This is a genomic window from Microbacterium sp. Marseille-Q6965 (assembly GCF_946151065.1).
Lineage (GTDB): Bacteria > Actinomycetota > Actinomycetes > Actinomycetales > Microbacteriaceae > Microbacterium.
The window spans coordinates 1,126,280-1,183,950 of record NZ_CAMGZA010000001.1 but is presented as its reverse complement, the minus strand read 5'-3'; the positions used below and the strand labels follow the sequence as shown (position 1 = coordinate 1,183,950).

46 protein-coding genes (1 of these 46 cut by a window edge) are annotated in these 57,671 nt (G+C 71.2%); 34 read left to right on the top strand and 12 right to left on the bottom strand.

All coding sequences use genetic code 11. The annotated features are described in order from the left end of the window. The first annotated feature begins 12 nt into the window (after positions 1-12). From N8N77_RS05640 to N8N77_RS05625, 4 genes are all read left to right on the top strand, one after another. Positions 13-864: a hypothetical protein gene (locus N8N77_RS05640; protein ID WP_261165291.1), complete on the top strand. Its 852-nt coding sequence runs from the start codon at positions 13-15 to the stop codon at positions 862-864. Positions 865-953: 89 nt separating this feature from the next. Continuing rightward, on the top strand, positions 954-1,805 hold the full coding sequence (locus N8N77_RS05635; RefSeq protein WP_261165289.1) for a hypothetical protein: 852 nt from the start codon (positions 954-956) through the stop codon (positions 1,803-1,805). A gap of 152 nt (positions 1,806-1,957) precedes the next feature. Beyond that, entirely contained in the window at positions 1,958-3,853 is a 1,896-nt protein-coding gene (locus tag N8N77_RS05630; RefSeq protein ID WP_261165288.1) for a dynamin family protein, read from the top strand. After that, the gene (locus tag N8N77_RS05625; protein WP_261165287.1) at positions 3,850-5,382 is read left to right on the top strand and encodes a dynamin family protein; all 1,533 of its coding nucleotides are present in this window, start codon (positions 3,850-3,852) and stop codon (positions 5,380-5,382) included. The genes N8N77_RS05630 and N8N77_RS05625 overlap by 4 nt, the downstream gene beginning before the upstream one ends. Here N8N77_RS05625 and N8N77_RS05620 read toward each other — a convergent pair. The 4 genes from N8N77_RS05620 to N8N77_RS05605 all read right to left on the bottom strand — a co-directional run bounded on the left by N8N77_RS05620 (position 5,299) and on the right by N8N77_RS05605 (position 11,270). Beyond that, positions 5,299-5,811, bottom strand: coding sequence for a hypothetical protein (locus tag N8N77_RS05620; RefSeq protein WP_261165286.1), 513 nt, complete (start codon positions 5,809-5,811; stop codon positions 5,299-5,301). The two genes, N8N77_RS05625 and N8N77_RS05620, sit on opposite strands and share 84 nt — an antisense overlap. Positions 5,812-5,941: 130 nt before the next feature. Then, on the bottom strand, positions 5,942-6,700 hold the full coding sequence (locus N8N77_RS05615) for an IniB N-terminal domain-containing protein (RefSeq protein WP_261165285.1): 759 nt from the start codon (positions 6,698-6,700) through the stop codon (positions 5,942-5,944). A 122-nt stretch (positions 6,701-6,822) separates the two neighbouring features. After that, positions 6,823-9,345 (bottom strand): LuxR C-terminal-related transcriptional regulator, encoded by a 2,523-nt coding sequence (locus N8N77_RS05610; protein ID WP_261165284.1) that lies wholly within the window; start codon positions 9,343-9,345, stop codon positions 6,823-6,825. Then, positions 9,321-11,270: an Hsp70 family protein gene (locus N8N77_RS05605; protein ID WP_261165283.1), complete on the bottom strand. Its 1,950-nt coding sequence runs from the start codon at positions 11,268-11,270 to the stop codon at positions 9,321-9,323. The genes N8N77_RS05610 and N8N77_RS05605 overlap by 25 nt, the downstream gene beginning before the upstream one ends. A 318-nt stretch (positions 11,271-11,588) precedes the next feature. Here N8N77_RS05605 and groES point away from each other — a divergent pair, with 318 nt between their 5' ends. The 6 genes from groES to N8N77_RS05575 all read left to right on the top strand — a co-directional run bounded on the left by groES (position 11,589) and on the right by N8N77_RS05575 (position 18,428). Then, positions 11,589-11,885, top strand: a complete 297-nt coding sequence (gene groES / locus N8N77_RS05600) for a co-chaperone GroES (RefSeq protein ID WP_039394204.1) — start codon at positions 11,589-11,591, stop codon at positions 11,883-11,885. A 135-nt stretch (positions 11,886-12,020) separates the two neighbouring features. Further along, positions 12,021-12,965 (top strand): EamA family transporter RarD, encoded by a 945-nt coding sequence (gene rarD, locus N8N77_RS05595; RefSeq protein WP_396652802.1) that lies wholly within the window; start codon positions 12,021-12,023, stop codon positions 12,963-12,965. A gap of 143 nt (positions 12,966-13,108) precedes the next feature. Next, positions 13,109-14,380 carry an ABC transporter substrate-binding protein gene (locus tag N8N77_RS05590; protein ID WP_261165278.1) on the top strand — a complete coding sequence of 424 codons (1,272 nt, stop codon included), beginning with the start codon at positions 13,109-13,111 and terminating at the stop codon, positions 14,378-14,380. A 138-nt stretch (positions 14,381-14,518) separates the two neighbouring features. Then, the gene (locus tag N8N77_RS05585) at positions 14,519-15,298 is read left to right on the top strand and encodes a DeoR/GlpR family DNA-binding transcription regulator (protein ID WP_261165277.1); all 780 of its coding nucleotides are present in this window, start codon (positions 14,519-14,521) and stop codon (positions 15,296-15,298) included. Then, positions 15,295-16,305, top strand: coding sequence for a 1-phosphofructokinase family hexose kinase (locus N8N77_RS05580; protein ID WP_261165629.1), 1,011 nt, complete (start codon positions 15,295-15,297; stop codon positions 16,303-16,305). The genes N8N77_RS05585 and N8N77_RS05580 overlap by 4 nt, the downstream gene beginning before the upstream one ends. Positions 16,306-16,364: 59 nt before the next feature. After that, positions 16,365-18,428, top strand: a complete 2,064-nt coding sequence (locus N8N77_RS05575) for a fructose-specific PTS transporter subunit EIIC (protein WP_261165628.1) — start codon at positions 16,365-16,367, stop codon at positions 18,426-18,428. Between the two features lie 77 nt (positions 18,429-18,505). Here the strand turns inward: N8N77_RS05575 and guaB are convergent, their stop codons facing one another. Further along, on the bottom strand, positions 18,506-20,014 hold the full coding sequence (guaB, locus tag N8N77_RS05570) for an IMP dehydrogenase (protein WP_261165275.1): 1,509 nt from the start codon (positions 20,012-20,014) through the stop codon (positions 18,506-18,508). Positions 20,015-20,213: 199 nt separating this feature from the next. On the opposite strand from guaB, the gene N8N77_RS05565 reads away from it, so the two are divergent. From N8N77_RS05565 to N8N77_RS05520, 10 genes are all read left to right on the top strand, one after another. Further along, on the top strand, positions 20,214-21,542 hold the full coding sequence (locus N8N77_RS05565; RefSeq protein WP_261165273.1) for a branched-chain amino acid ABC transporter permease: 1,329 nt from the start codon (positions 20,214-20,216) through the stop codon (positions 21,540-21,542). Positions 21,543-21,551: 9 nt separating this feature from the next. Continuing rightward, positions 21,552-22,532 carry a branched-chain amino acid ABC transporter permease gene (locus N8N77_RS05560; protein ID WP_261165272.1) on the top strand — a complete coding sequence of 327 codons (981 nt, stop codon included), beginning with the start codon at positions 21,552-21,554 and terminating at the stop codon, positions 22,530-22,532. A 40-nt stretch (positions 22,533-22,572) separates the two neighbouring features. Then, a complete protein-coding gene (locus N8N77_RS05555; protein ID WP_396652801.1) occupies positions 22,573-23,541 on the top strand; it encodes an ABC transporter ATP-binding protein in 969 nt (322 codons plus the stop codon). Further along, on the top strand, positions 23,538-24,275 hold the full coding sequence (locus N8N77_RS05550; protein WP_261165271.1) for an ABC transporter ATP-binding protein: 738 nt from the start codon (positions 23,538-23,540) through the stop codon (positions 24,273-24,275). Before N8N77_RS05555 ends, N8N77_RS05550 begins: the two co-directional genes overlap by 4 nt. A gap of 56 nt (positions 24,276-24,331) precedes the next feature. Beyond that, positions 24,332-25,447: a GuaB3 family IMP dehydrogenase-related protein gene (locus N8N77_RS05545; RefSeq protein WP_261165624.1), complete on the top strand. Its 1,116-nt coding sequence runs from the start codon at positions 24,332-24,334 to the stop codon at positions 25,445-25,447. Further along, positions 25,447-26,295, top strand: coding sequence for an SURF1 family protein (locus tag N8N77_RS05540; protein ID WP_261165269.1), 849 nt, complete (start codon positions 25,447-25,449; stop codon positions 26,293-26,295). The genes N8N77_RS05545 and N8N77_RS05540 overlap by 1 nt, the downstream gene beginning before the upstream one ends. A 58-nt stretch (positions 26,296-26,353) precedes the next feature. Then, on the top strand, positions 26,354-26,911 hold the full coding sequence (locus tag N8N77_RS05535) for a DUF3817 domain-containing protein (RefSeq protein ID WP_261165268.1): 558 nt from the start codon (positions 26,354-26,356) through the stop codon (positions 26,909-26,911). Beyond that, entirely contained in the window at positions 26,908-28,485 is a 1,578-nt protein-coding gene (gene guaA / locus N8N77_RS05530) for a glutamine-hydrolyzing GMP synthase (protein WP_261165267.1), read from the top strand. Before N8N77_RS05535 ends, guaA begins: the two co-directional genes overlap by 4 nt. Before the next feature lie 106 nt (positions 28,486-28,591). Further along, entirely contained in the window at positions 28,592-29,968 is a 1,377-nt protein-coding gene (locus N8N77_RS05525) for a glycosyltransferase (RefSeq protein WP_261165265.1), read from the top strand. A 65-nt stretch (positions 29,969-30,033) separates the two neighbouring features. Next, a complete protein-coding gene (locus N8N77_RS05520) occupies positions 30,034-30,390 on the top strand; it encodes a helix-turn-helix domain-containing protein (RefSeq protein WP_261165263.1) in 357 nt (118 codons plus the stop codon). Positions 30,391-30,397: 7 nt separating this feature from the next. Here the strand turns inward: N8N77_RS05520 and N8N77_RS05515 are convergent, their stop codons facing one another. The 3 genes from N8N77_RS05515 to N8N77_RS05505 form a co-directional block, all read right to left on the bottom strand. Then, positions 30,398-30,988, bottom strand: a complete 591-nt coding sequence (locus tag N8N77_RS05515; protein WP_261165261.1) for a ClpP family protease — start codon at positions 30,986-30,988, stop codon at positions 30,398-30,400. After that, positions 30,985-31,626, bottom strand: a complete 642-nt coding sequence (locus tag N8N77_RS05510; protein ID WP_261165259.1) for a ClpP family protease — start codon at positions 31,624-31,626, stop codon at positions 30,985-30,987. Before N8N77_RS05510 ends, N8N77_RS05515 begins: the two co-directional genes overlap by 4 nt. Before the next feature lie 138 nt (positions 31,627-31,764). Continuing rightward, positions 31,765-32,679, bottom strand: coding sequence for a Bax inhibitor-1/YccA family protein (locus N8N77_RS05505; RefSeq protein ID WP_261165258.1), 915 nt, complete (start codon positions 32,677-32,679; stop codon positions 31,765-31,767). A gap of 183 nt (positions 32,680-32,862) precedes the next feature. Here N8N77_RS05505 and N8N77_RS05500 point away from each other — a divergent pair, with 183 nt between their 5' ends. After that, positions 32,863-33,867, top strand: coding sequence for a glycerophosphodiester phosphodiesterase family protein (locus N8N77_RS05500; RefSeq protein ID WP_261165257.1), 1,005 nt, complete (start codon positions 32,863-32,865; stop codon positions 33,865-33,867). A gap of 11 nt (positions 33,868-33,878) precedes the next feature. Here the strand turns inward: N8N77_RS05500 and N8N77_RS05495 are convergent, their stop codons facing one another. Next, the gene (locus N8N77_RS05495; RefSeq protein WP_261165255.1) at positions 33,879-34,619 is read right to left on the bottom strand and encodes a GntR family transcriptional regulator; all 741 of its coding nucleotides are present in this window, start codon (positions 34,617-34,619) and stop codon (positions 33,879-33,881) included. Between the two features lie 134 nt (positions 34,620-34,753). Here N8N77_RS05495 and N8N77_RS05490 point away from each other — a divergent pair, with 134 nt between their 5' ends. From N8N77_RS05490 to ligD, 3 genes are all read left to right on the top strand, one after another. Continuing rightward, entirely contained in the window at positions 34,754-37,156 is a 2,403-nt protein-coding gene (locus tag N8N77_RS05490) for an ATP-dependent helicase (RefSeq protein WP_261165254.1), read from the top strand. Positions 37,157-37,208: 52 nt separating this feature from the next. Further along, positions 37,209-38,387 carry an SseB family protein gene (locus N8N77_RS05485; RefSeq protein WP_261165252.1) on the top strand — a complete coding sequence of 393 codons (1,179 nt, stop codon included), beginning with the start codon at positions 37,209-37,211 and terminating at the stop codon, positions 38,385-38,387. A 117-nt stretch (positions 38,388-38,504) separates the two neighbouring features. After that, complete coding sequence (ligD, locus tag N8N77_RS05480) at positions 38,505-39,512, top strand: non-homologous end-joining DNA ligase (protein WP_261165251.1); 1,008 nt, start codon at positions 38,505-38,507, stop codon at positions 39,510-39,512. A 1-nt stretch (position 39,513) separates the two neighbouring features. On the opposite strand, the gene N8N77_RS05475 is transcribed toward ligD, so the two are convergent. Continuing rightward, the gene (locus N8N77_RS05475) at positions 39,514-40,026 is read right to left on the bottom strand and encodes an ATP-dependent zinc protease (protein WP_396652783.1); all 513 of its coding nucleotides are present in this window, start codon (positions 40,024-40,026) and stop codon (positions 39,514-39,516) included. A gap of 38 nt (positions 40,027-40,064) precedes the next feature. Here N8N77_RS05475 and N8N77_RS05470 point away from each other — a divergent pair, with 38 nt between their 5' ends. Beyond that, a complete protein-coding gene (locus tag N8N77_RS05470; protein WP_261165248.1) occupies positions 40,065-41,258 on the top strand; it encodes a RimK family alpha-L-glutamate ligase in 1,194 nt (397 codons plus the stop codon). A 13-nt stretch (positions 41,259-41,271) separates the two neighbouring features. On the opposite strand, the gene N8N77_RS05465 is transcribed toward N8N77_RS05470, so the two are convergent. Next, complete coding sequence (locus tag N8N77_RS05465) at positions 41,272-42,315, bottom strand: ATP-dependent DNA ligase (RefSeq protein WP_261165247.1); 1,044 nt, start codon at positions 42,313-42,315, stop codon at positions 41,272-41,274. 246 nt (positions 42,316-42,561) lie between these two features. Here N8N77_RS05465 and N8N77_RS05460 point away from each other — a divergent pair, with 246 nt between their 5' ends. Continuing rightward, entirely contained in the window at positions 42,562-48,513 is a 5,952-nt protein-coding gene (locus N8N77_RS05460; RefSeq protein WP_261165246.1) for a DUF11 domain-containing protein, read from the top strand. Between the two features lie 54 nt (positions 48,514-48,567). On the opposite strand, the gene N8N77_RS05455 is transcribed toward N8N77_RS05460, so the two are convergent. After that, positions 48,568-49,794, bottom strand: coding sequence for an acyl-CoA dehydrogenase family protein (locus N8N77_RS05455; protein WP_261165622.1), 1,227 nt, complete (start codon positions 49,792-49,794; stop codon positions 48,568-48,570). 147 nt (positions 49,795-49,941) lie between these two features. Between N8N77_RS05455 and N8N77_RS05450 the strand changes: the two genes are divergently transcribed. The 8 genes from N8N77_RS05450 to N8N77_RS05415 form a co-directional block, all read left to right on the top strand. Further along, on the top strand, positions 49,942-50,109 hold the full coding sequence (locus N8N77_RS05450; RefSeq protein ID WP_261165244.1) for a hypothetical protein: 168 nt from the start codon (positions 49,942-49,944) through the stop codon (positions 50,107-50,109). Between the two features lie 203 nt (positions 50,110-50,312). Beyond that, a complete protein-coding gene (gene sucC, locus N8N77_RS05445) occupies positions 50,313-51,479 on the top strand; it encodes an ADP-forming succinate--CoA ligase subunit beta (protein ID WP_261165242.1) in 1,167 nt (388 codons plus the stop codon). A 27-nt stretch (positions 51,480-51,506) separates the two neighbouring features. Continuing rightward, entirely contained in the window at positions 51,507-52,409 is a 903-nt protein-coding gene (sucD, locus tag N8N77_RS05440; protein ID WP_261165241.1) for a succinate--CoA ligase subunit alpha, read from the top strand. Between the two features lie 121 nt (positions 52,410-52,530). Next, positions 52,531-52,971 carry a nitroreductase family deazaflavin-dependent oxidoreductase gene (locus tag N8N77_RS05435; RefSeq protein WP_261165240.1) on the top strand — a complete coding sequence of 147 codons (441 nt, stop codon included), beginning with the start codon at positions 52,531-52,533 and terminating at the stop codon, positions 52,969-52,971. Positions 52,972-53,062: 91 nt separating this feature from the next. Then, positions 53,063-54,382 (top strand): DUF6350 family protein, encoded by a 1,320-nt coding sequence (locus N8N77_RS05430; protein ID WP_261165239.1) that lies wholly within the window; start codon positions 53,063-53,065, stop codon positions 54,380-54,382. A 67-nt stretch (positions 54,383-54,449) separates the two neighbouring features. Continuing rightward, positions 54,450-55,043: a phosphoribosylglycinamide formyltransferase gene (gene purN, locus N8N77_RS05425; protein WP_261165237.1), complete on the top strand. Its 594-nt coding sequence runs from the start codon at positions 54,450-54,452 to the stop codon at positions 55,041-55,043. Between the two features lie 17 nt (positions 55,044-55,060). Then, positions 55,061-56,668, top strand: a complete 1,608-nt coding sequence (gene purH, locus N8N77_RS05420) for a bifunctional phosphoribosylaminoimidazolecarboxamide formyltransferase/IMP cyclohydrolase (RefSeq protein WP_261165236.1) — start codon at positions 55,061-55,063, stop codon at positions 56,666-56,668. A gap of 76 nt (positions 56,669-56,744) precedes the next feature. Further along, positions 56,745-57,671, top strand: partial view of an AlkA N-terminal domain-containing protein gene (locus N8N77_RS05415; protein ID WP_261165235.1) — the 5' portion only. 579 nt of this gene lie beyond the right edge of the window; the window shows 927 of its 1,506 coding nt (coding positions 1-927); it begins with the start codon at positions 56,745-56,747; its stop codon lies off the right edge, out of view.

Sequence of the window (57,671 nt, the reverse complement as noted above, 5' to 3'; positions counted from 1 at the left end):
GAGGACACAGAAATGAGCATCGACATCAACGACTTCGAAGAGTCGTTCAACACCGCGGTCGTGAATTCGTTCAACACCGACGAGACGAACAACACCGCCACGATCGACGTCGGGGTCGCCGACTCGTTCAACACCGACAACTCCGTCACGGACAGCGGCAACCTCGGGGTCGACGTCGACGACTCGTTCCACGAGGACTCGCACAACCTCGACGTCGACGTCGACGACTCGGGCAACACCGACTCCTACAACGACTCGTTCTCGTACACCGACTCGTCGTGGACCGACAACTCCGACCACTCGGTGCACGACCACTCCGTCAGCGCGGGCGACCGCAGCTACGACACCGGCTTCCGCGACCTCAACCTCGCAGCGGGTGGCGCGGGCGCGGCGGGTGCCGGCGGCGGCGACCTCATGATCGACAACCGCTCGACGATCGTCGACCAGTCGGTCAACGGCAACATCGCCTCGCTCGGCCCGGTGTTCCAGGGCAGCTCCGCGGAGGCCGTCGTGGCCTCGGGCGACGAGTCGTACGCCGCCGGCGGCGACATCTCCGTCACCACGACACTCGACGAGTCGACCACGATCTCGTCCGGCGAAGGCGACGTGAACGTCGGCAACACGGTCGACATCACCAGCGTGAGCGACTCGTACAACACCACCACGATCGACCTGAGCTACGAGGACAACTCCGTCGACCTCGACCTCGACAACGTCGGCAACGACTACTCGGAGACCTACACGGCCACCGACTCGTTCAACGAGGAGACCAACCTCTTCTCGAGCACCGAGGTCGACCTCGACCTCGACGCGATCATCGGCGAAGACGTGACCGTCGTCAACGACGCCGACATCGACTTCTGAGGAACCCGATGCCCGGTCGTCGAATCCTCGAGACGCCGACGGCCGGGCATCGCTTCATCGTCCTCCCGGACAGAAAGTGAGAAAGAGAGATGTCTCTCGACTTCAACGAACTCGACGACTCGTTCAACACGCGGGTTCGTGACTCGTTCAACACCACGACCACCAACAACAACGCCACGCTCGGCGTCGACGTCGACAACGTCGGCAACGAGGACAACTCGGTCGAGAACAGCGGCAACGTCGACCTGGACGTCGAGGACTCGTTCCACGACGGCTCGCACAACGCCGACTGGGATCTCGAGCACGTCGGCAACACCGGCTCCTACAACGAGACCATCGAGATCGTCGACGAGTCGGAGACGGACAACTCCGACCATTCGGTGCACGACCACTCGATCAGCGCGGGCAACCGCAGCTACGACACCGGCTTCCGCGACCTCAACCTGGGCGGCGCGGGTGGGGCCGGCGGTGCGGGTGACACGATGATCGACAACCGGGCCACCATCGTCGACCAGTCGGTCAACAGCAACATCCTCTCGGGCGGCGGGGTCGGTCAGTGGGTCGACAGCGAAGCGGTCGTCGCCTCCGGCGACGGAGCGATGGCTGCGGGCGACGACATCGAGATCACCCAGACGCTCGACAGCTCGACGACCATCACCTCGGGAACCGGCGACGTCAACGTCGGCAACGACGTGACGATCACGAGCGTGTCGGACTCGTACAACACCGTCGACTTCACCTCGTCGGTGACCGACAACTCGGTCGACGTCGACATCGACGACTCGTTCAACGACGACTCGGAGACCTACACGGCCGACAACTCGTTCAACGAGGAGTTCACCGCGGTGGAACAGAACGAGTGGGACGTCGACGCCGATGTGATCTGGGGAGAAGAGGACGTCATCGTCGTCGAAGACGTCTCCCTGGAGGTCGAGGATTAGCGATCCCCACGATCGGCCCTCGCGCCGATCCCCAAGACCCGATGGCTCCGGTGCGGCAGGCGCCCCGCAGCGGAGCCATCGGTTCTTGCTGTCCGCGGGCAGCACCCGACCCGAACCCCGCGAAGCACGGCCCGTCGATCCAGGAGGATCCCATGACCCTGACCCCTCCCGCTCCTTCCTCGCCCGGGCCGGCAGGCCCGCCCGCCGCTGACCAAGCCCCCCGACCGAACGAGGTCGAGGGGCTTGTGACGCTGGTCGGGAAGGTGCGCTCGCTGTCAGCGACGCTCGGACGTTCCGACCTCGTGCAGAAACTCGAGGCGACGCGCGAGCGGCTGCTCGACCCGCACGTGCGCGTCATCGTGGTGGGCCAGTTCAAGCAGGGCAAGAGCAAGCTGGTCAACGCCCTCATCAACGCTCCCGCCTGCGCGGTCGACGACGACGTCGCCACGAGCGTGCCGACCGCCGTGGGGTACGGGACCACCCCTTCCGCCGCCGTGCTGGTGCGACGCGAGGACGGCCCCGACGAGGCCGTCGAACGCGTGCCGATCGAGCTCGACCGCCTCGCCGAGTACGTCTCGGAGCGCGGCGACGCCGACGTGCGGCAAGACATCGTGGGCGCCGAGGTCGTGCTGCCGCGCGAGATCCTCCGCGGTGGGCTGCGAATCGTCGACTCGCCCGGCGTCGGCGGCATCGAGAGCACGCGCTCGCTCGCGACGCTCTCGGCGCTGAGCACCGCACACGCGGTGCTGCTGGTCTCCGACGCCTCCCAGGAGTACACCGAACCCGAGATCCAGTTCCTCAAGCACGCCCTTCGCGTCTCGCCGAACGTCGCCGCGGTGCTGTCGAAGACCGACCTCTACCCGGAGTGGCGGCAGATCGAGCAGACCGACCGATCGCACCTGGGCGAGATCGGCGAGGTGCCGATGTTCGCCGTCTCGAGTGATTTGCGGATGCTGGCAGCCGACCTGCAGGACCGGGAACTCAACGACGAGTCCGGCTTTCCCGCCCTCGTGTCGCACCTGCGCCGCGACGTGCTCGGCCGTGCCGAGGCCCTGCACCAGCGTGCGGCCGCCCACGATCTCGTTTCGGTGATCGACCAGCTCTCGATGGCGGCCCGCTCCGAGCTGAGCGCCCTGCAGCATCCCGAAGACACGCCGCGGATGATCGCTCAGCTCGAAGAGGCGAAGAGCCGCGCCGACGAGTTCCGCAGCCGCTCGTCGCGCTGGCAGGTCACGCTCGCCGACGGCATCGCCGACCTCATCGCCGACACCGAGCACGACCTGCGCGATCGACTTCGCAAGGTGCAGCGCGAGGGCGAGGCGGCGATCGACGAGGGCGACCCGGGGCCCATCTGGGACCAGATCGCCGAGTGGCTCGATCGGCGGGTGAACGCGGCGGTGTCGGAGACGTTCGTCTGGATGAACGACCGTTCGCGGTGGCTGTCGGAGCAGGTCGCCGAGAACTTCGTCGCGGGCGAGCAGGAGATCCCGCTCATCGACGTGGGTGATGTCGACGGCGTGCTCGATCCGGTCGAAGCGCTTCAGGAGCTCGACGAGGGCCGTCTGAGCGCCACGGAGAAGATCTACATCGGGGTGCGCGGCTCGTATGGCGGCGTGCTGATGGTCGGTCTGGCCACCAGCCTCGTCGGGCTCGCGCTCATCAACCCCATCTCTCTGCTCGCCGGCGTGCTCGTCGGGCGCCGCGCCTACCGCGAAGACATGTCGTCCCGCCTGTCGCGACGACAGATGGAGGCCAAGAATCTCCTCCGCCGCCACGTCGAAGACGTCGTGTTCCAGGTCGGCAAGCAGCTGAAAGACCGCCTGCGCGTGGTGCAGCGCGTGGCCCGCGATCACTTCGGGTCGATCGCCGACGAGCTGCACCGCTCGCTCGCCGACTCGGTGCTCGCGGCCAAGCAGGCGGCAGCGACCTATTCCGCAGACAGGGATGGCCGCATCAAGCAGCTGCAGGCGCAGCTGCAACGCATCGAGCAGCTGCGCGCCGAGATTCCGGCACTGGAGGCCGCCAAGCAGCCTGGGCGTCGGGCATGAGCGGCGACCTGCGCGATGTGGGCGAGGTCATCGAGCTCGCCGGGGCGCTCTATGAAGACGATGAGGATGCTGTCGCCGTGCTCGACGGGTATCGGGCACGGCTGCGCGAACCGCTTCGCCTCGCCGTGGCGGGCATCGTGAAGGCGGGCAAGTCGACACTGCTCAATGCTCTGATCGGGGAGCGGATCGCCCCGACCGACGCGGGGGAGTGCACGCGGGTCGTGACGTGGTACCGCCACGCGCCGCGTGCGAGCGTGACCTTCCACCTGCACGGCGGTGAGCAGGTCGACCAACCCGTGCGGCGCGAGTCGGGCCGCCTCGTGCTCGACATGGGCGGCTATCGCGCCGAAGATGTCGCGCGCATCGAGGTGACGTGGCCCTCCGAAAGCCTTCGTTCCACCGTGCTCATCGACACCCCCGGCATCGCCTCGCTCACCGAGGCGAACTCCGCCCGCTCCACCGACTTCCTGCTGCCGGAACGCACGCCGTCCGCGGCCGACGCGATCATCTACCTGCTGCGCCACGTCCACGCCGAGGACGTGCGATTCCTCGAGGCTTTCCGCGACACCGCCGCGGGAGCCTCGGAGACCGTCAACGCCGTCGCCGTGCTGTCACGCGCGGATGAGATCGGGTCGGGCCGCATCGACTCCCTGCTGTCAGCGGCGAAGATCGCCGAGCGCTACAAGCGCGACGGAGAGCTGCGGGCGCTCGCTCTCGACGTCATCCCTCTCGCCGGCCTGCTCGCCGAGGCCGGACGCACCTTGCGCGAGAGCGAGTTCATCGCCCTGCGCGAGCTCGCGGGGCTCGAGCGTCGAGCGCGCGACAGGCTGCTCGTATCGGCCGACCGCTTCACCCGAGCCACGAACGACACGAGCCTCAGCGTCTCGGTGCGCCGCGCCCTGCTGGCGCGCTTCGGTCTCTTCGGGCTCCGCCTGGGCGCCGCTCTCATCCGTGGCGGTGCCCGCACCTCATCAGAGCTCGCCCAGCGCATGGTCGAGCAGAGCGGTCTCGTGCCGCTGCAGCGGTTCGTCGCCGAACAGTTCCGCGCTCGAGCGGTCGCATTGAAGGCGCGCGCGGTGCTGCAGGGTGTGCAGGCGCTGCTCGACGACATCCCGCGCGCCGGCACCGACGACGTGCGAGGCGCGATCGAGCGGCTCACCTCGCGCAGCCACGACCTGCGGGAGCTGTCGCTGTTGGCCGAGCTGCGCACCCGCCCGCCGCGGGTCAGCGCCGATGACCTCGCTCTCGCCGAACGGCTGATCGGTGGCGCCGGCACCGCCCTGCCGGTGCGCCTCGGCCTGCACCCCGCCGCGGGTCGTGACGAGCAGCGTGCGGTGATCGCCGCCATGCTGACGCACTGGCGGGCGCTCGCCGAGTCGCCGCTGAGCGACCGCCAGACGGTGGGGCTGTGCCGACTGGTGGTGCGCAGCGTCGAGGGAATGGCGTCAGAAGTCGGATCCGCTTCCGTCGACGGCGCCGCGGGGGCGGACGTCGTGCTGACGAGCGGTCCAGCGCAGGGCGCCCGGTAGGAGCGAGAACAGCAGTCCCAGCGCGGCGAGACCGAGCTGGATCAGCAGGATGTTCTCCAGCGGCAGCGCGCTGTCGCCCCGCACCACGAACTCGCGGGCGAGCAGGAAGAGGATCGCCTGGAACAGCAGCGTGCCGAACAGCCCCCACCGCGCCTTCAGGCGCCGATTGGCGAACGACACCAGCAGAGTCACCTGCACCAGGAGCACGGCGACCAGGGCGCCGAACACCGACCAATAGAGGATGTCGGCGACCGAGGTGTAGGTCTCCTCCGCGCGCGAGTCGTCCACGGTCTTCGCCATCTCGATGATCGACGGCTGCACGTCCTGCCGGATGATGAAGAGGTACACCACCGCGACGGCGCCGAGAACGAGCGACAGGATCCACGCCGTCTCCGACAGCCGCACGGAGATCGGCGGCGGCAGATTCACGAGGACGGGTGCCGAGCTCTTGCCGGAGAGGGGCGGACGCGCAGGGGCCGCGCGTCCGTCCCGGTCTCTTCCCGGCACCGAACCCCGACCGTCGCGTCGGGGTTCGGGCTCAGGAGGGCGACCCTCCACCTCAGATGTCGTCATCCGCGGCGGTGGCGTCGGCGAGCGGTTCTTCAGTGGTCTCGAACGTCGCGCTGGAGTCGACGTCGGTCTCGGTGTACTCGACGGTGGAGTCGTTGTAGGAGTCCTCGGCGGTCTCGGTCGTCGAACTGTCGTTCGCCGAGTCGTCGACGACCACGTCGGTGGAGTTGTCGGTCTCGGTCGACGTGTCGGTGTCTTCGTTGTACGAGTCGTCGACCGCGACCACCTCGGTGTCGTTGCCCACGTTCACGTCGCCTCCGGCGTCGATGTTCGTGGACTGATCCACCGTGTTGTCGACCGTGGCATCGTCGCCGGCAGCCATCGACTCGTCGCCCGAGGCGACCACGGCCTCCTGATCGAACACCTGGGTGACGTCGCCGTCGGCCCAGATGTTCTGGTTCACCGACTGATCGACCACGGTGTCGCGGTCGTCGACCCAGGAGAAGTTCTGCATGATGTTCTTCACCTCGCGCACGACCGGGTCGGGGTCGGGCTCGGGTGCCGGCTTGGGCGCGGGCTTCGGCGCCACGCCGTGGTCGTGGTCGTGGTGCACCGCGACGACGGCGGGGCGCTCGGCGATGACCGGCGCGACCGCGCACACATCGGCGGGGCTTGCGTTGTTCAGCCCGCGCGCGGCGAGCGTGCCCTGCGGGTCTTCCTCGAACTCGGCGGCGGCGGTCGGGTCCCGCAGCAGACTCAGAATGAATTCGATCAGCGCGTCAGCCATCGTGGCCAGCGTTACGCTCATGGTCGGCTCCTCACGGTCGATGTCTTACGGTAGGGCTCGGCGGTGCCCGCCCGCGTCGGGGGGGAGCCCCACATCAGGGGAGAGGCAATAGGGGGTGCCCCCACACCGGTAGACGCGGCTGTTCACGCCGACTCCAGGCGGTTCTGCGGACCCTGATCGTGCGCATCGGAGCCGTCCAGCGCGAGCCGCAGCTTCGCGATCAGATCGGAGCGCGAGGTGGCCCCCAGGCGCCGTCGAATGCGGGCGATGTGGTGCTCTGCGGTGCGGGGCGAAATGAAGATCGACGCCCCGATCTCGGCGTAGGTCTTGCCCTCGAGCACGAGGCGCGCGACCTCGCGTTCCCGGATACTGAGCACTCCCTCGTCGCGCGGCTGCTCGTTCGTCGGGGCGTCGGGCTCCGTGCTCCCGGCGGGCTTGCTCCTTGGGTGCAGCTGCCGGGCGCACGCGAGCAGTCGTGCGCTGACGCGCCGGTCGTCGGTGCGGTTGGCGGCGTATCCTGCGAGGCGCGCCCCGTCCCAGGCGAGGCCGACGCCGGCCAGCTCGGTGGCCGCGCGCTCGATCGCGTCGGCGTCGAGGCTGCCGGTGAGCACCGCGGTCCACACCCGGCCGGCATGCGCCATCACCTCGGCGAGGGGGGACACATGCGCGGCGGTCAGGAGCGCGCGCGCGTGCGGGGCGAGGTGATCGGGGCGGTTGGCCAGGATGTTGGCGTGTACACCGGCCCAGTGCAGCGTCGGGGCCCAGACCGCGGGGTCCCCCAGACGGTGCACGAGGGCGAGGGCGTCATCGAGGTGGGGGGCGACCTCCTCGAACTCTCCGAGTCGTGCCGCGGTGACGGCGAACTCCCCCAGGGGGATGAACGAGAACAGATCGAACTGCGCCCGCACGATCCCCTCCCGGGCACGCCGCCACGCGACCGTGAGCGCTGCAGAGTCGGCGTACCGGCGAGCAAGAGCGACGCGGACGGCATCCGCCATCAGGGCATCGCGCGGACACAGCGGGTGACCGGACGCCGCCAACCGGGTGAGCGCAGCCTCGGCCTCGTCCGGGTGCTCGCGCTGCACGGCGATCCAAGCGCGCCACAGCAGCAGATGGTTGCGCGCCCACCGACCGCCGTGCCCGTCCCGGATGGCGGCGTCGAGCAGAGACTGCGCGATGCGGAGTTCGCCGAGATTGACGGCGGCGAGGGCGGCGATGACCGCAGGCACCTCGGGCAGTTCGGTGGTGGCGCGCGAGGCGGTGTACATCTCGGTCGCCCGCACGAGATCGCCGAGGCAGGCGCGGCCGCGATCGGTGAGGGAGGTGCGCAGCCCCCGCACCAGGTGCTCCAGCGATACGACCAGCGCCGTCGGTATCGTCGCGACGGTCGACGACGGGGTCAGCTCATCGAGCGCGGCCGCGTCGCCGGCGGCCACCGCGGCGATCGTCGCCCGCGCGAGGGCTTCGGGACTGCGCGGCGCGTCGGCTCGTAGCGTCGCTGCGCTCATGCGCATGTCGCCGCGCGCGGCCCACACCGCTCCCGCCACCCCGAGGGCTTCCTCGCTGAGGGGGCCACCCGGCTCGATGCCGAGGCCGTCGATGTGAGCTCCGGCGGCGTCGATCTGACCGAGCGCCCACGCCGCGTGCGCGCGTTTGAGCGCGACCAGGCGGGCATCGGCGCCGGCCTCACCCGCGCCGCGGTACAGCTCGTCGGCACGCGCCGGATCGCGGGGGAGGGTGCGGTCGCCGTCCATGAGTAAGGCGGTGGCGACGCGGCTGTCGCGGATCAGTCCGATGAGCTCGCCGACTCGCCCGTCGCCGTCGCTGCCGGCCTCGGTGTACAGCCGCGCGAGTCGCTCGATGGGCACCGTCGCACGCACGGTGTCGCGCAGCAGGGGAGCGGGGCGGCCGCCGCGCAGCAGCAGACCGCGCGCGTACCCCGCGAGCGCCTTCTCGGCGTCGGCGTCGCTCGGGTTGCCGAGGCAGACGGCCTCGACCGCGGCACGCAGCTCGGGGTCGATCGAATCGAGCCGATGCGCGATCAGCTCGCGGAGGGCCTCGGCGATCTCATCGTGCCGTCCGTCGCCCGGGCAGTGCTCGTCGTCGTGCGCCGCCAGCGCCTGAGACACCAGCCACGTCAGGTGACCGGTGGCCTCGAGGATGCTGTCGAGGCACCGCTGGGGGATGGACCGTCCCGCAGCGGCCAAGTGAGCGGTGACGTCGGCGAGCGAGAGGTTTCCGAGCACGACCGCGGGACGCGCCCTTTCCAGCTCGGCGGTGACGCGTTGCAGGACCGGATGCCGCGGCCACGGCCGCATCGAGACCACCAGTTCGGCGCGCGGGTCGTCGAGGCGCTTCGCGGCGGCCGCCAGCGTGTCGGCGCCGGTCAGGTGGGCGTCGTCGAGGAGCAGCACGGTGTCGGCGGGCGCGCCGGCGATCTCGTCGGCGTCGGTGACCGTCGCGACGGCCCGCCCGCGGGCTGTCAGCTGCGAGCTGAGGCGCCGCAGCAGCTTGGTCTTGCCCGACCCGGCGGTGCCCACGACGACGAGCCGAACGGGGGCGTCGTCGGAGTCGAGGTTCTCGATCTGCGCCCGCGCGATGCGCGTGAGGATCATCGAGGTGTCAGCTGAGCTCGAGGTGATCACGGTTTCGGCATGGATAGCCATCGTCCGACCTCAGGCGACGTCGGCGGGTGCGGTCTCGACGGGTGCCGGGGGATCAGCCGGCGGATCGGCCGGTGGTGGAGTCTCCACCGGGGCCGACGGCTCGGGCTCCGCCGGCGGCGGGGCGCTCGGGGGAGGCCGGTGGGCGCCGGCTCGGCCGGCGGGTCGGAGGGAGGCGGGTCGCTCGGCGCCGGGTCGCTGGGCGCCGGCTCGACCGGACTCGGTGCGGGCTGCGCGGGAGGATTCGTCGGTCCGGCGGGCTGCGTCGGCTCGGGACCGGACCGCGACGGAGCCGGCGTCGGAGTGGCCTTCGGCGGCGTCGACGGCTGCGGCTTCTGCCCGTCGTCCTGCAGCGAGGACGACCCGCGGGAGGGCGCGTTCGAGCCGGCCGGGGCCGAACGGCGGGAGTCCGGCCGATCCTGGCGGAGAGCGCGCGGTGAGGCGGCTCGACGCGGCTCTGCGGCCTCCGACGCGCGGTCCGGGGAGCGCGCTGGGGGCGCGTCGGCGACGGGAGCGGTCTCGGCCGCGGCGTCATCGGCCGGCCTCGGAGCGAGCAGCCCCGCGAGTGGGGGAACGGCGTCCACCGCGATCGACGAGCGCGCCGCATCCTGGCCACGGAACCCCAGTGCCGAGGCGTTCACGACGGCCAGACCGCCGCCGGCGATGAGGGCGCAGGCGCCGAGAGCGGCGATCGTCGGGGTGCGGCGGAACCAGGCTCGTCTTCTGGGCCGGTTCTCGTCGCGCGCGGTCGGTGCGTCGTCGTCGGATGCTGGCGCCTCGTCCGCTTCGAGCACGGCACCGAGGCCGGCGGCTCGTGCGAGGTCGGTGCTCGGGGATCCGACCTGGGCGCGCTGGGCGATCGCCCGCGCAGCGCCCAGCGCGATGATGGCCTTGGGGTCGGCGTCGACGGCGATCGGACGGCCGAAGCGCTCGGACAGCACCTGCGCGATGCGCGGGATGCGCGAGGAGCCGCCGGTCAGCAGGATCGCGTCGAGCTCGCTCGCCTCGACCCCGGCAGAGCTCAGCGCCTCGTCGAACGCCGCGACGGTCTGCTCGATGCGGTCGTCGATCATGTCCTCGAACTCGGCCCGGGTGAGGCGCACCGTGGCGAGGTTGCCGTCGGTGAGCACCGGGATGACCGTCTCGCCGTCGAACGACAGCGACTCCTTCGCCTCGACGCACTCGCGTCGCAGCGACGCGAGCGTGACCCGGCCGCGGTCGCCCGCGACCGCCCACGCTTCGGCTTCGATGCCGGCGGTGCGGAGGGCATGACGCAGCACGAGGTCGTCGAAGTCGCTGCCGCCCAGCTCGGCGATGCCCACGGGGCGACCGACGATGCGCACGCGGTCGTCGTCGTCCTTGCGCAGCACCACGGCGTCGAACGTTCCGCCGCCCAGGTCGTACACCCCCAGGGCGCGCCCCACGGCCAGCGGGCGGGTGGATTCGTAGTGTCGCGCTGCCGCCTCGGGCTCGGTGATCAGCTCCACATCGCTCCAGCCGCGCCGGGCGATCGCCGCCGACACGAGCTCGGTCCGGTGCGGACCCCACGTCGCCGGAACCGTGATCGCGACGCCGGAGGGGTGGCTCCCCTCGCGCTCGCTGACCGTCCGGATCACCTCGTCGACCGCGTGCGCGTACAGCTCTTCGGGCCACAGATGCCGGTCGCCGGCCACGACCGGCACATCGTCGCCGATCCGTCTCTTGAACTCCCGGATCAGCCGGCCGGGCTCCGCCGCCCCCCGCCGCTCAGCGGGCTCACCGAACAGCAGCTCTGCGTCGCCGACATAGACGGCCGTCGGGGTGCTGTCGGTGTTGCGACCGAGGCAGAACGCGTCGGTGAACAGGCTGCGATCCGGCGCGAGGCGTGCGGTCGCGGCCGCGGTTCTGCTGGTTCCGATATCGACGCCGATGAAGTACGGAGCGCGCATGTTCTCTTCTCCCTGGCGGGGAAGACGCCGCAGCGCCGCACCCCGCCGCGTGCGCGGCTGGGCGGCCGGCACGATCGATGTACCGATCGGTTCGCGCCCCTTACGAACCATCCTGATGGCGGGCAGTCTACGCGCAGATGACCGGGAGCTGTACAGCCGTTTTGCGACGTCGGAGCCGATGTGGTATGCGACGGGCGTCAGGGGTGATTGGCACTCGCGTTGCGAGAGTGCCAGTACGTCCCTACACTGGCGTTAGCACTCTCCGCGCGAGAGTGCGAACTCAAGTCTTCTGACAGCACAGGAAAGAAGAGGTACACCGTGTCGGTTTCCATCAAGCCGCTCGAGGACCGCATCGTCATCAAGCAGGTCGAGGCCGAGCAGACCACCGCCAGCGGTCTGGTCATCCCCGACACCGCCAAGGAGAAGCCCCAGGAGGGCGAGGTCGTGGCCGTGGGCCCCGGCCGCATCGACGACAACGGCAACCGCGTCCCGCTCGACGTCGCCGTCGGCGACCGCGTCCTGTACAGCAAGTACGGCGGCACCGAGGTGAAGTTCGGCGCCGACGAGTACCTCGTGCTCTCGGCACGCGACGTCCTCGCGGTCGTCGTTCGCTGACACGCGTTTCGCGAAGGCCCGGATCCCGACAGGGGCCGGGCCTTCGTCGTACCCGGATCGGCGGGATTCGCGCGTCATCTGGCTGGGCGGCTCGGGAGGCGCTCGCGACGGGGCGAGTAGCCTGAATCGGTGACCGTGCCCGTGCCCGTGCCTTCCTCCGTCCGCGCCGTCGACCCCGAGCGGGAGCGCGTGCTCGGCACCGGCTACGCCTTCGGCGCGTACCTGCTGTGGGGCTTCCTGCCGCTGTACTTCGTGGCGCTGGCGCCGACGGGCCCGTGGGAGGTCGTGGGGTGGCGGGTGCTGCTGTCGCTCGTCTTCTGCGCCGTCGTGCTCACCGTCGCGCGGGGCTGGTCGCGCATGATCGCGGTGCTGCGCAACCGGCGGCTCGCGCTGTGGACGGCCGTCGCCGGCGTGCTGATCTACGTGAACTGGCAGGCGTTCCTCATCGCGACCCAGTCGGGGCACGTCGTCGAGGCGAGCCTGGGCTACTTCATCAACCCGATCGCCACCGTCCTGCTGGCCGTGCTCGTGCTGCACGAGCGGCTGCGACCACTGCAGTGGGCGGCGATCGGCATCGCGGTCGTCGCCGTGCTCGTCATCGTGGTCGCGTACGGCTCGGTGCCATGGATCGCCCTCGCGCTGACCGCGAGCTTCGGCCTGTACGGCCTCGTGAAGAACCGGATCGGCGGAGCCGTCGACGCGGTCAGCGGACTGGCGCTGGAGACCTTCTGGCTCACGCCCATCGCGATCGTGCAGCTCGTGATCGTCGCGATGACGACGGGAATCACGTTCGGCACGGCGGGGCCGATGCACGCCGTGCTGCTGGCGCTCGCGGGCGTGGCCACGGCCGTGCCCCTTCTGATGTTCGCGTCGGGCGCGCGCCGCGTCACGCTCACCACGGTCGGTCTCCTGCAGTTCGTCGCGCCCATCCTGCAGTTCGTCACGGGCGCCTTCCTGCTCGGCGAGCCGATGCCGCCCGAGCGCTGGGCGGGCTTCGTCATCGTGTGGATCGCCTGCGCCCTGCTCATCGTCGACATGGTGCGCCAGGGGCGGCGCACGCGTCGCGCGCGCGCAAGATAACGATCCGGTGTCGCTGAGCAGTTTGCTCAGTCATTAAACGTCGCGAAAACATACCGGAAACAAACCCCGGGGTAACGTGCCTCCAACCGTGGGCGATGTGTTCAACCCGATCCCGCGGAACCCATTTCGAAAGGACACACCCGATGGTTCGATCCAGGAAGGCGCTGCTCGGCTTCGCCGCCCTCGCGGGCACGGCGTCGCTCGTGCTCGCGGGCTGCGCCGGCGGCACCGAAGCCGCCCCCGACGACACCGCCGAGCCGGTCACCCCCGGTGAGGAGCTCACGCTCACGATCGGCACGGCGCTGCCGCAGACCGGCTCGCTGGCGTTCCTCGGCCCGCCCGAGATCGCCGGCGTGGACTACGCCGAGTCGCTCATCAACGAGTACGCCGAGACCACGGGTCTCACGGTCGAGGTCGTGCACGGCGACTCCGGCGACCTCGACAACAAGGCGTACGAGGCGGAGATCCCGCGCCTGCTGAGCGAGGACCCGGCCGCCATCATCGGCGCCGCGTCGTCGGGCGTCTCGCTGCAGTTCATCGACCAGGTCACCGGCGCGGGTGTCATCCAGATCTCGCCGGCCAACACGTCCGACGCCTTCACGACGTACGACGACAACGGCCTGTACTTCCGCACCGCCCCGTCCGATGTGCTGCAGGGTGAGGTGCACGGCAACTTCGTCGCCGAGCTCGGCCACCAGACGCTGGGACTCATCGTGCTGAACGACTCGTACGGCACGGGCCTGGCGAACTACATCACCGAGTCGTTCGAGACGGCCGGCGGCGAGGTCGTCGCGGCGCCCACGTTCAACCCGGGCGACACGTCGTTCGATTCGCAGATCTCCGAGGTGCTGGCGGCCGACCCCGACGCCATCACGGTGATCTCGTTCGACGAGGCGAAGACGATCCTGCCGAGCCTCATCGAGCAGGGCTTCGACGCCGAGAACGTCTTCCTCGTGGACGGCAACATGGCCTCCTACGAGGCGGACTTCCCCGCCGGCCTGCTCGAGGGCGCCAAGGGCACCTACCCGGGCCCGACGCCGGACCAGGTGCAGGAGTTCATCGACGGGCTGGACGGCTTCGTGGAGGAGTCCGGCACCGAGGCGCTGACCGACTACACCTACGCCCCGGAGTCGTACGACGCCACGATCCTGCTGGCGCTCGCGTCGCTTGCGGCACAGTCGACCGACTCGGCCGCGATCGCCGAGAAGCTCATCGAGGTCTCGGGCGGATCCGGCGACGGCGAGAAGTGCGAGTCCTTCCAGGCCTGCGCCGACATCATCCTCGGCGGCGGCGTGGCGGACTACGACGGCCCGTCGAGCCCCATCACCTTCGACGAGGTCGGCGACCCCACCGAGGGCTTCATCAACATTTACGAGTACGGGCCGGACAACACGTACACCCCGTACGAGGGCTGATCAGCCCCTGACCGCCAGAGCCCCGCTCCTCCCTCCGGAGGGGCGGGGCTCTGGCGTGCGCGGCGGAGGCGCCGCCCCTGTGAATGTGTTGGTTTATGTGGGACTGTGTTGTATCGTCTTTGCATCCGAGGGAGGGTGATGTACGCGACGGAGCGCAGGGCACTGATCGAGCGAACGCTGCTCGACGAGGCACGGGTGTCGGTGGCGGATCTCGCCGATCGGCTCGGGGTCACGACCGAGACGGTGCGCAGGGATCTCGCGCTGCTCGAGCAGGCGGGCGCGCTGCGTCGCGTCCACGGCGGTGCGGTCGCGCCCGACCGGGGGAGCGCCACCGAGGCGGATCTGCGCGAGCGCCAGCGCCGGGGCGGCCCGGCCAAGGGGGCCATCGCGACGCGCGCGCTCGACGGCCTCGGGCGCGGCTTCACCGGCTCGGTCCTGCTCGACGCGGGCACGACGACCGGTGCCGTGGCCGAGCTGCTGCCCCGGTGGTTCGACGGCGGCGGCGTGCACGTGGTCACGCACTCCGTCGTGCTGGCCGCGGGCCTGACCTCGGCCGGGTTCGCGGAGCTGACCACGCTGGGCGGACGGGTGCGCGGCCTCACCGGAGCGGCCGTGGGGGCGGCCACCGTGGCGGCCATCGACGCGCTGCGGCCGGACGTCGCCCTGATCGGCGCGAACGGCGTGTCCGCCGGGTTCGGCGCGAGCACGCCCGACCCCGAGGAGGCGGAGGTGAAGCGGGCGATCATCCGCGCCGCCCGGCGCCGGATCCTGCTCGCCGACGCCTCGAAGTTCGAGGAGGAGTCGCTGCAGCAGTTCGCGCGGTTCGACGAGATCGACGTGCTCGTCACCGACCGGGCCCCCGGCGAGACGCTGGCGCGGGCCCTCGCCGAGGCGGACGTGGAGGTGTGGACGCCGTGATCGTCACGCTGACCATGAACCCGTCGCTCGACCGCACCGTGTCGTTGGGGGAGCCGTTGCGTCCGGGTGACGTGCAGCAGGCCGTCGCGGTGCGCGAGGACGGCGGCGGCAAGGGCATGAACGTCGCGCGCGTGGTCGCCGCCGCGGGCCGCGAGGCGACGGCGGTGCTGCCGTTGGCGGCGGACGACCCCTACCGTGCCCTCGCGGAGGGGGCGGCGCCGGCTGCCCTTCGCCTGCGCATCGTGCCGATCGATGCGCCCGTGCGAGCCAACCTCACGCTGACCGACCCCGCGGGCGAGACCACCAAGATCAACCTGCCCGGTCCGGTGCTCGACGACGCGCAGGCGCGGGCGTTGGTCGACGCCGTCGTGACCGCCGCCGACGGAGCCGACTGGCTGGCCCTGTGCGGATCCCTTCCGCGTGGCGTCGCACCGGACTTCTACGTCGACGTGGTCGACGCCGTGCGCGCCCGCGCGGCACGGCCCCCGCGCATCGCGGTCGACACGTCGGGTCCGGCGCTCGCGCACGTGGTCGCACGGTGCGGCGCGGACCTCATCAAGCCCAACGAGGACGAGCTGCTCGACCTCGTGCGGGCTCTGGGCCCCACCGCCGACGCGGGCGCACCGACCGCCGACGGCGACGACCGGCGGCTGCGCCAGCGCTTGGCGGCCGATCCGCCGGGTACCGCCGCGGCGCTCGCGCGGGCCCTCGTGCCCGAGCGGGTGCGGGCCGCGCTCATCACGCTGGGCGGCGACGGGGCGGTGCTCGTCGACGGCGAGGGCGCGAGCGCCGCCGCGCCCCCTCCCACCGCCGTGCGCAGCACGGTGGGCGCCGGCGACAGCGCACTCGCCGGTTACCTGCTCGCCGACCTGGCGGGAGAGGACGCCCCCGGGCGACTGCGCTCCGCGATCCGGCACGGCTCCGCCACCGCAGCGTTGCCCGGAACCCAGCTCGCCGGCCCCGCCGACCTTCCGCGGGGAGAGATCCCCGTGCGCCCGGTCGGTTGACCCGGCCCGGCCCGACATCACCCGCGCGGTTCCACCGCCGCACCGCATTCGAGGAGGAGATCGTGTCCACCATCACCCCGCAGCTCGTCAGTCTCGACGAGGACCTCGGGCCCGACAGTCGCAGCGTGCTGCGCGCACTGTCGGCCCGCTTCGTCGCGCAGGGCCGCGCGACCGACGCCGACGCCCTGTTCGCCGCCGCGTGGAAGCGGGAGGAGCAGGATGCGACGGGCCTTCCCGGCGGCATCGCCATCCCGCACGCCAAGAGCGCAGTCGTGAGCCAGGCGTCGCTGGCGTTCGCCCGCTTGAAGCCGGGCGTCGACTTCGGTGCCGAGGACGAGCCCAGCGACATCGTCTTCATGATCGCGGCTCCCGACACGGCCGCCGAGGAGCACCTCGCGGTGCTCTCGACGCTCGCCCGTAACCTGATGGACGAGGATTTCCTGGCAGCGCTGCGCGCCGCGGACGACGCGGACGAGGTGGTCGGGATCGTGCGCCGGGCGATCGGCGAGGAGACGCAGGGGGACGCGGTCGCCGCGCCGTCGACCGGGGCAGCTCCGGACGTCGCGGCGCCGGCAGCCGACGCGACGCCGGCCGCGGCCGCGCCGGCCGCCGACGCCGAGGGGCTTCGCGTCGGCGGGCGTCCGGCCCGGATCGTCGCGGTCACCGCCTGCGCCACGGGGATCGCGCACACCTACATGGCCGCCGACGCGCTGAGCGCCGCCGCGAAGAAGAGCGGCGTCGAGCTGCACGTCGAGCCCCAGGGATCCAGCGGCTACGCGGCCCTCGACCCGGCCGTGATCGCGGCCGCGGACGCCGTCGTGTTCGCGGTCGACGTCGACGTTCGCGAGCCGCAGCGGTTCGCGGGCAAGCCGGTCGTGCGCGGCCCGGTGAAGGCGGGCATCGAGCGCCCCGACGAGCTGCTCTCCCGCGCCGTGCGCGCCGTGGAGGACCCCGCGGCCGAGCGCGTGGCGGCCACGGGGGCCGAGGCCGAGGCCGGGGAGGGACAGGGCGCGGCGGAGTCGCTGGGCGCGCGCATCAAGCGCGTGCTGCTGACGGGCGTGTCGTACATGATCCCGTTCGTGGCGGGCGGCGGCCTGCTGATGGCGCTGGGCTTCCTGCTCGGCGGGTACCGCATCAGCGACGTCGCCAGCACGATCGCGGTCGAGAACGCGCTGTGGAACCTGCCCGAGGGCGGCCTGCTGCAGTACCTCGGCGCCGTCGCCTTCGCGATCGGCAACATCTCCATGAGCTTCCTCGTGCCCGCGCTCGCCGGGTACATCGCGTACGCGCTCGCCGATCGCCCGGGCATCGCTCCCGGCTTCGTCGCCGGCTCCGTGGCGGTGCTCACGAGCGCCGGCTTCATCGGCGGCATCGTGGGCGGCGTGCTGGCCGGCCTCGCGGCCCTGTGGCTGGGGTCGCTGTCGGTGCCGCGCTGGCTGCGCGGGCTCATGCCCGTCGTGATCATCCCGCTGCTGGGATCCATCTTCGCCAGCGGCCTGTTGATCCTGTTCCTCGCCGCGCCGATCGCGGCCCTCATGAACGCCCTCACCGACGGGCTCAACGGGCTGGCGGCTTCGGGTCTTCTGCCCCTCGTCGGCGTGATCCTCGGCCTCATGATGTGCTTCGACCTGGGCGGCCCGATCAACAAGGTGGCCTACGCGTTCGCGGTGGCGAGCCTCGGCGACGCCTCGGGCGCCAACCCCGTGCCGTACTACATCATGGCCGCGGTGATGGCGGCGGGAATGGTGCCGCCCCTCATGATGGCGTTCGCCTCGACGGTGCTCGACCGGTCCGCCTTCAGCGCCCCCGAGCGCGAGAACGGCAAGGCCGCGTGGCTGCTCGGGCTGTCGTTCATCTCCGAGGGCGCGATCCCCTTCGCCGCCGCCGACCCGCTGCGCGTGATCCCGGCCTCGATGCTCGGCGGCGCGGTCACCGGCTTCCTCAGCACCCTGCTGCTCGTGGGGTCGCGGGCCCCGCACGGGGGCGCCTTCGTCTTCTTCGCGATCGACCCGCTATGGGGGTTCGCGATCGCCCTGCTGGCGGGGGTGCTCGTCGGCGGCTTCGCGATCGTCGCCCTCAAGCGCTACGCGCGTCGGCGCCAGCCGGCGGCCGTCGCGAGCTGAGCCACGACGACGGAAGCGGCCCCTCCCTCATCGAGGGCGGGGCCGCTTCGTGTCGGCGCGTGGGATTCGGCGGCGGATCAGCGGCCGGACTTGTAGTTCGGCGCCTCCACGACGATCTGCACGTCGTGGGGGTGCGACTCCTTCAGGCCCGCGGACGTGATGCGCACGAACTTGCCGCGCGCCTTGAGCTCGTCGATCGTGCGGGCGCCGACGTAGAACATCGACTGCCGCAGGCCGCCCACGAGCTGGTAGGCCACGGCGGACACGGGGCCGCGGTAGGGCACCTGGCCCTCGATGCCCTCGGGGATGAGCTTGTCGTCGGTGGGCACGTCGGCCTGGAAGTAGCGGTCCTTCGAGTACGACGTCTTCTTGCCGCGCGTCTGCATCGCGCCCAGCGAGCCCATGCCGCGGTACTGCTTGAACTGCTTGCCGTTCTGGAAGACCAGCTCACCCGGCGACTCATCGGTACCCGCCAGCAGCGAGCCGAGCATCACGGTGTCGGCGCCCGCGACGAGCGCCTTCGCGATGTCGCCCGAGTACTGCAGGCCGCCGTCGGCGATGACCGGCACGCCGGCCGGGCGCGCGGCGAGCGAGGCCTCGTACACCGCGGTCACCTGCGGCACGCCCACCCCCGCGACCACGCGCGTGGTGCAGATCGAGCCGGGTCCCACGCCCACCTTGACGGCGTCCACGCCGGCGTCGACGAGAGCCTGTGCGCCCTCGCGGGTGGCGACGTTGCCGCCGATCACGTCGATGTGGGCGAACGACGGGTCGGCCTTGAGGCGCGTGACGATGTCGATGACGCCCTGCGACTGGCCGTTGGCCGTGTCGACGACGAGCACGTCCACGCCCGCGTCGCGCAGCGCCTCGGCGCGCTCCCACGCGTCGCCGAAGAAGCCGATGCCGGCGCCGACGCGCAGGCGGCCCTGCTCGTCCTTCGTCGCCAGCGGGTACTTCTCGCTCTTGTCGAAGTCCTTGATGGTGATGAGGCCCGCGAGCGTGCCGTCGTCGTTGAGGAGCGGCAGCTTCTCGACGCGGTGCTTGGCGAACAGCGCCACGACCTCCTCGGAGCTGATGCCGACGTGGCCGGTGACGAGGCCCTCGCTCGTCATCACGTCCTTCACGAGGGTGGTGGGGCGCTCGAAGTCGGAGACGAAGCGCATGTCGCGGTTGGTGACGATGCCGACGAGCTTGCCGCCCTCATCCACCACGGGGAGCCCCGAGACGCGGTACTTCGCGCACAGCGCGTTGACCTGCTCGATCGTCGCGTCGGGCGTCGTCGTGATCGGGTCGGTGATCATCCCCGACTCGCTGCGCTTGACGCGGTCGACGGCGGCGGCCTGCTCCTCGATCGACATGTTGCGGTGCAGGATGCCCATGCCGCCCTGGCGCGCCAGCGCGATCGCCATGCGCGACTCGGTGACCGTGTCCATCGCCGCCGACAGCAGCGGCACGTTCACCCGGATCCGCTTCGTGAGCTGGGACGAGGTGTCGGCCTCGCTCGGGATGACGTCGGTGTGCCCCGGCAGGAGCAGCACGTCGTCGTACGTCAGTCCGACGAAGCCGAAGGGGTCGTGGTCGGTCATGCGATGCCTCTCCTGCGCGAGTGCGGGATCGCGGCCATCCCGCTGTAGAGAGTCTAAGGCGCGCGACCCTGCGGATATTCCGTAACCGTTCGTCATCGTGCGCACGATGGAAACACCCGCGTCATATTAGGGTTCTACCGTCGGACATCGGCGTCCGGCGACAACCCGAGCGGGCGCTGGTGCCGGACCCGGAGGATCCATGATTTCCACGACCGTCCCCGCGCGGGGCAGGCGCACTGGTGCCCTCGTCGCGCTGGCCACGATGCTGGCCGCCTTCCTGGCGATGCTGCTGGCTCCCGAACCGGCCCACGCCGCCGAGGGCGACCCCTACTCCGTCAGCGGCAACGTGCAACTCGACGGCGAGCCGCTGGAGGGCGTCGCGCTGACGATCGACGGCCCCGGCGGCGAGCAGGAGGTCGAGACCGACGCCGACGGGCGCTGGTCGGTGCGCGTTCCCGAGCGCGGTGTCGAGTACACCGTGACCCTCGACGAGTCGACGCTGCCCGAGGGGATCGCGGTGCTCGAGGACGCCGACGGCGACGGCGAGAACAACGTCACGACCTCGGAGATGGGGCAGGGCGGACGCCTGACGGTGAACTTCTTCATCGGCGAGGGCGAGCGCAACACGACGAGCTTCGTCGACCAGCTCGTGCAGCGCCTCTTCATCGGCCTCAACTTCGGGCTCATGCTCGGGCTCGCCGCGGTCGGGCTCTCGCTCGTGTTCGGCACGACGGGGATCTCGAACTTCGCCCACGCCGAGATGGTCACATTCGGTGCGATCGCCGCGCTGGCGCTCGTCGGACCCGCCTCGCTCGCGCTGCCGATCTGGGTGGGCATCCCCGCCGCCATCGTGCTGAGCGCGCTGCTGGGGCTCGTGCTCGACGCGGCCATCTGGCGCCCGCTGCGCCGCCGCGGCACCGGGGTGGTCCAGCTCATGATCCTCTCGATCGGGCTCTCGCTGGCGCTGCGATACGTCTTCCAGTTCTTCATCGGCGGCGACACCCAGCAGCTGCCGCCGATGGTGCCGCCGGTGTCGATCCCGCTGTTCGGCGCGGTCACGACCACGCTGAACGACCTCGTCTCGATGGGCATCTCCATCGTCGTCATCGTCGCGTTCGCGCTGTGGCTGACGCGCAGCAGGCTCGGCAAGGCGACGCGGGCGATCAGCGACAACCCCTCGCTCGCGGCGGCCTCGGGCATCAACGTCGACCACGTGGTGCGCGTGGTCTGGATCATCTCGGGCGCGCTGGCGGGTCTCGCCGGCATCCTCTACGCCTACTACCGCCCCGGCATCCGCTGGGACATGGGCGCGCAGATCCTGCTGCTCGTGTTCGCCGCCGTCACGCTCGGCGGTCTCGGCACGGCGTTCGGCGCGCTCGTCGGCTCGCTCATCATCGGCGTGCTCGTCGAGATGTCGAGCCTGTTCATCCCGGCCGACCTGCGGTACGCGGGCGCCCTGGTGGTCCTCATCATCATCCTTCTGGTCCGGCCGCAGGGCATCCTCGGCCGCCGCGAGCGAATCGGATAGGCGCGGCTCATGAACTGGTTGCAGATCTTCGACAACACGCTGTCCTCGATCCTGAGCCCGGCGACGATGGGTTACGCCCTCGCCGCGCTCGGGCTGGCGATGCACTTCGGCTTCGGCGGGCTGCTGAACATGGGCGTCGCGGGCTTCATGGCGCTCGGCGCGTACGGCTACGCGATCTCGATCCTCACGTTCGGGTTCCCGTGGTGGCTGGCCGCGCTCGTGGGGCTCGCCGCGGCCGCGGTGTTCGCGCTCATCCTCGGCATCCCCACGCTGCGGCTGCGCGGCGACTACCTCGCGATCGCCACGATCGCCGCGGCCGAGGTGCTGCGCCTGCTGTTCCTCACCACGCAGTTCGAGGACGTCACGGGGTCGGCCGACGGACTGGCCGGCTATCACGGCAGCTTCCGCGAGGCGAACCCCATCCCGGAGGGCACCTACGGCTTCGGCCCGTGGACGTACAACGAGACGGGTTGGTGGGTGCGCATCATGGGCCTGCTCACGCTCGCGTTCGCCGTGCTCGTGGTGTGGATGCTCACCCGCAGCCCCTGGGGCCGCGTGATGAAGGGCATCCGCGAGGACGAGGACGCCATCCGCTCGCTCGGGAAGAACGTGTTCTCGTACAAGATGCAGTCGCTCGTGCTCGGCGGCGTCATCATGGCCGCGGGCGGCGTCGTCTACGCCCTGCCCGCCGCGGTGGCCCCCGGCGTGTATGTGACGTCGCTGACCTTCTTCGTCTGGACCGCGCTGCTGCTCGGAGGCGCAGCGACGGTGTTCGGGCCGGTGCTGGGCTCGCTGATCTTCTGGTTCATCCAGACGTTCCTGGCGAACGTGCTGCCCGCGCTGGTGGACGCCGGTGTGCTGCCGTTCATGTCGTCCACGCAGGCCGGCACGCTGCGCTTCATCCTGGTGGGCGTGGCGCTCATGCTGCTGGTGATCTTCATGCCGCAGGGCATCCTCGGCGACAAGAAGGAGCTGACCTTTGTCCGTTGACAGCACGTCCGGTGAGAACAGCGCGCAGGAGCCGCGGCCGGTGACGGCTCCCGTGCAGCGGCCGAAGACGACGAACCTGCACGTCGGCGACATCGCGCCGGGGGTGAAGAAGGTCGACCCGATCATCGTCGCCGACGGGGTCACTCGCACCTTCGGCGGCCTCACCGCCGTCGACGTGGAGCACCTCGAGATCCCGCGCGGCACGATCACGGCGCTGATCGGCCCCAACGGCGCCGGCAAGACGACGCTGTTCAACCTGCTGACCGGCTTCGACCGGCCCAACTCGGGGACGTGGTCGTTCGACGGCCGCAATCTGGCGCGCGTGCCCGCGCACAAGGTGGCGCGCATGGGCCTGGTGCGTACGTTCCAGCTCACCAAGGCCCTCGGCCGCCTCAGCGTGATGGACAACATGAAGCTGGGCGCCACGGGACAGGCGGGGGAGCGCTTCTGGCAGAGCCTCGTCCCCGCGCTGTGGCGCTCTCAGGACGAGGCGATCGAGCGCCGGGCGGAGGAGCTGCTCGTCAAGTTCAAGCTCGACGCGAAGAAGAACGACCTGGCCGCGGGCCTGTCCGGCGGGCAGAAGAAGCTGCTCGAGATGGCGCGCGCCCTCATGACCGATCCCACCCTCGTCATGCTCGATGAGCCGATGGCGGGCGTGAACCCGGCGCTCACGCAGTCGCTGCTCGACCACATCCTCGACCTGAAGGACGAGGGGATGACGGTGCTGTTCGTGGAGCACGACATGCACATGGTCCGGCACATCGCCGACTGGGTGATCGTGATGGCGGAGGGCAGGGTCGTGGCCGAGGGTGCCCCCGACGAGGTCATGAAGAACCCCGCGGTCGTCGACGCCTACCTGGGCGCGCACCAGGAGCTCGATCTGGGTGTCGTGACGGGACGCATTCCCGTCGTGCAGGCCGACCCCACCACCGACGCCGTGGCCTCCGCGCAGGCCACGGTCGAGCAGGTCGAGGCCGAGCTCGAGGCCGAGAAGGAGGACGAGAAGTGACCGCGGAGCAGACCCCCGTCGTGCTGGTCGACGACGTGCACGCGGGCTACCTGCCCGGCGTGAACATCCTCAACGGTGCGACGCTCACCGCCCATCAGGGTGAGCTGATCGGCATCATCGGACCCAACGGCGCCGGCAAGTCCACGCTGCTGAAGGCGATCTTCGGGCAGGTGAAGATCCGCGAGGGCAAGGTGTGGCTCGGGGGAGAGGACATCACGGGCCTCAAGGCCGACAAGCTCGTCGCCAAGGGCGTGGGCTTCATCCCGCAGACGAACAACGTCTTCCCGTCGCTCAGCATCGCCGAGAACCTGCAGATGGGCGCCTACCAGAAGCCGAAGATGTTCGAGGAGCGGGTCGACTTCGTCATGAGCATCTTCCCGGACCTCGCCAAGGGTGCCGGTCTGAAGAAGCGGGCGTCGGGACTGTCGGGCGGCGAACGGCAGATGGTCGCGATGGGCCGGGCCCTGATGATGGACCCGAAGGTGCTGCTGCTCGACGAGCCGTCGGCCGGACTCTCGCCCGTCCGACAGGACGAGGCGTTCCTGCGCGTCTCGGAGATCAACAAGGCCGGCGTGACGTGCATCATGGTGGAGCAGAACGCGCGCCGCTGCCTGCAGATCTGCGACCGCGGCTACGTGCTCGACCAGGGCCGCGACGCCTACACCGGCAGCGGGCGCGACCTGCTGAACGACCCGAAGGTCACCGAGCTCTACCTCGGCACGCTGGGGGCCTGAGCGACGCGGCGTCCGGGCGCGCGCGGAACGGCGACGGGTAGGCTGAGCGGGTGAGCATGGAGATCGAGCTGGGCCGCGCCAAGCGGGCTCGTCGGGCGTACTCGTTCGACGACATCGCCGTGGTGCCGTCGCGGCGCACGCGCAACCCCGAGGACGTGTCGACCGCGTGGGCGATCGACGCGTTCCAGTTCGACATCCCGGTGCTCGGCGCCCCCATGGACTCGGTCGTGAGCCCCCGCACCGCCATCATGCTCGGTCAGCTCGGCGCGCTGGGCGTGCTCGACCTCGAGGGGCTGTGGACGCGGTACGAGGACCCGCAGCCCCTGCTCGACGAGATCGCCTCGCTGCCCGATCAGGTGGCCACGAGCCGCATGCAGCAGATGTATGCGGAGCCGATCAAGCCGGAGCTCGTGCGCTCGCGCCTCGAGGAGATCCGCGCGGCCGGCGTGACGGTCGCGGGCTCCCTCACGCCGCAGCGCACCCAGGAGCTGTACGAGACGGTCGTCGCTGCCGGCGTCGACCTGTTCGTCATCCGCGGCACCACCGTCTCGGCCGAGCACGTGTCGAGCGTGGCCGAGCCGCTCAACCTCAAGAAGTTCATCTACGACCTCGACGTGCCGGTGATCGTGGGCGGGGCGAGCACCTACACCGCCGCGCTGCACCTCATGCGCACCGGCGCGGCGGGCGTCCTCGTCGGCTTCGGCGGCGGAGCGGCCTCCACGACGCGCGCCACCCTCGGCATCCACGCGCCCATGGCCACCGCCGTCGCCGACGTGGCCGGCGCCCGGCGCGACTACCTGGATGAGTCGGGCGGGCGCTACGTGCACGTCATCGCCGACGGCGGCGTCGGCACGTCCGGCGACATCGTGAAGGCGCTCGCGATGGGCGCGGACGCCGTCATGCTCGGCGTCGCGCTGGCCCGCGCCACCGACGCGCCGGGCCAGGGGTATCACTGGGGCCCCGAGGCGCACCACCCGAAGCTCCCGCGCGGTCGCCGCGTGCGGGTCGACCGCGTCGCGGCGCTCGAGGAGATCCTGTACGGTCCGGCGCCGGTGGCCGACGGCACCGCCAACCTCATCGGCGCGCTGCGCAAGTCCATGGCGACCACGGGCTACTCCGACCTCAAGGAGTTCCAGCGCGTCGACGTGGTCGTCGCGCCGTACGACGCCTGATGACCGAGCCGTCGCTGGAGCCCGCGGAGGCTTTGGACTTCCCGCCGACGCTGCGCGAGGTCATGCTCCGCCCGCGCTGGCTCGCGATGCTCGCGCTGTGCCTCGTGGTGGCGGGCGTGTTCGCGTGGCTGGGCCAGTGGCAGCTCTCGAGCGCCATCGACACCGACCCGCCGGAGCCGGGAGCGACCGAGCGGGTGCTGGAGCTCGACGAGGTCGTCGAGCCGGGCGCCTACCTCGAGGAGCCGCTCGTCGGCCAGCGCGTCGAGGTCTCGGGATCGTGGGACCCCGGCGACTTCCTCATCGTCTCCTCGCGTTTCAACGACGACGTCGAGGGCTACTGGGTCACCGGCCGCCTGCAGCGGGAGGACGCCTCGTCGCTGGCCGTCGCGATCGGCTGGACGGCGTCGCGCGAGCGCGCCGAGGCGGCCGTCGCCGATCTCTCATCGCAGGCCGACGGGGGCGTGACGGTCGGGCTCACGGGCCGCGTCATCTCCGACGAGGGCCCCGCCGTCGCCACGGGGGACGACCCGTACGAGATGACGCGCATGTCGCCCGCCGCGCTGCTGGGCCAGTGGGGTGAGGTGCCGGGCGAGGTGTACCGCCCGTACCTGACGTCGGCGGATCCGACCGGCGGGATCACGGACGCCGGCCTCGAGGAGATCTCGTCCCCGGCGCCCGAGCTGAGCAGCCCCATCAACTGGCTCAACATCTTCTACGCGATCGAGTGGGCGGTCTTCGCCGGCTTCGCGTTCTATCTCTGGTACCGCCTCGCCCGCGACGCGTGGGAGCGCGAGATCGAGCAGCGCGAGGGCATCGACCCCGACGCCCTCGACGACGTCGACGACTGAACGGCGAGGCGCCCGGCGGGCGGCGATCGTCCAGGTGGCGCCCGCCTAGAATGGGGCTATGGCGCAACCCCGGCTCGCTTCGTTCCCCAAGATCCGAGGTGCGCTGCGGTTCTACCAGATCTGCTCCGTGATCACCGGCGTGGGCCTGCTGCTGCTCGTGGCCGAGATGGTCCTGAAGTACACGCCGCTGCACGTCGAGCTCTTCCTCGGCGGATCGGGCGGCTTCCTGTGGTTCGCCGACGTGCTGCCGAGCGCGGACTGTCAGTGGTACTCGCAGTTCGCCATGGGGGCCGGCGGATGCGAGATCCTCTCCACGGGCGACGGCATCAACCTGTCGTTGGGAATTCTCATCGTGCACGGCTGGTTCTACGTCGTGTATCTGTTCGCGTGCTTCCGCCTGTGGAGCCTCATGCGGTGGGGCTTCGGCCGCTTCCTCATGCTGGCCGGCGGTGGCGTCGTCCCGTTCCTGTCGTTTGTGATGGAGGGCATCGTCGCCCGTGATGTGAAGCGCTATCTCGCCGACCGCGAGCAGCGCGCCGCCGAGAAGCGGGCGGCCAAGGCCGCCGCGATCCCGGACGCCACGGCGTCCGCAACCCCCGAGGAGGCCGGCCGATGAGTGCCGACACCGCACAGCGACCGGTCCTGGTCGTCGACTTCGGCGCACAGTACGCGCAGCTCATCGCGCGTCGCGTGCGCGAGGCCGGCGTCTTCAGCGAGCTGGTGCCGCACTCGATCACGCGCGCCGAGGTGGAGGCGAAGGATCCCGTCGCCATGATCCTCTCCGGCGGGCCGTCGTCCGTCTACGCCGAGGGCGCCCCGACCTTCGACACCACGATCTTCGACCTCGGCATCCCGACGCTCGGCATCTGCTACGGCTTCCAGGTGATGGCGCAGGCCCTCGGCGGCGAGGTCGCCAACACCGGGCTGCGCGAGTACGGCGCCACCGACGCCACCCTCGTCGGCGACGGCGGCGTGCTGCTGGGTGGGCAGCCCGCGGCGCAGAACGTGTGGATGAGCCACGGCGACCAGGTGCGCAAGGCGCCGGAGGGCTTCCAGGTGCTGGCCTCCACGGCCGCGACGCCCGTGGCCGCCTTCGGCAACGCCGAGTCGTGCCTCTACGGCGTGCAGTGGCACCCCGAGGTCAAGCACTCCGACTTCGGCCAGAGGGTCATCGAGAACTTCCTGCACAAGGCCGCCGGGCTGCCGTCGGACTGGAACAGCGGCAACGTCATCGACGAGCAGGTGGCGCGCATCCGCGAGCAGGTCGGCTCGGCCCGCGTCATCTCGGCGCTCTCGGGTGGCGTGGACTCGGCCGTCTCGACCGCGCTCGTGCACCGCGCCGTGGGCGATCAGCTCACCGCCGTGTTCGTCGATCACGGGCTGCTGCGCAAGGGCGAGCGCGAGCAGGTCGAGAAGGACTACGTCGAGTCGACGGGCGTGCGGCTCATCACGGTCGACGCCGCCGACACGTTCCTCGGCCACCTCAAGGGCGTGACCGATCCCGAGCAGAAGCGCAAGATCATCGGCCGCGAGTTCATCCGCGCGTTTGAGAAGGTGCAGCGCGAGCTCGTGGACGAGGCCAAGGCCGAGGGCGAGCCCATCCGGTTCCTCGTGCAGGGCACGCTGTACCCGGACGTCGTGGAGTCGGGCGGCGGCGCCGGCACGGCCAACATCAAGAGCCACCACAACGTGGGCGGGCTGCCGGAGGACCTCGACTTCGAGCTCATCGAGCCCCTGCGCACCCTGTTCAAGGACGAGGTGCGCGCGATCGGCCGCGAGCTGGGCATTCCCGAGGCGATCGTCGGCCGCCAGCCGTTCCCCGGACCGGGGCTCGGCATCCGGATCATCGGCGAGGTGACGCGCGAGCGCCTCGAGATCCTGCGCGAGGCCGACGCGATCGCCCGCGAGGAGCTGACGAAGGCGGGCCTCGACGGCGACATCTGGCAGTGCCCGGTGGTGCTGCTCGCCGACGTGCGCAGCGTGGGCGTGCAGGGCGACGGGCGCACCTACGGTCACCCGATCGTGCTGCGCCCCGTCTCGAGCGAGGACGCCATGACGGCCGACTGGACCCGCCTGCCGTACGACGTGCTGTCGAAGATCTCCAACCGCATCACGAACGAGGTCAGCGAGGTCAACCGCGTGGTGCTCGACGTGACCTCGAAGCCCCCGGGGACCATCGAGTGGGAGTGAGCCCCTCGCGCGCCGCGGGCGCCGAGCGGGAGTTGCCCTCCCTCCGCGACGAGGCCGCCCTCCGTGTCCGGACGGGCGGCCTCGTCGCGTCTGGGACGATGGATCGGTGACCGACCTCGTTCCTCGCGCCGTGTACCTCCTCGTGGCCGGGCGGGTGGACCCCCGGCTCGACGCCGGCTTCGCGGTGGCCGTGATGCGGCGCGCGCGAGACCTGCGGCGGGCCGGCGGCGAGTCCCTCGTCCTCACGGTGAACGTCGCCGCGACCGGCGAGAACGACCGGATCCGCGACGAGTGGATCCGGCGGGGCGTGCTCGCCGAGCGCCGGGCCCTGCGCAACCTGTATGACGATCTGCGCGCGGACCGATCCTGGCTGATCGAGGCCGCCCGGCCGCTGCCCGCGCCCGCCGCGGGGTTCGACGAGAACATCGTGCGCGACGATGCGGGGGAGCCGCTCGTGGCGCTGCCCGTGGTGACCGGCGACCCGGCCTGGATGCGCAGCGACGCGGCCGTCACCGTCTACGACGCCGCGGGGCAGCCCGCGGGCTGGTTGCCCGGATTCGGCGGCCTCTACCGCGCCTGGCTGAACCACATCGCGCCGGAGGCGGCGGCGCAGACCGGGCTGACACCGGTCATCGTGTGCGAGGCCCGGCAGATCGGCGAGGTGCTCGTCGCCGACGCGGCCCCGCCGCTCGATCCGGCGCTGCGGATCGTGCACGAGACGCACGCGAATCACACCCTGCCCCCACACACGTGGGACGCGCCCATGGCCGATGCGTGGACGAGCTGGCTCGACACCGCGGCCCGCTACGACGCGGTGACGTGGCTCACGCCGACGCAGCGCGCCGACGTGGAGCGTCGCTTCGGCCCGGAGGTCGCGCGCTCGTTCGTGGCCCCGCACCCCGCCCCGCCGGTCGTGCGGGCGCGGGAGCCGCGCGTGCCGGGACGGGTCGTGATGCTCAACTCGCTGTCCACCCGCAAGCGCGTCGACCACGCGCTGCGCGCGCTCGCGCTCGTACGCGCAGAGGTGCCGCACGCGCACCTGCACGTCCACGGCGACGGCCCCGAGCGATCCGCGCTCGAGGCGCTCGCCGCCGACCTGGGCATCGCCGACGCGGTCACGTGGCACGGCTACGACCCCGATCCGCTGCCGGCACTGGCGTCGGCCCAGGCGCTCCTGCTCACGAGCACGAACGAGGCGCAGGGGCTGGTCGTGGTGGAGGCGCTGTCGCACGGCGTGCCGGTCGTCGCGTACGACATCCCGTACGGCCCGCGCGACATGCTCGCCCACGGCGGCGGCACGGTGGTGCCCGATGGCGAGGTGCCGGCCCTGGCCGCCGCGCTGCAGGCCCTCCTCACGTCGCCCGAGCGGGCCGCGCGGGAGGAGGAGGCCTACGCCTCGGCCGAGGCGCAGGGGTTCGAGCCGTCGCTGCGGGCCTTCGGCGACGCCGTGCGGGAAGCGTTGTCCGGCCCACCGCGGCGCTGACGCCCCCGTTCCGCCGTGAGCGGAACGCCCTGTGTCGCGGCCGCCGGCTCGCCTACCGTGTGGGCATGGCCGAGCCGATCCCGTTCCCCCTCCCCGAGAGCACGCCCACGCGGCGGGTCGACCCGCTGTGGCGCCATCTCGTCGGCGAGCACCTGCGCCGCCGCCGCCACGAGCGCGGTGAGAGGCTCGCCGATGTCGCCCGACGGGCCGGCGTCTCGGTGCAGTACCTCTCGGAGATCGAGCGGGGGCTGAAGGAGCCCTCGAGCGAGATCCTCTCCGCCGTCGTCGGGGCCCTCGACGGCTCCCTCCTCGAGCTCACGAGCGGGATCGCCGATCAGCTGCGGGCCGCGGCGCCGACGCCGACCGCCGTGCCGGTGCGGGGTGCCGGGCCGGGGCGCGCCGTCCTCGCGCTCGCGGCCTGAGCGCGGCTCACGCCCGCCGCTCCAGCACGCGGTCCGCCAGGCCGTACTCCACCGCTCCCGGCGCCGTGAACACGCGATCGCGGTCCGTGTCGCGACGCAGCTCGCCCGCGTCGCGGCCCGTGTGCCGGGCGAGAATGCCCTCCAGGTCGCCGCGTACCCGCACGAGCTCATCGGCGTGGACGATGAGGTCCGGCACCGCGCCGCGGCTCTGCGCCGCCGGCTGGTGCAGCACGACGCGCGCGTGCGGAAGCACGCCGCGCCGGCCCGGCGCCCCCGCGGCCAGGAGCATCGCGCCCACTCCGACCGCCTGCCCCACACACGTCGTGGCGACGTCGGGTCGGATGTACCGGATGGTGTCGTACACGCCCAGCGCGGCCGCCGGGTCACCGCCCTCGCAATTGATGTAGAGCTGTACCTCGCGCTCCGGTGCGTCGGCCTCGAGATGCAGCAGCTGAGCGATGAGCGCGTTCGCCACGCCGGCGTCGATGGCCGTGCCGAGGTACACGACGCGCTCGCTCAGCAGGTGGGAGTACACGTCCATGATCCGCTCGCCGCGGCCGTCGCGGGTGATCACGTTCGGGATGGTGTAGCTGCTCACTTCGCGACCCCCTCGTCGCCCGAGCCGAGGTCGGCGCCGAGCCCCAGGGGCCGGCGTCGCCGCGGCATGATGTCTTCGAAGTCGGCCACGATGGCGTCGATGAATCCGTACTGGAGCGCCTCCTGCGCCGAGAACCAGTGGTCGTGCAGCGAGTCCTCGAAGACGCGCTCGACGGGTTGCCCGGTGTCGGCGGCGATCAGCCCGAGCACGGTGTCGCGCATCTGGCGAAGGTCGTCGGCCTGCAGCTCCACGTCGACGGCGGCGCCTCCGATGCCTGCCGACCCCTGGTGCAGCAGCACCTTGGCGTGTGGCAGCGCCCGGCGCTTGCCCCTCGCGCCCGCCGAGAGGAGGAACTGGCCCGCGCTGTAGGCCATGCCGAGGTCGAGCGTCGAGACGTCGCACGGGACGAGGCGCATGACGTCGCGGATCGCGAGCATCGACGGCACCGAACCGCCGGGGGAGTGGATCCACAGCGCGATGTCGCTGGCGGGGTCCTCGGCGGCCAGGGCAAGCAGCTGCGTGGCCAGCAGCGTGCCGTTGTCGTCGTCCAAGGGGCCGTCGAGCACGAGCACGCGGCGGTGGTACAGCTCGCGTCGGGCCTCTGGGGTGAATCGGGGGACGGTGGTGTCTTCTGCCATGCCCCCAGCGTGCGGCGCCCGTGCGGCTCGCGCCGCCGAATCCGCCGGGCGCGGATCCGCCGGAAGCGGATGACGGGGCCGGGTGCGAGAAAGGGCCGCCCCCGAGGGAGCGGCCCTTTCGCGTGCGACGCGGCCTCGTCAGTCGTTGCCGCGCAGGATCGCGATGATGCGCAGGATCTCGATGTAGAGCCACACGACGGTGACCATGATGCCGAAGGCGCCCATCCAGCCGAACTTGCGGGGAGCGCCGTTGCGCACACCCTGCTGGATCATGTCGAAGTCGAGCACGAGCGAGTACGCCGCCATGAACACGACGAGCACGCCGATGATCAGACCGAGCGGGATGCCCATGAACTCCACCGAGCGCAGGCCGAACGCGTTGTCGGTCACGCCGGTCCACATCAGGATGACGTTCAGCAGCGAGAAGACGAGGTACCCGATCATCGCGATCATGAAGATCTTCGTCGCCTTCGCCGAGGCACGCACCTTGCCGTTCGCGAACAGCGCCAGGGTGACGCCGACGACCGCGACGGTCGCGAGCGTCGCCTGGATGACGATGCCCGGCCAGATGAACTCGAAGTACGCCGAGATGCCGCCAACGAAGAGGCCCTCGAACGCGGCGTACGCGAAGATCAGCGCGGGGCTCGGCTGCCGCTTGAACGAGTTGACCAGGCCCAGCACGAAGCCGCCGAGCGCACCGATGATCCACGGCAGCATGTTGATGCTCGTGGCGCTCTGCGGGCCGAGCGCGCCGCCGAGGGTCCACACCCAGCCGACCGCGGCGAAGACGATCAGCGCGCCGAAGAGCATCAGCGTCTTGAGGACCGTGTCCTCGACGGTCATGCGGCCGGTCTCGATCGCACCGGCGGCGGGCGCGGTGTAGGCACCCTCGATGCGAGACTGAGCGGCGGCGTCCACGCCCATCTGCGAGTACTGGCCGGCCTGCGCGTAGCCGACGTTCGGCTGCTGCGCGGCGGGCGGCTGCAGCGGCGTGCCGTAGGCGCCCTGCTGAGGGGCCTGGAAGACGGGGTTGTTGAATCCGGGGCTGGCCATGATCGGTCACACTCCAAGGTCTCGATGGGCGCCGGCCACGGCGCCTTGCTTCCACAGTAACGGCGTTGGCTATCACGCGCCTGGGTCGGCGGGGATTTCGCCCAGGGCGCAACCGCCTTCGGGGGTTTTCCCCACCGGGGGCGACGCCGAGGACGCGCGCGCTCATCGGATTAGCCTGGGGGCATGCGCCGCTCCCCGATCGTCGTCGCGCACCGAGGTGCGTCGGGGTATCGCCCCGAGCACTCGGCATCGGCCTACGAGCTCGCCTTCGAGATGGGCTGCGACGCCGTCGAGCCCGACGTCGTCGCGACGCGGGATGGGGTGCTCGTGGTGCGCCACGAGAACGAGATCTCCGGGACCACCGACGTCGCCGAGCGCCCCGAGTTCGCCGAGCGCCGCACCACGAAGACCGTTGACGGCGAGCGGCTGACGGGATGGTTCACCGAGGACTTCACGTGGGAGGAGCTCGCGACGCTGCGTTGCCGCGAGCGGATCCCTCGGCTGCGGCCGGCGAGCGCGAGCTTCGACGGCACGCAACCGATGCTGCGCCTCGTGGACCTGCTCGACATGACGGCGCGCGCCTCGCTGCAGCACGGCCGCGAGATCGGGGTCGTCCTCGAGGTCAAGCACGCCACCTACTTCGCGTCGATGGGTCTCGACCTCGTGCCGCTCATCCTGCGCGACCTGCGCGCGGCGGGCTGGGACGACGGACGGTGGCCGCTCGTGGTGGAGTCGTTCGAATCGACGGTGCTCGCGCGGTTGCGCGAGGCCGGTTTGCGGGCGTCGTTCGTCTACCTCCTGGAGTCGACCGGGAAGCCCGCGGACCTCGTCGCGGCCCGCGGCGCGGACGCGCCGACGTACGAGGCGACGGCGCGTCCCGACGGGCTGGATCAGCTCGTGGGGCACGTGGACGGCATCAGCGTGGACAAGCGCATGATCCTCGCCCCCGATCGCCGGGGGCGGGCCACGGGTCCTTCACCCGTGGTGGCCGACGCGCACGCGCGCGGGCTGCTCGTCTACACCTGGACGTGCCGGCCCGAGAACGCCTTCCTCGTCGGCGAGTTCCGCTCCGGTGGCGGGAAGGCCGCGTTCGGCGACTACGAGGCGGAGTGGCGGATCATTCGCGAGGCCGGCGTGGACGGCGTGTTCGTCGACCACACCGACCTCGGCGTCGCCTTCTTCCGCTGAGAACCGCCCGCTCAGGCGTCGGCGGGATCGATCCGGAAGATCCGCCGGATGACCGCCTCGGCGGCGGCGCTGTCGCGTGCGGCGAGCACGCGCGCGAACTCGTCGAACGCATCCGCGATCGCCGCCGGCGTCTGGATCAGCTGGGGCCGGCCGCGCTGCGCGCGTCGCAGGCCGAACCACGCCTCGCGATACGCGCGGGTGAAGACGAGGTTCCCGCACGAGTCCGCAAGGTGGGAGTACAGCTCGTTCAGCGTGTCGTAAATCGTGAAGACGGTATCCATCGGGTGCGCGAGCGAGTCGGCGGGGTCCGTGCCGCGGCACACCTCGACCGTGGTCGTCGACAGCGCGACGGCCCGGGCCAGCTCCTCGTCGCTCATGCGCTCGGCGGCCATCCGCGCCGAGATGCCCACCTGGTAGCCGAGGTACTCCATGGCCGCGTCGACCTCCTCGGGGGAGATCCGGGTGACGCGGGTGAAACGACTCGCCGACATCTCCACGAGGCCGATGCGCTCCAGCCGCTGCAACGCCTCGCGCACCGGCATGCGCGAGACGCCGAGCTCCGCGGCGATGTCGACATCGCGGATCCGCTCGCCCGGTGCCAGCCGGCCCTCGACGATGGCCTCGCCGATCTGCTCGAAGACGGCGTCGCCGAGGCGCTGCGGCTCGGGCTCGAGCGCTTCGTTCAGAGACGACAAGAAGGCTGCCCCTTCCGGCTTCTGCAGAGCATGCGGGTCGACGTCGGACATGGTCATGACAAAGACGGTATCCCGGTTTCGGCCGCCCGCAACCGAGAAATCGGGGGGAACGGCGGTGAGCGGCCCGATCGCGGCGGTGGCGAGGCCGCGCGGGCCGCGGCGTCGGTGCCCGAACCTAGACTGGAGGGGACATGTCAGATGCCTCCTCGCCCCTCATCGTGCACGGAACCGGACCGGCCGGCGACCCCCTGCTGGACGGCCTCAACCCCCCGCAGCGCGAGGCGGTGGAGTACCGCGGGCCGGCCCTGCTCATCGTGGCGGGCGCCGGATCGGGAAAGACGCGCGTACTGACACACCGGATCGCGTCGCTGCTGCGATCTCGCGAGGCCTGGCCGAGTCAGATCCTGGCCATCACCTTCACCAACAAGGCCGCGCAGGAGATGCGCGAGCGCGTCGAACAGCTGGTCGGTGACGGCGCCCGGGGCATGTGGATCTCGACGTTCCACTCCGCCTGCGTGCGGATCCTGCGCCGCGAGGCCGAGCAGTTCGGGTTCACGTCGTCGTTCACCATTTACGACTCCGGCGACTCGCGCGCCCTCATCAAGCGGCTCGTCAAGGAACACGAGGCCGACGCGCTGGGCCTGACGCCCGCCGCGGTGCAGTCGAAGATCTCGAAGCTCAAGAACGAGCTGTCCGACGCCGACGCCTACGCCCGCACCGTGAGCCACGATGATCCGGCCGAGCGGGTCTTCATCGAGATCTTCCGCGACTACGAGAAGCAGCTGCGCCGGGCCAACGCCTTCGACTTCGACGACCTGATCGCGCAGACCGTCTACCTCTTCCGCGCGTTCCCGCAGGTGGCGGACGTCTATCGCAAGCGCTTCCGCCACATCCTCGTCGACGAGTACCAGGACACCAACCACGCCCAGTACGCGCTCATTCACGAGCTGACGCGGCCGGTGCAGTCGTCGCAGGATGTGGGGGGCGGCATGCTCGCGCTGCTGGACGAGGGCGAGGCGGCATCGCTCACCGTCGTGGGCGACTCTGACCAGTCGATCTACGCATTCCGCGGCGCCGACATCCGCAACATCAGCGAGTTCGAGCGAGACTTCCCCGGCGCCAAGGTGGTGCTGCTCGAGCAGAACTATCGCTCGACCCAGAACATCCTCGACGCGGCGAACGCCGTGATCGCGAACAACTTCGACCGCAAGGCGAAGAACCTGTGGACCGACGCCGGCACGGGGGAGAAGGTCGTCGGCTTCACCGGCTACTCGCAGCACGACGAGGCGCAGTTCGTGGCGGACGAGATCGAGGCGCTGCACCGTGCCGGCGCCGCCTACGGCGACATCGCCGTGTTCTACCGCACCAACTCGCAGTCGCGCGCTCTCGAGGAGATCTTCATCCGCGCCGCGGTGCCGTACAAGATCATGGGCGGCACCAAGTTCTACGAACGCGCCGAGATCAAGGACGCGCTGGCCTACCTCGTCGCGGTTGCGAATCCGGCCGACGAGATGGCCCTGCGGCGCATCTTGAACAAGCCCAAGCGCGGCATCGGCGCCGTCACCGAGACGAGCATCGCGCGGTTCGCTGAGGATCACGGCATCACGTTCCGCGACGCGCTCGCCAACGCGGCCGAGCTCGGCGTCGGGCCGAAGCTGCAGGCCGCGATCGCGCAGCTCGACACCGTGCTGCGAGAGGCCACCGAGATCATGCTCCCGGCCTCGGGCGAGGCCGCTCCGCCGACGTCGGTGACCGAGGGGCTGCAGCTGCTGCTCAACAAGTCGGGCTACTACGACGCGCTGCGCGCGTCACGCGACCCCCAGGACGAGGCCCGCGTCGAGAACCTCGACGAGCTCGTGGCCGTCACGCGCGAGTTCGCGCGCAACAACCCCGAGGGCACGCTGCTGGACTTCCTCACCGAGGTGGCGCTCGTGGCCGACAGCGACGACCTGGACGACGAGTCCGGATCGGTGTCGCTCATGACGTTGCATACCGCGAAGGGTCTCGAGTTCGATCACGTCTTCCTCACGGGCGTGGAGGAGGACCTCATCCCGCACCGCATCTCGGCGGGCGAGCCCGGCGGTCCCCAGGAGGAGCGTCGCCTGTTCTACGTGGGCATCACCCGGGCCCGCAAGCGGCTGTACCTGTCCCTGGCGATGACGCGCGCCCAGTTCGGCGAGGTGTCGGTCGCGATGCCCAGCCGCTTCCTGCAGGAGATCCCCGCGCATCTCATCGACTGGCGGCAGTCGCCGGGCGATGTGAACGGCCGCGGCGGCACGCAGTCGCGTGCGCTCAACGCCCGCCGCCCCGCGTCCGGCTCCGACCGCTGGGGCGTCAAGCCGCTGCCGGCCGGCGGCGGGCTGAAGCCGAAGTCCACGGCGATGGACCGGTTCCCCGGCCTGGTCACCAACAAGGTGCGCGACAACGGCGATCTCGAGCTCGCCCCGGGAGACCGGATCCGCCACGACGACTTCGGCGAGGGGCGCGTGGACGCCGTGACGGGCGAGGGCGCCAAGCGCATCGCGCACGTGCGCTTCGACACGGCCGGCGCGAAGAAGCTGCTCATCAAGGTCGCGCCCATCGCCAAGCTCTGACGGCGCGTGAGGCGGCGGCCCGCCGGTCACCTGCGCCACGTACGCTGGGCGCATGGGCTTGTTCTCGCGCAAGAAGAAGGACGACGACCGCGACCCGAAGCGGGACGAGGAGGTCGCCCCGAAGCGTGACGCGGGGCCGTCGGTCGAGCCGGCGCCTGCGCGGTCGGAGAGCCCCGACGCCGAGCCGGCGCAGACGGAGGCGGCCCCACCGGATCAGGCGGAGCCCGAGGCGACGCCCGACGTCAGCATCTCCGTGTCATCGTTCACCGGCCTGGGCGCCGCCGGGGCTCCCGTCGAGCCGCCCGCGCCGAGCGACGGCAGCCCGCGCGCCGATCCGCTCGTTGCCCGCGCCGCCGCGGACCCACGGGTGCGGATGCAGGCGACTCCGCGGTCCGGCGCGCGCCCCGGTCTGCCGTTCGCCCCCGCCGCGCCCCCCACCGAGCTCGAGACGGTGCCCGGGCTGCGCGACAACGCGCTCGTGCGCGACGCGCTCGCCGCGCTGCCCGAGAAGCCCACGGGACCCCAGGTGCTCGGCGTCGTGCGACAGGCGATGCAGGGCAACCTGTACCTGCGTGTGCAGGGCGACGCGCGGCAGCAGCTGGCCGACGGCGGCCAGATCACGTTCGGCGTGGCGCGCGCGGGCGACAAGGACTACATGCTGGCCTACAGCTCCGGTCGCGCCCTGCGCGAGGCCGTCGCGGCCGATGGCGACACGCAGACCTCCGCGATCGGGCAGCCCGTCTCGGCGCTCGTGCGGCACATGCTCCAGGGCTCGTATGCGGGCATCATCCTCGACAACCACTCGCCGCGTCGCGCCGTGCTGCCGCGCCAGGTGCTGGAGAAGGCGTTCGCCGAGGCCGACCCGCAGGCGCGGGTCAAGACGCTGCTCGGGGAGCCGCGTCAGGCCGACACCCCGCACCGCCTGGCCGCCCTCCTCGCCGAGCGCCCCCCGCTGTGGGTGGCGGTCGGGCCGACACAGAACGGCAGCGAGAAGCTGGGCATCGCGGAGGCGCGCCTGGCCGACGGCACGCGCCTGCTCCAGGTGTTCTCGCACCCGCTCGAGATCGCCGCGCTCGGCCGCGACGAGAAGGCGCTGCCGCTCGCGGTCGAGAAGATCGCGCGGGCCCTGCGAGACAACCCGCAGGTGGGCGGGATCATCCTCGATCCCGCCGGTCCCCTCATGACGCTCACTCGCGAGGAGCTGGCGCCCGTTCTGGCCCTGGCCGACTGACGCGCCCCGCGCACGCGCCCGCCTGCCGCGTCGTGCTGCGTGGCCGCTCCGCGGTCGGCACCGGCCCCTGGCGTCAACCCCTTTTCTCGGCGCCCGCCCGCCGCATAGCCTCGGCACATGGCGTCGGAGCGGATCACCCTGCAGGTCGGCGGGCGGGAGGTCTCGCTCTCGAGCCCCGACCGCGTGCTGTGGCCTCAGGAGGGCATCACCAAGCGGGAACTGGCGGAGTACCTCATCGCGGTGGCCGAGCCCTTCCTCGCCCACAACGGGGGGCGGCCGGTGTCGCTGGAGCGCTTCCCCGAGTCGATCGACGGCGAGAGCTTCTTTTCCAAGAACCCGCCCAAGGGAGCGCCCGAGTACGTGGAGTCGGTCACGGTCACGTACAACAGCGGCCGCCGTCATCCGCAGCTCGTGCTCACGGAACCGGCCGCGGTGGTGTGGGCCGCGCAGATGAACACGGTCGTCTTCCACCCGTGGGCCTCGCGCGCCGACGACACCGACCGGCCGGTGGAGTTGCGCATCGACCTTGACCCCCAGCCGGGCACCGACTTCGCGGATGCGGTGCGAGCGGCCCACGGCCTGCGCGAGGTGCTGAACGAGGCGGGCCTTGAGCCGTGGCTCAAGACGAGCGGCAACCGCGGTCTGCACGTGTTCTGCCCCATCGTTCCCGAGTGGGAGTTCCTCGACGTGCGGCACGCGGTGATCGCCGCCGGCCGCGAGCTCGAGCGCCGGATGCCCGAGGAGGTGACCATGAGCTGGTGGAAGGAGGAGCGCGGCGAGCGGATCTTCGTCGACTTCAACCAGGCCAACCGCGACCGCACGATGGCCGGCGCCTACAGCCCCCGGCCGCTGCAGGCGGCGACGGTCTCGACGCCCGTGACGTGGGAGGAACTCGATGGTCTCGAACCGCACGACTTCACCATCCGCACCGTTCCCCGCCGGCTGGAGGAGGTGGGCGATCCGTGGCGCGGGATCGCCGACAACCCCGCACGCATCGACACCCTGCTCGAGTGGTGGGAGCGTGACCTCGCCGAGGGTCTCGGCGAGCTCCCCTTCCCGCCCGACTTCCCGAAGATGCCCGGCGAGCCGCCGCGCGTCCAGCCGAGCCGTGCCAAGAAGGACTGATTCAGCCGGCCTCGTCGTCGGCGTCGTCGGGGGCGCGATTGGCCTGCCGCACGACCCGTGGGGGCCTGCCGCCGAGATACGAGGCGTGCGCGTCGACGAGGAAGCCCTTGCGCAGCAGCTCGCGACCGATGAGCATGCGGAAGCCCATCGCGTCGCGACGCGTAAGCGTCACCTCCGCGCGGATCACCTCGCCGAGCAGCCGCACGTCCATGAGGACGACGTAGCGGTTCTGCGAGTGGCCCGACGAGCTGCGCACGCGACGGCGGTCGTGAACGGGCAGCTCCACCGTGACGGTGTCGGCGGAACTGCGCTGCCAGGGGTGCACCTGAAAGCGCACCCACGCGCGACCGTCGCGCGTGAACTCCCTCAATCCGAAGGCGTGCAGCGACGATGTCTGCGCCCCCGTGTCGACCTTGGCCTTGAGCCAGTCCACGCCCGTGCCGGGCAGGCTCACCCATTCGCGCCAGCCGACGAGGCGAGTGGGTGGATGATGGGACCGAGGCACGTTGTCCATCAAACCGCACCCCGCGCAAGAAATCCGAGAACCACCACGTGAGAATCGCCATCCTCTCCCGCGCGCCGCGCAGCTACAGCACTCAGCGACTGCGCGCCGCCGCGCTCGATCGCGGCCACGAGGTGAAGGTGCTCAACACGCTGCGCTTCGCGATCGACCTGTCGGGTGACGACCCGGATCTGCAGTACCGCGGCAAGCGGCTGCGTGACTACGACGCGATCGTGCCGCGCATCGGCAACTCGATCACCTACTACGGCACGGCCGTCGTGCGGCAGTTCGAGCAGATGGACGTGTACACGCCCAACACGGCGGGAGGCATCTCGAACTCGCGCGACAAGCTGCGCGCCAACCAGATCCTCTCCCGCCACGGGATCGCCATGCCGGCGACCGCGTTCGTCCGCGACCGCGCCGACGTGATCCCCGCGATCGAGAGGGTGGGCGGCGCGCCGGTCGTCATCAAGCTGATCGAGGGCACGCAGGGCATCGGCGTCATCCTGGCGCCGAACAACAAGGTGGCCGAGGCGATCATCGAGACGCTGCAGTCGGCGCGGCAGAACGTGCTGATCCAACGGTTCGTCAAGGAGTCGAAGGGCCGCGACATCCGAGCGCTCGTCGTGGGCGACCGGGTGGTCGCGGCGATGCGGCGCTCGGCGAACGGTGACGAGTTCCGCTCCAATGTGCACCGTGGCGGATCGGTCGAACGCGTCGAACTGGACGAGGAGTACGAGCACACCGCCGTGCGCGCGGCGCAGATCATGGGTCTGAAGGTGGCCGGCGTCGACATGCTGGAGGGCGCCGAGGGGCCGCTCGTCATGGAGGTCAACTCGTCGCCGGGCCTGCAGGGCATCGAGACCGCCACGCGGCTCGACGTGGCCGGTGCCATCATCGACTACATCGCCGGCCAGGTGGCCTTCCCGCACATCGACGTGCGCGAGCGGCTGGCCGTGTCCACCGGATACGGCGTGGCGGAGATCGTCGTGCACGGCGACGCGGAGTTCATCGGCAAGACGCTGCGGGAGTCGGGGCTGTGGCAGCGCGACATCTCGGTGCTCACGCTGCACCGCGGCACGTCGGTCATCCCGAACCCGCCCGGCAAGCTCGTGCTCGAGGCCGAGGACCGGTTGCTGTGCTGGGGCAAGGTGGACGAGATGCGGGCCCTCATCCCGGAGCGACCCAAGCGCCGCCCGCGGGTGAAGCGGCTGCCGAAGGACGCCCTGCCGCCCGTGGACTGAGGGTCCGCGACGTTCAGGTGAGGACGTCGGCCAGGTCGTAGCGCGCGGGCACCTCGAGCTGTTCGTACGTGCACGAGCGCGGCTCGCGGTCGGGGCGCCAGCGCTCGAACTGCACGGTGTGCCGGAAGCGGTCGCCCTCGAGCTGGTCGTAGCGCACCTCCAGCACGCGCTCGGGCCGCAACCGCACGAACGACACGTCCTTGCCGGACGAGAAGCGCGAGCGGTCCGTCTCGCCGGTGACGGCCTCGCCGGTGTCGTCGCGTTCGACGAGCGGCTCCAGCTCGTCGACCAGCTCGAGCCGGCGGCGGTCGGTGAACGCCGAGACGCCGCCGACATTGCGCAGCTGCCCGCCGGCGTCGTAGAGCCCGACGAGGATCGATCCCACGCCACGCCCGCTCTTGTGCACGCGGTAGCCGAGCGCGACGACGTCGGCGGTGCGGGCGTGCTTGATCTTCAGCATCGTCCGCTTGCCCGGCGCGTACGCGGCGTCGAGTGGCTTCGCGACGACGCCGTCGAGGCCCGCGCCCTCGAACTCCGCCAGCCAGCGCCGGGCGAGCTCGGCGTCCTCGGTCGTGCGGGTGAGGTGGATCGGGTGCGGCACGTCTCGGAGCAGAGCCTCCAGGCGCGCGCGCCGCTCGCGCAACGGCCGAGCGGACACGTCCTCGTCGCCGTCGAGCAGCAGGTCGAACGCGACGAGCATGGCGGGCGTCTGCGCGGACAGCGTGGCAACGCGCGACGCGGCGGGGTGGATCCGCTGCGACAGTGCGTCCCACGACAGGTGCTGCCTGCCCTCCTCGCCGACCGCCACGACGATCTCGCCGTCGATCAGGCAGGGGCGTGGCAGCAGCCGCGGCAGGGCGTCGACGAGCTCGGGAAAGTACGGGGTCAGCGGCTTCGCGCCCCGCGATCCCAGGACCACCCGCTCGCCGTCCCACGACGCGAGCACGCGGAAGCCGTCCCACTTCGGCTCGAACTGCAAGCCGCCTGGGTGCTTCGCCGGCTCGGGGACGGCGGGCACGGCCTTGGCGAGCATGGGGGCGGGGATCTCGTGGGGCATGCGCCCATCCTGCCGCCCGCCACCCCGCACGCGATAGGGGACGCCCCCCGGCGCGTGAGGGGTGAAAGGCGGGGTGAAGTTTGTCCGACGGTTGGAGATTTCCTGATAGGCAAGTCGGGGTGCCCATGCGGGCACGGCGTCCGCCGGTGGAGTGCGGGCGCGGGAAGAGGGGGAGACGTGGCTCGTTCGGGTCGTGCCAACACGTTCACGCGGATGCGCCGAGGCATTCTCGGCGAACGTCGCGGCTTGCTCAAGATCGGGGTGGTGGCGGCCGTCACGGCCCTGACCACCACGCTGATGCCGGCGGTGGCCTACGCCGCCCCGGTGTCGGTGCACGAGATCACCGCGAGGTGGGCGGGGAACCCGGTTCCCACTGCGGCGCCGTTCGGGCAGCCGGTGACCGCGGAGTGGCGCGTCAACACGAACGACGCCGACGACCCGTACTCGAACGAGCCGGTCGACAACGTGCGCGTGACGCTGACGGCCGGGAACGGCGTCTTCACGAGCATCCCGACCATCTGCAAGACGCGCGACGTCACGCCGGTGTCGGAGATCTCCGCCGACGGCACGACCCTGCTCTGCAACCTCGGCACGGTGCGCGAGGGCACGGCGACCGTGATCCAGACCCCGCTGCGGGCCTCCTCGACCACGGGCGGCGACCTGACCGTCTCGGGCACCGCGACCTCGGACTCCGCTGCCGCCGAGAGCGCACCGGCCGATCCGGGCCCGCTGCCGATCACGTACACGTACGGCATGGACCTGTCCCTGGTCTCCGCTCCTGGGCAGGCGTACCAGGGCGGCGTGAAGCCGAGCCGCAGCGGCGGCGACCGTACTTTCTTGCAGATGAACTTCTCGCTGATCCTTGCGGCGGGGAGCCGCCCCGGCCCGTCGACGTACTCCTTCCCGGTCACGGTGGGGGCCAATTTCACCGGCGCCCTGAACGGCCTGCAGTGGGAGGGCTGCGTGCCGGTCGGTGACGGTTCCGCGGCCACGGGCCAGCCGTTCTCCGACCCTGCCAAGGCCGACCGCACCAACTTCCCGACGTGCGCGGTGAGCGGGTCGGGTACGAGCTACACGGTCACCCTGTCGAACCTGGACTACACACTGGTCAACACCCCGACGAGGGACAGCCTCGGCCAGCCGCTGCCGGGCAACGGCGCCTACATCGCTTCGGGCACGGTGCAGTTCAGCATCCCGTCCCCGGTGACCCAGATCACCAACTTCTCGTTCACCGCCGCCCCGGGGGCGTTCACGTTCTCCGACGGCACGGCCCGGCCAGACGGCGATGCGGCGAACAACTCGTCGAACACCACGCTCGTGCCGCCCGGCTCCTTCAGCAATCTCTGGGCCGGTTCACCGGCGAACTCGCGCGCCTCGTGGGACACCAACCTGTGGGTGAGCCCGGGCACGGGGGCAGACATCACTCTGCCGCAGCCCGGCATCGATGACATCGACGACTACAACCGGGCTGTCGCCGATCGCACGATCAGCGGACTGCCGCTGTATATGCAAGCCAACTCCGGAATGTGGAACGGCTACCAGGGCCCCGCGGGCGCTGAACTCGCGGGCGTGTGCACGATGAACCAGAACCCTGCCTTCGTGCCCACCTGGGTCGACGGTGGAGGATGGGATTCGCAGTACTACCTCACATACACGACGGCGCGGTTCTTCTACACGACCGCCGCGATCGACACGAGAACCGAGACCTGTGGCGACGCGGCACCGAGTGCCAAGTGGGTCGAGGTGTTCCCGCCGGCCGGGCACGAGCTGACGGACCCGCGCATCGGAACCGACATCCTCATGCAGCTACCCCCCGGCGTTACCGGGGTCAAGATGACCTGGGACCCGGCGGTGGATCGCCCGCGCGACGCGCAGGGCTACACCTTCCTCCGCGTCCTCGGCCCCATCGACGAGAACGCGCCCACCAGCGGGGAGGGCTGGACTGTCGGTGCATTCAACTCGCCGGCGGATGCGGCCGCGACGTGGCCGACATACCCGACGCTCAACGACTGGGTAAATCTCAGCACGATGCCCGGTGGCACCATGCTGCCCGGCAGCGAATGGAACATGAACGGCCATCGCGACGCGTTCCGGCTGCAGGGTCCGCAGGGCCTGATCGAGAAGACGGTCAGCGACACCACCGCCCAGCCGGGCGTGCCTGTCACGTACAGCCTGCGCGCGCAGGCACAGAACCTCGTGACGAGCCCGCCGCCGGTCTCGTTCGAGGTGGTCGACACGCTTCCGCAGGGCATGGTCTACGTGGCCGGGTCCGGCCGCCCCGCGCCGTCGAGCGTGAGCGCGGACGGTCGCACGCTGACCTGGAGCTTCACCAACGTTGAGGCGAACGTCTTCCAAGACATCACCTATCAGGCGCAGCGGCCGGTCGACAGCGTCATCGCGCCGGGCACCAACCTGACGAACACCGCGGTGATCAACGTGCCGGGCGACAACCGCCCGGCGAACACGCCCGGTCGCACGGCGACCGCGACGGTGACCGTGCCGAGCGCATCGGCCACGGTCTTCGGCAAGTCCTCGGTCGACAACGTGCTCGCGTTCGAGGGCGACAGCTCCGCCTGGGTGCTGACGATCAACTCGCAGGACCCGGTGGCCAGCGCGTTCACCGACACCATCGACATCCTGCCCGCCGTCGGCGACGGCCGCGGGACGAACATCGACGGCACGTACACGGTGACGGGCGTCGACGCGCCGGCGGGCTCGAGGGTGCTCTACACCGACGCGCCGCTGTCGGAGCTCAGCACCGACCCGCGCGACCCGTCGAACGGCGGCACGCCCGGTTCGGAGGCGGGCAACACCGTGGGCTGGCAGGCGGAGGCCATCGATCGGCCGACCGCGATCCGCGTGATCGGCCCCGAGCTCGCGCCGGGCGCGACGCAGACGATCCGCATCGCGTATGAGACGCCGGCCGGCTCGAGCTGTGTGGAGCCGGCGGCGGGTGACAACAAGCCCGGCCAGATCCTCGTGAACTCCGCCGGGTCGTGGGCGGAGCACAGCGCACTGCCGATGCTGTCGTCGTCGGTCACCGAGATCGCGAACTGCTACGCGGTCGACCTGAAGAAGTACGTGCAGGACGCCGACGGTGAGTGGCACGACGCCAACACGCTCGCCGACTACCCGACGTTCCGCGTCGGCGACGAGGTGACGTACCGCATCGTCGTGGAGAACATCGGCCAGGGCACGATCACCGACCTCGAGATCACCGACGACCTCTTCCCCGAGGGCTCCTTCACGGTCGACGAGCTCGCCCGCGGCGAGGAGGACGTGCACGAGTACACCGTGACGATGACCGGCGGCGGCGCCGTCGTCAACAACGCGTGCGGCACGGCGGCGACCCCGCCGGACGCCGAGGCGCCGACGATCCTCTGCGACCCGGCGGGTGTGCAGGTGGTGAACTACACCACGGCGAAGTCGTCGAACCCGGCGTCGGGGGAGACGGTGCGTCCGGGCGACACGATCACCTACACGATCGCGGTGACGCAGGAGGGCACGGTGCCGGCGAACGCGGAGTTCACCGACACTCTCGTCGATCTCGTGGATGACGCCGTCTACAACGGTGACCTGTCCGCGTCGATCGGCACGGCGACGCTCGACGGCGACGTGATCTCGTGGTCGGGCACCGTCCCGGTCGGGGAGGTGGCGCTGATCACGTACTCGGTGACCCTGAAGGACTCCGCCGGCCTGGAGGCCGACGGCGACTACCTGCTGGGCAACACGGTGACGAGCCCGGGCTGCGTCGACGCGTGCAGCACCGAGCACCCGGTGGCCGACTACCGCGTGGCGAAGACGTCGGACCCGGCGGACGGATCGAATGTCGAGACCGGTGAGACGATCCAGTACACGGTCACGGTGACGCAGTTGGGTGAGGCGGCCTTCGAGGGCGCGTCGCTGAGCGATGACCTGTCGGACGTGTTGGACGACGCGACGTGGAACGACGACCTCCTCGCGTCGGCGGGAACGGTCGGGTTCGACGAGACCGCGCAGACGCTGTCGTGGTCGGGCGACCTCGCCGTGGACGACGTCGTGACGATCACCTACTCGGTGACCGTCACGGGCGACGGTGACACGCGCCTGCACAACGTGGTCTCCAGCGAGGGCTGCGTCTCGCCCGAGGAGTGCGAGACGGAGCACTTCACCGCGACGTACACGACGGTGAAGACGGCCGACCCCGCGTCGGGGACGGCCGTGCAGATCGGCGACGTCATCACCTACACGATCACGGTGACACAGTCGGGCCAGGGGCGCGTTGTGGGGCAGTTCTTCGACGACAACCTCGCCGACGTGCTGGACGACGCGACCTTCAACAACGACATCACCGCATCGGCGGGCACGTTCACGTACGTGGATGGCGTCATCTCGTGGACCGGTGACCTGGGCCCCGGAGATGTCGCGACGGTCACGTACTCGGTCACGGTGACCGCCGACGGTGACACGCGCATCGGCAACACCGTGCGTTCGCCGGGTTGTGAGTCCGCGGCGGACTGTGAGACCGAGCACCTGACGGGCCGGTACGACACGGTGAAGACGTCGGACCCGCAGGCCGGTTCGGACGTGCAGATCGGCGACACGATCGAGTACACCGTGACCGTGTCGCAGGTCGGCGAGGCGGCCGTGGAGGGTGCCTCGTTCGCGGATGACCTGTCGGCGGTGCTGGATGACGCCACCTGGAACGGTGACCTCGATGCGAGCGCGGGAACGGTGGACTACGCCGAACCGGCGATCACCTGGTCGGGCGACCTGGCGGTTGATGACGTCGTGACGGTGACGTACTCGGTGACGGTGACCGGAGCGGGCGACATGGTGCTCACGAACGTCGTGACCAGCGACGGCTGCGTGGACGCCGCGGATTGCACCACGACGCACCAGACCGGCGCCTACACGGTGTCGAAGACCGCCGATCCGGCGCCCGGTTCGGACGTCGCCGTCGGCGACGCCATCACCTACACCGTGACGGTGGCACAGCGCGGTCCGGGCGCGGTGACGGGGGCGTCGTTCGATGACGACCTGTCGGACGTGCTGGACGATGCCACGTGGGACGACACCCTCACCGCCACGATCGGTACGGCGTCGTTCGAGGAGGACAGCGCGGAGCTGGCCTGGTCGGGCGACCTGGCGGTGGGCGCGGTGGCGACCATCACCTACACCGTGACGCTCACCGGCGAGGGCGACATGACCCTCACGAACGTGGCCACGCCCGGCGAGAACGGGGAGTGCGTGCCCGCCGGCGACGGCAACGCGGACTGCACCACGACGCACCAGACCGGCCGGTTCACGTACGCGAAGATGGCCGATCCGATCCACAACAGCGACGTGCAGGCCGGAGACGTCGTGACCTACACGGTCACGGTCACCCAGGCCGGCCCCGCCGGGGTGGCGGCGTCGGTGGTCGATGACCTGTCGGACGTGCTGGACGATGCCACCTACAACGGTGACGTCGCCGCCACGGGCGGCACCGCGTCCGTGGACGGTGCGACGCTGTCGTGGGCCGGCGACATGGCGCCCGGCGACGAGGTGACCATCACCTACTCGGTGACGGTCACGGGGGAGGGCAACACGACCCTCGCCAACGTCGTCACCTCGACCAGCCCGGCCGGGGAGTGCGTCACGGCCGCGGACGGCACCGAGCAGTGCCGCACCGTGCACAAGACGGGCGGCTACGTCTTCGCCAAGACCGCCGACCCCGCGTCGGGCACGCAGGTGAACAAGGGCGACACGGTCACCTACACGCTCACCGTCACCCAGCGCGGTCAGGGCGCGATCGCCGACGCGGTCGTCACCGACGACGTCGCGGGCGTGCTCAGCGCGAGCTCGTGGAACGACGACGCCACGGCGACCGCCGGCGAGGTGACCCGCGACGGGAACACCCTCACCTGGACCGGAGACCTCGGCGTGGGGCAGACGGCGACGATCACCTACTCGGTCACCGTCACGTCCGACGGCCCCGCCCAGCTGGTCAACGTCGTCAGCAGCCCCGACGAGCGTGCCATCTGCGACCCGACCGGTGTCTGCACCACCGAGCACGAGGTGCCGGCACCGGAGGCCGCGACGCCGCCCCTGACGGCCACGGGTGGCACGATCGCGTGGGGCGCGGCAGGGCTTGCCGGGCTGCTGCTGCTGGCCGGCGTGCTCGTGCTCGCCACCCAGCGCCGCCGCCGCGAACACACCACCGAGACGGCGGACTGACCGGCCAATCCCCACAGGGCCCCGCTTCCTCCGGGAAGCGGGGCCCTCGTCGGCTCAGGCGAACGCGCCCATGCCCGTGAGGTCGCGCCCGATGAGCAGCGCCTGCACGCTCTCGGTGCCCTCGTAGGTGTGGATGGCCTCGATGTCGGCCATGTGCTGGATGACGCGGTTCTCAAGCAGGATGCCGTTGCCGCCCAGCACGTCGCGTGCGGTCTGCGCGATCCGGCGAGCCGCGCGGGTGTTGTGGTACTTCGCCAGCGACGCCTGCGTGGGACGCAGCGCGCCGGCCGCCTCCACGTCGGCCAGGCGACGGCAGTACAACTGCATGGCGGTGAGCTCCGCGAGCATCTGGGTGAGCCGCTCCTGGACCATCTGGAACCGGGCCAGCGGTTTACCGAACTGCTCGCGCTGCGTCGAATACGCCAGCGCCGCCTCGAAGCAGGCCGTCGCGTGCCCGAGGGCAGACCACGCGACGCCGGAGCGGGTGGCGAACAGCACACGGGAGGTGTCCTTGAAGGAGCGCGCGCCCGGCAGGCGCGCATCACCCGGCACCCGCACGCCGTCGAGCCGGATGTGCGCCTGGTGGATGGCGCGCAGCGACACCTTGCCCTCGATCACGGTGCCGGTGTACCCGGGGCGGTCCTGCTCCACGAGGAAGCACCCGACCTGGCCGTCGTCGGGGTCGCTCTCGTCGTCGATCCGCGCCCAGACGAACGTGATCCCGCCGGACGCGCCGTTGCCGATCCACTTCTTCGCGCCCGCGATCACCCATCCGTCGCCGTCGCGCCGCGCCACCGTCTCGAGCGACGTGGAGTCGGAACCGTGCACCGGTTCGGTCAGCGCGAAGGATCCGAGCACCTCGCCCGCCGCGAGCGGGCGCAGCCAGCGCTCCTTCTGCGCGTCGCTGCCGTAGAACACGAGCGTGCGCAGGGCCAGCCCGCCCTGCACGGCGAGGATCGTGCCGAGCGAACCGTCGCCGCGCGACAGCTCCATGTTCACCAGTCCCGCGGCGAGCGGCGACATCGGGGCGAGGTCCGGATGCGCGACGCCGTCGCCGAGCAGGTGCAGCTCGCCCATGCGCGGCAGCACCTCCAGGGGGTACTCGGCCCGGTCCCACGCCTGCGCCATCCGGTCGGCGACCTCGCCCACGAGCGTGCGCGCACGATGCCAGGCGTCGCGATCGTCGCCCGCGACGTCGGCGAAGACGGCGTAGTAGTCGGTGTCGAGGGGGGACGTGACGTCGTACGGCTCGGTACGGTCGCCGGGAAGCTCGGGGGCCACGCTGCTCACTCCGTTCGCTGGGGACAGGGATGCCGCCCACGCTAGGACGCGGCGTCACCGGAACGCATGCCGTTTGTGCGGAACCGACAGCGGGAGGTCCGGGGTCGCGCACGGTAGGATCGTCGAAGACTTCCAGAAAGGCGCGCGATGTTCCTGATCAGCTTCATCCTCTTCCTCGCCGGTTTCGCCGCGTTCGCCGTCGCGTTCATGCTCACGTCGTTCCAGGGCGTCGTCTTCGCGCTCGGCATCCTGCTGGTGTGCGCCGCGATGGCGCTGCCGATCCACGCCCGCTCGGGCGCCAAGGAACAGCGCTGACCCAGACCCCCTCGAACGCACCCGCGCCCGCCCCGGGCCGGGTGCGTTCGTCGTCTCGAGCCGGCGCGCCTCCGCTCCCGCCGTGCGGGAGCAGGTTCGGGCGCCTCACCCGGCGGTAGTACGCTGGGGTCTTGGTCGAGTTCGCTCGACGTCGAGACGTTTTCCGCGCCTCCGGCCCCACGCTCCCCACTGAAGGATTCAACGTGGATCTCTACGAGTACCAGGCTCGAGACCTTTTCGAGAAGTACGAGGTGCCGGTTCTCGCCGGTATCGTCGCCGACACCCCCGAGGAGGTGAAGGCAGCAGCGGAGAAGATCGGCGGAGTGGTCGTCGTCAAGGCGCAGGTGAAGACCGGCGGCCGCGGCAAGGCCGGTGGCGTCAAGGTCGCGAAGACCCCCGACGAGGCGTACGAGGCCGCCCAGGCGATCCTCGGCCTCGACATCAAGGGCCACATCGTCAAGCGCGTGATGGTCGCCCAGGGCGCCGACATCGCCCAGGAGTTCTACTTCTCGGTGCTGCTGGACCGTGCCAACCGCTCGTACCTGTCGCTGTGCAGCGTCGAGGGCGGCATGGAGATCGAGCAGCTCGCCGTCGAGAAGCCCGAGGCGCTCGCGCGGGTCGAGGTCGACCCGCTGCAGGGCATCGACAAGGACAAGGCGGTCGAGATCGCCAAGGCCGCGAACTTCCCCGAGGAGCTCGTCGAGAAGGTCTCGGACGTCTTCGTCAAGCTCTACGAGGTCTACAAGGGCGAGGACGCCACGCTCGTCGAGGTGAACCCGCTCGTGCTCACCGGAGCCGGCGACATCATCGCCCTCGACGGCAAGGTCACGCTCGATGACAACGGCACCGAGGTGCGCCACCCCGAGCACGAGGAGCTCGAGGACAAGGACGCCGCCGACCCGCTCGAGGCGAAGGCGAAGGCCAACGGCCTGAACTACGTCAAGCTCGACGGCCAGGTCGGCATCATCGGCAACGGCGCGGGCCTGGTCATGTCGACGCTCGACGTGGTCGCCTATGCCGGCGAGAAGCACGGCGGCGTGAAGCCGGCGAACTTCCTCGACATCGGCGGCGGCGCCAACGCGCAGGTCATGGCCAGCGGCCTCGACGTCATCCTGGGCGACGAGCAGGTCAAGAGCGTGTTCGTCAACGTCTTCGGCGGCATCACCTCGTGCGTGGCCGTCGCGGAGGGCATCGTGAAGGCCCTCGAGATCCTCGGCGACGCGGCCACCAAGCCGCTCGTCGTGCGCCTGGACGGCAACCAGGTCGAGGAGGGCCGCGCCATCCTCGCCGCCGCGAACCACCCGCTCGTCACCCTCGCCGCCGGCATGGACGAGGGCGCCGACAAGGCCGCCGAGCTGGCGAACGCCTGAGCCCCCGGATCGAAAAGGACTAGAGAGATGTCGATCTACCTCAACAAGGACTCCAAGGTCATCGTCCAGGGCATCACCGGCGGCGAGGGCACCAAGCACACCGCGCTCATGCTCAAGGCGGGCACCAACATCGTCGGCGGCGTGAACGCCCGCAAGGCCGGCACCACCGTCACCCACGAGAAGCCCGGCGCCGGCGAGGTCGAGCTGCCGGTCTTCGCGTCGGTCAAGGAGGCCATGGAGCGGACGGGCGCCGACGTGTCGGTCGCCTTCGTGCCCCCGGCGTTCACGAAGGCCGCCATGATCGAGGCCATCGACGCCGAGATCCCGCTGCTCGTCGTCATCACGGAGGGCGTGCCCGTCGGCGACACCGCCGAGGCCTGGGCCTACGCCCAGTCGAAGGGCAACAAGACCCGCATCATCGGCCCGAACTGCCCCGGCATCATCACCCCGGGCGAGGCGCTCGCCGGCATCACCCCGGCGAACATCACGGGCAAGGGCCCGATCGGCCTCGTCTCGAAGTCGGGCACGCTCACCTACCAGATGATGTTCGAGCTGAAGGACTTCGGCTTCTCGACCGCCATCGGCATCGGCGGCGACCCGGTCATCGGCACGACGCACATCGACGCGCTCGAGGCGTTCGAGAACGACCCCGAGACGAAGGCGATCGTGATGATCGGCGAGATCGGCGGCGACGCCGAGGAGCGTGCCGCCGAGTACATCAAGGCGAACGTCACCAAGCCGGTCGTCGGCTACGTCGCGGGCTTCACCGCTCCCGAGGGCAAGACGATGGGCCACGCCGGCGCCATCGTCTCCGGCTCGGCCGGGACCGCTGCCGCCAAGAAGGAGGCCCTCGAGGCCGCCGGCGTGAAGGTCGGCAAGACGCCCAGCGAGACCGCCGCGCTCATGCGCGAGATCATGCAGGGTCTGTAAACAGCAGCAGCATCTCGACGAAGGCCCCGCCCATCGGGCGGGGCCTTCGCGCTGCGCGGGCGCCGCCATCGGGGCGCGGTCGCATCGGACACCTCGCTCGCATCGGGCTTACGCTGGGACCATGCCGCTGAAGGGTGAGTACCTGCCGAGCACCGCCGAATGGGCCCGCACGCAGGCCGAGACGTACGAGGCCACGAACGGCGCGGAGGCCAACACGCTGCGTGGCGTGCCGGTGATCGTGCTGACGACCGTCGGTGCCAAGAGCGGCGGCCTGCGCAAGACCGCGCTCATGCGCGTCGAGCACGAGGGCCGGTACGCCGTCGTGGCCTCCAAGGGCGGTGCCCCCGAGCCGCCCCAGTGGTACTACAACGTGCGGAGCACGCCGCACGTCGAGCTGCAGGACGGTGCCGTCAAACGCGACTACCTGGCGCGTGAACTGGACGGCGCCGAGTACGCGGAGTGGTGGGAGCGCGCCGTCGCGGTCTGGCCCGACTACGCCGAGTACCAGAAGAAGACCGATCGCAGAATCGCCGTCTTCGTGCTCGAACCCACCGACGACTGACGGCGGTCGGCCCACCCGGGCGGCGCCCTTGGCCGTACGCGGCATGGGCGCCGGGCATCCCGCGCCGGGCGACCTAGGCTCGTTAGCGCCCATGCATCGCCTTCTCGTCGCCCTGCTCGCCGCGATCGACGCCGCCGTCGCGGCGGCCGTCACCGTCGGCGCCGTGCTCGCGCCCCTCACGCTCCTGTGGATCTTCACCTTCGGCGCCGACGCCGATTGGCAGGCCCTGTGGCCCGCCACCGTGCGCGTCTGGCAGCTCGGCATGCTCGCGCCCCTCGAGCTGGCCCTCGGAGACGAGTTCCTCGCCGCGGTCTCGCTGCCCCAGGACGCGGCCTCGTTCGCCGTCTCGCTCTCTCCGCTGGCCTTCGCGGGGTTCACGGTCCTCTTCGCGGCCCACTCCGGGCGGCGGGCCGTCTCGGCCGGGGCATGGATCACCGGGGTGACGGGCGGCGTCGCGACGACGGCGATCATCGCCCTGATCGTGCTGTCGACCTCGGGCAACCCGGTGGCCGCGGTCCACGGCGCACCGGCCGTGCTCGGCCCCGCGCTGCTCTACGCGGCCGGCGCGCTCGGGGGCGTGCTCGTCGAGGCGTGGCGGGAGGGCGACGGCGGGCCGATCGACCGCCTCCACGACGTGCTCGACGGGCTCCCCGTGCCCTGGCGCGAGGTCGCCGCCCTCGCCGTCCGCGGCGCCGCGATCGTCGTCGTGGGACTGCTCGGCGCCGCGGGCGTCGCGCTCGCGCTGTCGGTCCTGTTCCGCGGCGGCGCGATGATCGCCCTGTTCGAGGCTGCCCACGTCGACGGCCTCGGCGCGGCGGCCCTCACCCTGGCGCACCTCGCGTACCTGCCCACCGCGCTCGTCTGGGCGGCCGCGTGGATCGCCGGGCCCGGCTTCGCGGTCGGCACGGGCACGACCGTCTCGCCCGCCGGCGCTGATGTGGGCGTGGTCCCCGCGCTCCCGTTGTTCGGGCTACTGCCCGAGGACGGGGCGGCGCCGCTGCTGCTCGTCGTCCTCGTCCCGGTGGCGCTCGGTGCGCTGGCGGGATGGGTGACACGCGCCCGCTTCGTCGCGGAGCTCGACGCGGCGGCCGCGGAGGAGGGCGGTCGGGGACCACGGGCGCCCGAGCCCGCGCTGCCACGGCTCGTCCTCGCCGTCGGGATCGCGGTGCTCTCCGGCGCGGCCGCCGCCGCCCTCGCCGCCGCCGCGTCGGGCGCGATGGGGCCGGGGCGCCTGGCGGAGGTGGGGCCCGAGCCCGGGGCCGTCGCGCTCGCCGTGGGCCTGGAAGCGATGCTCGGTGCGGGCATCCTCCTGCTCGGGCCGCGCGCCGAGCGCGGACACCGGGCGGGCCAGCCCGCCTGGGAGGACGAAGACGAGGATGAGGATGAGGATGAGGTGGCCGAGACGCGCTGACGCCCCGAGACGTTCCCGTCGCGGGAGCCGCGTCGGGCGGCGCGCGGCTTCGCACTAGACTCGGAGGGTGCTCACGGTCGCCGTCCTCATCTCGGGCACCGGGTCGAATCTCAGGGCCCTGCTGGAGGCCGCGAGCGAGCCGGGCTATCCCGCCCGCGTCGTGGCGGTCGGGGCCGACCGGCCCGCCGACGGCCTGCAGCACGCCGCCGACTTCGGCATTCCCACCTTCACGGTTCCGTTCCGTGCGTACGGTTCGCGCGAGGAGTGGGGCGCGGAGCTGGCCGCCCAGCTGCGCGCCTGGAAGCCCGACCTGGTCGTGCTGAGCGGGCTGATGCGACTGCTGCCAGCCGCCGTCGTGGCGGAATTCGCCCCGAACATCATCAACACGCATCCCGCCTACCTGCCCGAGTTTCCCGGAGCGCACGGTGTGCGCGACGCGCTCGCCGCCGGGGTGGAGCACACCGGCGCCAGCGTCATCGTCGTCGACGAGGGCGTCGACAGCGGCCCCGTCCTCGCGCAGGAGCGTGTGCCCGTGCTCCCCGGCGACACCGAGGCGTCCCTGCACGATCGCATCAAGCCCGTCGAGCGCCGCCTGCTCATCGACGTCGTCCGCCGCATCGCCACCGGCGAGCTGAACCTTCGCACGCCCGCCTCGTCCTGATCCCGAAGGAGCCCCCCATGGCCGGTCCCCGTCACGACCCCTCGCTGTACCGCGAACGCGACGTGGTGCCCATCCGTCGCGCGCTCGTGTCGGTCAGCGACAAGACCGGTCTGGTCGAGCTTGCCGGCGCGCTGGCGGCGGCCGGCGTCGAGATCGTCTCGACGGGTTCGACGGCCGCGATGATCCGCGATGCCGGTCACGCGGTGACCGACGCGGCCACCGTCACCGGGTTCCCCGAGATGCTCGACGGGCGGGTCAAGACCCTGCATCCGCACGTGCACGGGGGTCTCCTCGCGGACCTGCGGCTCGAACACCACGAGACCCAGCTGGCCGAACTGGGCATCGCGCCGTTCGAGCTCGTCGTGGTGAACCTGTACCCGTTCGTCGAGACGGTCGCGTCCGGCGCCACGGGTGACGATGTCGTCGAGCAGATCGACATCGGCGGCCCCGCGATGGTCCGCGCGTCGGCCAAGAACTTCGCCAACGTCGCGATCGTCGTCAACCCCGAGGCCTACCCGTCGGTCATCGAGGCGCTCGGCCGCGGGGGCACGACGCTGAACGAGCGGCGCGAGTTCGCCGCCCGCGCGTTCGCCCACACCGCCACCTACGACACGGCGGTGGCGCAGTGGTTCGCCGAAGAGACCATGTCGGGGCAGAGCGAGCTGCCCGAGCATCTCACGATCCAGGCCGAGAAGATCACCGACCTGCGCTACGGCGAGAACTCGCACCAGCGCGCCGCGCTCTACTCCCGCGTCGGCGGGCACGGCATCGCCCAGGCCACCCAGCTCCAGGGCAAGGAGATGTCGTACAACAACTACGTCGACGCCGACGCCGCCCTCCGCGCCGCCTACGACATGGTCAAGCCCGCCGTGGCGATCATGAAGCACGCCAACCCGTGCGGCCTCGCCATCGCCGATCCGAAGGCCATCGACGCCATCGCCTCCGCCCATCTGCGCGCGCACGAGTGCGACCCGCTCTCGGCGTTCGGAGGTGTCATCGCGGCGAACCGGCCCGTGACGCTGAAGATGGCCGAGAACCTGCGCGACATCTTCACCGAGGTCATCGTCGCGCCCGGCTTCGAGCCGGCCGCGCTCGAGGTGTTCAAGGAGAAGAAGAACCTGCGCGTGCTCCAGTTGCCGGATGACTGGGAGCAGGAGCGGATGGACGTGCGCCTCGTGTCGGGCGGCCTCCTGCTGCAGGATGCCGACCTGTTCGACCGCGACATCGCCTCGATCGCCGACGGCTGGCAGCTCGTCGCCGGCGAGCGTCCCGACGACATCCCGGTGGAGGACCTCGTCTTCGCGTGGAAGGCGTGCCGCGCCGTCAAGTCGAACGCCATCGTGCTCGCGCAGAACGCCGCGACCGTCGGCATCGGCATGGGGCAGGTCAACCGCGTCGACTCGTGCCGCCTCGCCGTGGAGCGGGCGGGCGACCGCGCCGCCGGATCCATCGCCGCCTCCGACGCCTTCTTCCCGTTCTCGGACGGGCCCGAGGTGCTCATGAACGCCGGCGTGCGCGTGATCATCCAGCCCGGCGGCTCGGTGCGCGACGACGAGACGATCGCGCTGGCGAAGGAGCGCGGCGTCACGATGTTCTTCACGGGCGAGCGCCACTTCTTCCACTGATTCCCGCGGGGGAAGCGGCGACCGCGGTGTCCGATTTCCGCTAGAGCCGGACGGCTCGGGGTGTCAGGCTGGGGGCATGACCCTGGCGATGACCTTCGACGAGCGCTACCGCGCGATCGATGCGCGCGACGCCCGCTTCGACGGTCAGTTCGTCACGGCGGTGCGCTCCACCGGCATCTACTGCCGCCCGAGCTGCCCCGCACGCACGCCGAAGCCCGGGAACGTCACGTTCTACCCGACGAGCGCCGCCGCGCACGAGGCCGGCTACCGCGCGTGCAAGCGCTGCCTACCGGAGGCCGCGCCGGGATCTCCCGACTGGAACGTGCGGGGCGATGTCGCGGCGCGCGCCATGCGACTCATCGCCGACGGCGTCGTGGAGCGGGAGGGCGTGGCGGGTTTGGCGTCACGCCTGGGCTATTCCGGTCGGCATCTCTCGCGCCTGCTCACCTCCGAGCTGGGGGCCGGCCCGCTGGCGCTGGCCCGGGCGCACCGGGCGCACACGGCACGACTGCTGCTCGTGGGCACCGACCTGCCGGTCACCGACGTCGCCTTCTCGGCCGGCTTCGCCAGCGTGCGGCAGTTCAACGACACCATCCGTGAGATCTTCGCCATGACGCCGGGGGAGCTGCGGGTTCGGCGCCGCGGTCCGGCGGCAGCCGGTGTCGACCTCGCGCTGCCGCTGCGGGAGCCCTTCGACGCGGCGGGGCTGTTCGAATGGATGCGCGTGCGCGCCATCCCCGGGATGGAGGAGGCGGACGGCTCGTCCTTCGCGCGCACCCTACGCCTGCCCGGCGGAGCGGCCTGGTTCCGGCTGCGGCTGGACGGGCGGCGCCTGCGCCTGCAGGCGCGCGTGCAGCACCCGGGCGATCTCGCCGCGCTCGTCACGCGCGTGCGCCGGCTCTTCGACCTCGACGCCGACCCGCAGGCCGTTGACGCCGCGCTCGCCGCGCACCCCGAGCTCGCCCCGCACGTGGCCGCGGTGCCCGGCATCCGCCTGCCGGGC

What these genes read in the sequence shown, in the direction of transcription:
- sucD (WP_261165241.1), top strand. Translation starts at nt 51,507, where the DNA reads ATGTCGATCTACCTCAACAAGGACTCCAAGGTCATCGTCCAGGGCATC.
- N8N77_RS05510 (WP_261165259.1), bottom strand. Translation starts at nt 31,626, where the DNA reads ATGGCAGAAGACACCACCGTCCCCCGATTCACCCCAGAGGCCCGACGC.
- N8N77_RS05625 (WP_261165287.1), top strand. Translation starts at nt 3,850, where the DNA reads ATGAGCGGCGACCTGCGCGATGTGGGCGAGGTCATCGAGCTCGCCGGG.
- N8N77_RS05500 (WP_261165257.1), top strand. Translation starts at nt 32,863, where the DNA reads ATGCGCCGCTCCCCGATCGTCGTCGCGCACCGAGGTGCGTCGGGGTAT.
- N8N77_RS05545 (WP_261165624.1), top strand. Translation starts at nt 24,332, where the DNA reads ATGGAGATCGAGCTGGGCCGCGCCAAGCGGGCTCGTCGGGCGTACTCG.
- purH (WP_261165236.1), top strand. Translation starts at nt 55,061, where the DNA reads ATGGCCGGTCCCCGTCACGACCCCTCGCTGTACCGCGAACGCGACGTG.
- N8N77_RS05610 (WP_261165284.1), bottom strand. Translation starts at nt 9,345, where the DNA reads ATGGCTATCCATGCCGAAACCGTGATCACCTCGAGCTCAGCTGACACC.
- N8N77_RS05590 (WP_261165278.1), top strand. Translation starts at nt 13,109, where the DNA reads ATGGTTCGATCCAGGAAGGCGCTGCTCGGCTTCGCCGCCCTCGCGGGC.
- N8N77_RS05490 (WP_261165254.1), top strand. Translation starts at nt 34,754, where the DNA reads ATGTCAGATGCCTCCTCGCCCCTCATCGTGCACGGAACCGGACCGGCC.
- N8N77_RS05565 (WP_261165273.1), top strand. Translation starts at nt 20,214, where the DNA reads ATGATTTCCACGACCGTCCCCGCGCGGGGCAGGCGCACTGGTGCCCTC.
- guaA (WP_261165267.1), top strand. Translation starts at nt 26,908, where the DNA reads ATGAGTGCCGACACCGCACAGCGACCGGTCCTGGTCGTCGACTTCGGC.
- N8N77_RS05485 (WP_261165252.1), top strand. Translation starts at nt 37,209, where the DNA reads ATGGGCTTGTTCTCGCGCAAGAAGAAGGACGACGACCGCGACCCGAAG.
- N8N77_RS05635 (WP_261165289.1), top strand. Translation starts at nt 954, where the DNA reads ATGTCTCTCGACTTCAACGAACTCGACGACTCGTTCAACACGCGGGTT.
- N8N77_RS05540 (WP_261165269.1), top strand. Translation starts at nt 25,447, where the DNA reads ATGACCGAGCCGTCGCTGGAGCCCGCGGAGGCTTTGGACTTCCCGCCG.
- N8N77_RS05640 (WP_261165291.1), top strand. Translation starts at nt 13, where the DNA reads ATGAGCATCGACATCAACGACTTCGAAGAGTCGTTCAACACCGCGGTC.
- N8N77_RS05520 (WP_261165263.1), top strand. Translation starts at nt 30,034, where the DNA reads ATGGCCGAGCCGATCCCGTTCCCCCTCCCCGAGAGCACGCCCACGCGG.
- N8N77_RS05505 (WP_261165258.1), bottom strand. Translation starts at nt 32,679, where the DNA reads ATGGCCAGCCCCGGATTCAACAACCCCGTCTTCCAGGCCCCTCAGCAG.
- N8N77_RS05535 (WP_261165268.1), top strand. Translation starts at nt 26,354, where the DNA reads ATGGCGCAACCCCGGCTCGCTTCGTTCCCCAAGATCCGAGGTGCGCTG.
- N8N77_RS05430 (WP_261165239.1), top strand. Translation starts at nt 53,063, where the DNA reads ATGCATCGCCTTCTCGTCGCCCTGCTCGCCGCGATCGACGCCGCCGTC.
- guaB (WP_261165275.1), bottom strand. Translation starts at nt 20,014, where the DNA reads ATGACCGACCACGACCCCTTCGGCTTCGTCGGACTGACGTACGACGAC.
- ligD (WP_261165251.1), top strand. Translation starts at nt 38,505, where the DNA reads ATGGCGTCGGAGCGGATCACCCTGCAGGTCGGCGGGCGGGAGGTCTCG.
- N8N77_RS05585 (WP_261165277.1), top strand. Translation starts at nt 14,519, where the DNA reads ATGTACGCGACGGAGCGCAGGGCACTGATCGAGCGAACGCTGCTCGAC.
- N8N77_RS05615 (WP_261165285.1), bottom strand. Translation starts at nt 6,700, where the DNA reads ATGAGCGTAACGCTGGCCACGATGGCTGACGCGCTGATCGAATTCATT.
- N8N77_RS05495 (WP_261165255.1), bottom strand. Translation starts at nt 34,619, where the DNA reads ATGACCATGTCCGACGTCGACCCGCATGCTCTGCAGAAGCCGGAAGGG.
- N8N77_RS05475 (WP_396652783.1), bottom strand. Translation starts at nt 40,026, where the DNA reads ATGGACAACGTGCCTCGGTCCCATCATCCACCCACTCGCCTCGTCGGC.
- N8N77_RS05560 (WP_261165272.1), top strand. Translation starts at nt 21,552, where the DNA reads ATGAACTGGTTGCAGATCTTCGACAACACGCTGTCCTCGATCCTGAGC.
- N8N77_RS05435 (WP_261165240.1), top strand. Translation starts at nt 52,531, where the DNA reads ATGCCGCTGAAGGGTGAGTACCTGCCGAGCACCGCCGAATGGGCCCGC.
- N8N77_RS05450 (WP_261165244.1), top strand. Translation starts at nt 49,942, where the DNA reads ATGTTCCTGATCAGCTTCATCCTCTTCCTCGCCGGTTTCGCCGCGTTC.
- N8N77_RS05465 (WP_261165247.1), bottom strand. Translation starts at nt 42,315, where the DNA reads ATGCCCCACGAGATCCCCGCCCCCATGCTCGCCAAGGCCGTGCCCGCC.
- N8N77_RS05630 (WP_261165288.1), top strand. Translation starts at nt 1,958, where the DNA reads ATGACCCTGACCCCTCCCGCTCCTTCCTCGCCCGGGCCGGCAGGCCCG.
- N8N77_RS05605 (WP_261165283.1), bottom strand. Translation starts at nt 11,270, where the DNA reads ATGCGCGCTCCGTACTTCATCGGCGTCGATATCGGAACCAGCAGAACC.